Here is a 57,671-nt window from a genome sequence, read left to right on the forward strand (position 1 = left end):
CTACCCGGTTCGACAAGCTCGCGGTTCGTTACCAGGCCACGATCCATGTCGCGGTGATCAATCAATGGTTGCGGCAGTCGTGAGGGCGAGCCGCAGGCCCGCCCTCACGACTTCGAGACAGAACCTAGGTCGGCAGCGGGAAGTTCAGGTAGGACTTCGACGGTGTCGGACCGCGCTGACCCTGATATTTCGACCCGGTGCTTGCACTGCCATACGGGTTTTCGGCCGGGCTCGTCAGCCGGAGCAGGCACAGCTGACCGATCTTCATGCCGGGCCACAGCGTGATCGGCAGGTTCGCCACGTTGGACAGCTCGAGGGTGATGTGGCCGCTGAAACCCGGATCGATGAAGCCCGCCGTCGAATGCGTCAACAGGCCGAGCCTGCCGAGGCTCGACTTGCCTTCCAGTCGTCCGGCCAGGTCGTCGGGCAGCGTGCACACCTCGAGGGTGGAGCCGAGTACGAACTCACCCGGGTGCAGCACGAACGGCTCACCCTCGCCGGGCTCGACCAGGCTGGTCAGCTCGTCCTGACGCTGCGCCGGATCGATGTGGGTGTAGCGGGTGTTATCGAACACCCGGAACATTCGATCCAGTCGCACGTCGATACTCGACGGCTGGATCAAGGTTTCCAGGAGCGGCTCGACGCCGAGACGCCCAGCGGCGATCTCCGCACGGATGTCACGATCGGAAAGCAGCACGCGACGAGACTACTGCCTCCCTGATCTCCCCCTTCAGCCGCACACACCACCCACCGCAACCACAGAAACAGCACCCCCGAGCGCAGTCCACATGGCGCCCCACCAATCGAGCGCAGTCAGATGACGGCTCAAAACCACAGATCAACCACCATTTGACTACCCTCGATAACGGCAGTCGAACTACTGCGCCTGGAGAAAATTGCGCACAGCCGCTGCGAATCCGGCCGGATCGCCCTGGTGCGCGAAGTGGTCGGTATCGAGGGTAACCAGCGTTGTGTTCGCACCTTTGGTGACCATCGCCTGAGCGAGCGCAGGATCGACGCACGGCCGCTTGTTGCCGACGATGAGCAGGGCCGGGCACGTACTGCCGAGCCAGTCGGCCCAATAGTCCCCGGTGACAAGGTTTTCGGAGTCGACCATGTCCTGCGGGACGAACGGCAGCCGCCAGCTGCCGTCCGGATTCTCACGCAGCACCTCGGCGAACATCGGTGCCGCGAACCCGAGCGCATCGAGCAGTTCCTGCCTGGTCGGCGCCTGCTGCGGCCAGCCGAGTACGAAATCGAGCGCACCGGTGCTCACATGGACCGCACCGATCTCCTCGACGATCAACACGGAGACCAGATCCGGACGTTGGGCGGCCAGGCGCATGGCCGTGATCCCGCGGCCCGAGTGGCCGAGAATCGCGACGGGGCCGACTCCTAGGTGCTCGATCACCGCGACAGCGTCTGCCACATATCCCTCCAGCGAGTAGTCGGGCCCGCGATCGGAGTCGCCGTGCCCACGCTGATCAGGCGCGATGACCCGCCACTGCGGCGCGAGATCGGCGGCGAGCTGCGCCCAGGTCGCCGCCTCTTCGAGGTGGCCGTGCATGGCAAGCAGTGGCTTGCCGTCCCCGCCGGCATCGAGATAGGAGATCCGGCGGCCGTCGATGGTGAGTTCGTTTCTGTGCATGCACGAAACGCTACAGAGATTCAGACATTTGTGCAACACATATGTACAAGACAAACGTCTAACCTGTAGCCCGGCCGTCATCGCTCGACGCAAACGCGAATGCCCGACCCCGATGAGTGTTGTGCCACAAGGGATTTCGACAGGGGTTACGGATGATGCAGGGCGTCGATCGAGGTCTGTGTGTAAAGGAATGCGACGGAACCGTATTCGGCCTGCTCGTCGTTCGCCGGGCCGTGCTCGATACCGAAGCGCAAGCTGGATCGGTAGTCCACCGCTTCGGCGAGCATCAGGCGATAGGCGGTCACGCAATAGTCCCGGCATCGATCGTCGGTGGCGCGGACACTCGGCTGCCCGGTGAACGGCAGGCTGTAGCGGGTGCCGTGGTCGAAGAACCAGCCGCCCTCGTAGAAGTCCTCCGTGCCGGTGCCGTGGAGTTGCGGTACCGAGGAGTCGTCGACATAAACGCGCTCGTCGCCTTCCAGGAAATGTGGGCGCTGGTCGCCCGGAAACGGCTCGATCCGACGGCCGCTCATCGAATGTGCGACCCCGACGAACTTGCCGTGCCCCACCTCGTCCACGAACGACCAGTCGCGGCCGGGCGTGGTCGGTCCTGCGGAGGATCGCGTGGTGAAGTATCCGGCGTCGCCACTTTCCAGCGCAGGACCCCACTGCCGGTCCGGCGCGATGACCACTTCGGTGTCGACGCCGTGGATCGCCTCTTCGGTCGTGTTGACCAACGCCACCTCGACACTGCGGCCGAACGGCATCGGCCACCACGCCGAGAACCACCCGCCCGGCTCGGCGTCCGCCGCGAACATCAGCGATCGGACGGCCACCGCGGGTCCGAGCCCGACACCGAAGAACTCCGCGAGCGGCGCGTCGACCGACTCGCTTCCATCGAAAGCGATTCGGAGACGCAACGCGGCCGCCGATGCCGCAACCGGCAGCCGCAACCGCAGTGCCGTCACGCTGCCCGGCCCCGTCGCCGACGCGATCGGCACGTCCGCGTTCGCGGGCACATCGATGGCGCCGGTCTGCGCCCGAGCACCCGGCACGGCCGGTTTGGGATCCCGAGTACCTGCCGCCTGCAAAACCGCCAGGACGTCGTCCGCCCGATCGCCCGGATCGAAGGTCGCCACCACCTCTGCATCGGGGAAATGACGGTAAGTGACGTGGTAGTACTGCAAATCTGTCGCCACACTGATCTGCATCGACTCCCGATACGGCATCGGCACCTTGATGTACACCCCGCCGGGAGATTGCATGGCATTCGCCACCAGCGGAAACACGAATGGAGCGCCGAGTGCGCCGTCTACCACCGCCTGCAAGGGCGCATCCACAACAGTGCGGCCATCCAGCTCGATCCGAATGTTCCCGAGCGCCGTGACATCTCCCCCGTCCTTGGTGAACCAGATCGAATCGACCTCCCCGGGCCCACGATCCTCCGCCACCACACACCCGACCCCACCGTCACGCAGACAGCCACCATCACCATCGTCGTTGCCGCCGCTCCGATCGAAACTGGAGTACTGCGACGTCTGCACTCCGACACCCAGATACGGCAACTGATCCAGTCGCCGATAGGTCTCCCAACCAACCACAACGTCCGGGACGTCCAGGACCTCCCGCTCCGCCTGTACTACCCCAACACATACCGCGGCGGCGCCGAGCAGCATTGCACCCAACATCCGGACCAGCAGCCGCACCGGAAAGCCATTCGCCACGAAGGAGCCCCTACGGCTCGAACACGGAAGTGGTCATCCACCTATTCAATCCGGATCCTCAGCATGGTTCCCGCCGTACCGGCAGCACTGTGGATATCGGGCGTGTCGGCTCTTGCGTGCGGCAATGTCGACAGGGGGACCCCGCCCGGGGCCGTGACGTCGAAGTGAATCAGGGTTTCCAGCAGCGAGACAACCTTCGTCGTCGAGATTGTCACTGTGCGGCTGACAAGCCGCATCGAGCAGACGCTAGTCTCGTCGCGTGTTGGGCAATTCCGCCGCGTGGTCCCTACTGGACATCCCATGGCGAGTGCCCGCGCCACCGGTGCCCGCGTACGCCGCGAGCGTGAACATCGCGGCAAGTACGATCCACCGTGTCGCGACAACACCCGGTCCGGACAGCAGATAACCCGCGCCGAGGGCACCGATCGCAACCGCACCGTCGCAGAACAGGTCCATAGTCGCGCAGGCGCGACCGAGAATGTGCTCGGGTATCACGCCGACCCGGTAGATGGTCAACGCAACATTGCTCACGACACCGACCCCACCGACCCCACACCAGCACACGGCAAGCACAAAGGGGTTGGCGCTGAAGGTGATCGGCACCAGGAGCACGGTCCAGGCCCAGAGCGCCCGTCTATAGACGCGCTGGGCCGGAATGCGGGCGGTCAGCCACGACGCCAGCGCTGCACCGCTGATGCCGCCCACTCCCGCCATTCCGAGCACTGCGCCGACGGTCCACGCTGGGTGACCGCTGTCCTTCAGTTCCAGCAGGATCAGCAGCAGGACAGTCTGGATGACGATGTTGGACAAGCCGATCATCGTCGTCGACTTCCGCAGGAACGAATCGTTCCATACAACCCGCACACCGTCGGCGACACCGCGGCGGGGCGGGCGGCCGGCGGGTTCGGCGAGCGGTTGCGGCACAGTCGAATTCGATCGGATCAACAGCAGTGTGATCAGGCAGTACAGGTAGGACACCGCGTTGGCGACGAACGGCAGCCAACGGGCCACACCGTAGACGGCGGCACCGACCGACCGCCCGATCAGAATCGCGATGGGCTGCTCGGCCTCGAGAAATGAGAACGCCGCCGGTCGCTGCTCGACCGACACCACATCGCGGATCGCACCCAGCTCGCTGATGCTGACGAAAACGCTGACGGTGCCCTCGATGAACGCGGCGACCAGAAGTATCAGCCACAGATTCGGAAGTTCTGCCGCCACTGCCATCGCGACCAGGCAGGTAACGCTCAACCCGAGGGCCTGACACCGGATCAGAGTTGCGATCCGGTTCGAACTGTCGGCGAGCAGACCTGCGGGAAGCTGGAAAACCAGGCTCGGCAAGTGCAGCGCGAACCCGATCCACCCAGCAGCGGCGGGTGAGCCGGTCACCGCGAACACCAGCAGTGGATAGGCGATACGCACACCGTGGAAACCCACCAACGACGTCGCGTTTCCGGACCACAGCAAAAGGAAATTCCGATTGGTGTGGATTCCGGACTTACCCATAGACTGTGGGTTCGTGCGATAGCCAGTGGAGCAGTTGGACGAGTTCGGCCGCGTCGGTGTCCGACCCTATCTCTCCATAGAGGGTGGCCGCCACCTCGGCCCGGCTGTTCAGGATGCTGAAATCGTTGTCCGGGTACAGCTTCGGCAGCGCCAGCGCCAGCCCGGCCCACAGCTGCGGCCGCAACGGCTCGGACCGCAACTGCTTCGTGTACCGCGCGACCGCTTCGGCCAAGTCACCGGCCAGGTAGGCATGGTCGCCGTCCGGCTGCTGCGCCGTGGACACCGCCACGGCCGCGTCATAATCAGCCAGCTTCAGCTGCACCGCAAGGTGCAGACTCCGATCTTCGGCCGACACGCTCTGCTGCGAAATCAGGACCGCCGATGGCAGGACGTCGAGCCGCGCGGCTCGCGCAGCCCACCCTGCGGCTAGTTCGCCGATATTCTCGACGCGCAGATTTCGCACCTGCCAGAATGTCCGGTGTGCGAGCGACACTTCGGCTGCGGCGTGCGCTGCTGCGCCGGGCACGACTTCCTCGGACCACGCACGCATACCAGCCGCAAGGGTACGCAGGAACTCTTCACCCGAAGGGGTGAGCAACCCGGAACCCATAGCCTGCGCCATCGCCCCTTTCACCTGATTCCGCCACAACGCGAAATCGACGTGCGCTTCCAGGGATCGGTGACACTCGGCATTGCGGTGAATTCGCCAGAAGTCGGTGACACCGAAGAATGCGTAAATCCCATGCAGCAGGCCGAAAATCGGCCGAGGGTCGTCGCGCCACGGCGCGTAGTACCGGTAGGTCGGATCGGGTTCGAACATGATGACGTGGTCGGTCAGCAGGTTGAATTTGGTGTGCTGGATCTCGTGGATCAGCGTCAGCGCCAGTTGGCATGGATCAGCCGGGGCGGTCGTATAGACGCAACCAGGGGCTGCGGTGTGGCTGGTGCTCGCCGCCAGTGGGCCCACGTTCAGCGGTACCAGGGTCTGCAAACACCTGCGCATCGGTGCCAGGTACCGATCGAAATCACGGTGCAGCAGGTCCCAGGCTCCCGCGAAGTCCTGCTGCCACTGCTCGCTTTCGGAGGCCGTCAGCCTCGGTGGTGCGGGCTGTGTGTCGGAGAGACTACGAAAAGGATCCAGGTCGTCGAGGAACACCTCCTGTTCATCCCCGGCCCCACGCACCCGCCGCATCGGCAGCCATCCCGGGTGGGACTCGTCATCGAGAGACGCGACGACGACGGTGTCGGTTCCGTTGGTGAACCTCAATATGCCACTGCACCAGTATAATTCGCACTGACCACAGTCCTCGGTGGAACCGAGGCGAGCCAGGCCGATGCCCGGCAGCATCACCGCACCGTGACGGACGACGAGCGTCATCGACCCCTCGGGCAGGCAGGCGAGGGCACCGGCCGCGGCGAGCCAGCCGAGGTAGCCGCAGTCGGCCCACAGCGGGGTCGATGCGGCATCGGACTCGGCGTCGAGGCGCGGCAGGACATCCGCGAGCCATTGGCCGGTCAGCGGGTAGGACAGCAAGGCGACGACCTCGGCCGGATGCGTACCTTGCAAATCGGCAAGAGACCGATAGGCTGCGGAAAGTCCAGCGCGGTCCGCGATCTCGGGCCGACGCGCGGTGGTTTCGGCGATCAGGGTGCGCAGCAGGATCATCCGCGCCGTGATTGTGCCGTCCAAAAGCGTCGCGACGGAGCGCACCCCGCCGTGGCCGGAGCCCAGGTCGGCGATGGCATGGTCGACTCCGGATTGCGTTGTGGACATGATGATTTCCAGTCTCTAGCCGCGGGTAAGGTCGATGTCTGCCTGGACGCGGGACCCGATGTGGTTGATCAACTTCAACAAGTCGGCGCAGTACACCGACGGATTCCGAAAGCCGTTGTCCGCGCGATATCGGTGCGCATAGTGCCCGCCGCCGCATACTGTGCGCACCGGGCAGGCCAGGCACGTCTCGCTCAATGCCTCCAGCCCGATCTGGCGAGCCACCATCGAGGGTTCCCACATCGCCTCATCGAGCGGATTACCTTCGCCCCTGGTGTGCAACTTGGTCGCTCCCGCGAAGGTCGACTTCAGTTCGTCGACCTGCTCCAGGGTGCCGTCAGTCTCGATCACAGCCAGCCGAATAGGGGCCAGCCCAACGGATTCCAATGCGGACTGTCCACCGAGCAGAAGCTCGATAATGCCATCGAAGAGCCGCACCTGGGTTTCCAACATCGGTGCGTCATACCAACGATCGAATATTGCGATCAGCCAGTCTGCATACGGCGTGCCGGATGCGCCCATCGCCGGCGGCGGAGTAGTCCAATTACCATGCGGTAGCAGGAAATCGACGGCAGGCGGGTTGAACTGCACAAGCGCCTCGTAGGTCTCGAGTGGGTCGTTCGCGACATCGATCGTGCACAGCAGCCCGGAGAAGAGGTAGCGCCGATCGTCGGCAACCAGCTGAGCCAACCCCGCGGCGACCCGCGCGTAGCTGCCGACACCCCGCCGGTCGCGGCGATGCCGGTCGTTGCTTTCTTCACCACCGTCGATGCTCACCCCGATCCGGATATCCCATCGATCGCAGATCCGCAGAAACTCGTCGTCGAGCAGCACACCATTGGTCTGCATGCCCAGTCGCACCGCGGTGATCGGCTCCAGTAATTCTCTGGCCTGTTCGGCAAAGAACTCCAGGTCTCGATGTCCGACGAGAAGCGGTTCCCCGCCATGGAATACGAGGTCGACCTCGGGCAACGCGAAGGCGCGGGCATGCTCGCCGATCATCCGGCAGGCATCGACGAAAGCACTGCGGCCCATCGTCTTCGGCTGATCGCGCCAACCTTGGTCGGCCATCTCGTAGATGTAGCAGTAATCGCAGGCCAGATTGCACCGACTATGGATCTTGACCACGAATTGCACGAACGGCAGCGGCTGCCAACCGCCGCGAACCAACTCCGCGACATCCAACCCGGCAACGGGCCATCGGGCCTGCTCCCGAAAAGGTTCCAACGACAGCGACACCGGTTCCATCTCTTGCTCCCTCGCGCCCTGCGTTCGACCGCGGATAGGTCCGAAGACGGGTCCCTACCCGCGGTCGATGCTTGCTCTCTTGCGGCTTATCTACCCGGGTTGATGTACGAGTTGAACGGGTGGTTCCGCTCGGCACCGCTCTTGGTCAGCTGACGCTCGAGCGCGGCTCGCAGCGCCGGACTGGCATCAGCGGTCAACTGCTGCGGATCCAGGCCGGCGAGTTCGGCAAGATTTCCCATTGCGATATCTCCTAATCTTCTCACCCGAAAGGAAACGAGAATTCCTACAGCTAGAATCCCGAGGACAAAATCGAATCCGATGCAGGTAATGATTTCACCGGACGACGAATAGCCGCCCGGCCTGATTTCTATGGCGGCACAGTGAGATTGCCGTCGTAGAAATATTCACCGATGAGAATCTTCATCCGCGTTCGACAGCACAAAGTAGCAATAGGATCGCGAATAGTCCGACCACAATCGGCAAAAAAACTGTGCGCACCGCTTCGACCACGATGCATCTGTCGCAATTGATTCAGATGATGGGTCAGGCGGGACTCTCACGACGATTGACAGCGATGGCCCTGATGTCGAGCCACCGACAGCCGATGCCTACCTCTGGGGTTTACTCAACCGGGTTGATGAATGACTGGAAAGGATGACGCTCACAGCCACCCTTGACCCGATTGCGCTCGAGCGCAGCCCGTAACGCCGGACTGACGCCGGCTGCCAACTGGTGCGGATCCAGGTTCGCGAGCTCCACAAGACTTCCCACTGCAATACCTCTTCCTTCTAGATAGTCGCCGTCCGAACGGCAGGCGAATTCCATTGCAGTACGCCAGACTTTTCAACGCAGCCCACACACCCGAGGACTCCGGACTCGACATGTGCGTAAGGCCGAGGCTCATCCCTTTGCGAGTCGCTCGAATTCATCATTTACTCGCATGGTAGTGGCGGAGCGCCTTCACGCTGAAATAGATCGGGCCGACGAACTCCCCGATGGAGACGGTCGCTGTCATACCCCCGAGCGAACACCATCCAGTAAGGGGAGAGTCAAGGATCCGCATCACCGGACCGGATCGAGCATCCGCCGGCTACTGATACCGACTCACCAAAAACATCCCAGCCGTCGGCGATCCGACGGTATACACCGTCTCCTGCCGGTCGCCGAGAAAGGGCACCGACCCATCACTGCCTCCTACTGCAAATATTTACTGCGTTAAGAACTGTAAGCGGACCGTCTAATAAACACAAGACTTGACTGCATTAAGGTGGCGACATGGCTGAACAGGAAAAGGTCCGGCGCCCTGGTGGGCGCAGCGCCCGGGTTCGGTCCGATGTGCATCAGGCGGTCACCGACCTGGTGGCCGAGCGTGGGTACGGCACTTTCACCATCGGCGAAGTAGCCGCACGGGCGGGCGTCGCCGACACCACCATCTACCGCCGATGGGGCAGCCTCGAGGCCCTGACCACGGAAGTAACAATCGCTCGACTAACTGACAACTCGCCGATCCCCGACACCGGCAGCCTGAGAGAGGACCTGCGCGCCTACGCCGAAGGCGTCGCACGCGACGTCGGGGGACCAGACGGGCTGGCGGTCCTGCGCCTGGCCATTGCCCTATCCAACGCCGGGGAAATCGGCCGCGCCGCCCGCGATCAACTCGTTGCTGGACGTGGTTGCCAAATGCAAGGCATGATCGACCGCGCACGCGCCCGCGGCGAACGCTCGCCCGAACTCATCGACCTGATGGACCACGTACTGGCACCCATATACATCCGCACCCTGTTCGGCGCCGGCCCACTTGGCAACGACTACACCGATTCACTCGTCGACCGGCTCCTGAACCACCCACACTCAGGCGATACCGAGTAGATATGAACCCGTCGGCACGGTACGAGGCCGGACACGCCAGGACTTGCACGGCACAGTGACCGGTCTGATAGGCTCACGGACGCATCTCAACACATGCCGATGTAGTTCAATGGTAGAACTTCTGCTTCCCAAGCAGACAGCGCGGGTTCGATTCCCGTCATCGGCTCCACACGAAAAGACCCCACTACCAAGGCATTCCGATTTCAGGCCGATTGGCCTCGGTCTGCGGTACAGCCAAAAGTGCAGCCAATCCCTCCTTCCTCGATTCCGGCCACGGGATTCCAGTATCGGTGTTGTCCTGCGCTGGGGTGGGCATCGAAGGTAGTGGAATGGCGGTTGGTGACCACTGCCAGAGCAACCATTTCACTACGCTCGGCGGTCTCTCTCCTCGAGACCGGACCACTGAGCAGTAAGCAGCTCGCCGATGCCACCGCGGTTGGCTGGAGCGATCCGGCTGTTCGCAGATGTGTGCCGCGCGGTAGTACCGGAGAGTGAGGCGGGATCGCTCGCTGGAGTGATGTGGTCGGTCGAGGGTCGCGGCGACGATCATCCGTATGCACTTCCGTCGCAAGATACTCGGTGTGAGCTTGGCTTCCGCACTGATCGCGGTGGCATCGGCCGCCTGCACCTCCGCCGCGAGTCCAGCGCAAGCACTGCACTGGCAGCCTTGTCCCGAGAAGGTCGAATTCGACTGTGCGACAGTGACTGTGCCCATCGACTGGTCGGACCGAAACGGTTCGACAATCGACATTGCCGTGGTGCGGGATCGGGCCGACGATGCCGCAGGGAAGATCGGAACGCTGGTTTCACTACCCGGTGGGCCCGGCTCTTCGGGGGTGGACGAAATCCTGCGGGGCGGAAAGTTCTCGCCGCAGCTGCAGGCGCGGTTCGACATCGTCAGCATTGATCCGCGCGGGGTCAAGCGCAGCCATTCGGTGCAGTGCGATTCCGGACTCGCAGCGAGCCGCCCGAACATGGTGCCGGACACCGGCGGGCGGTTCGACGATATTCATTCGTACACACGAGATCTCGCGGAAAGCTGCCGCCAGTACACCGGGCCGCTGATCGATCATCTCGATGCGGCGAGCGTCGCACGGGATGTCGAGGCGCTGCGGTCGGCGCTCGGCGAGGATCAGCTCACGCTCTACAGCCGCTCCTACGGCACCATGCCGGCGCAGGCGTACGCGGAGCTGTTCCCGAAGCAGTTGCGTGCCTCGCTGATGGACAGCGTGGACGATCACAGCTTGGACGGTCGCGGGTTCCTGGCCAGCGAAGCACGTGCGGGCCAAGACACTTTCAATGAATTCGCATCCTGGTGTATGCGCGACGAGCAGTGCGTCCTGCACGGCGTCGACACCCACCGCGTCTATGGCAAGCTTTTCGCCAGCGCCGAGCGCGGCGAACTGCGAGATGCGGAAAAGCCCGACACCCCGCTGGGCCCACTCGAATTGAGCCGCAAGGTCACCCAGCGACTCTATGCGCCCGAATGGCCGCGACTGGCGACCGAACTTCGAACACTGACCGACCAACCGGCCGGCCTCCCGATGCCGATTGCCCCAATCGAGCGGTCCGGCAAGCCGACGACAATGCCGGAGATCATCCTGTGCTCCGACTGGCGCTTCGACATCACCGATCACAACGACTGGCTGAGCCTCTGGCGCGAACAGAATGCCAACACCCCCACCCTGCGCGCCCATTTCGCCTGGGCCGCAGGCACTCTCTGCTCCGGCTGGCCGACCCCACCGCAGAACCCACAACACCGCCCGCAGATCGAAGACGGCCCACCGATCCTGATCGTCAACTCCTTGCACGACCCCGCAACCCCCCACGAATGGGCAACCCAGGTAGCCGCCCGAACCCCACGCGCAACCCTCCTGACCTACACCGGCTGGGGCCACGGCGTCTACAACCGCACCCCCTGCACCACCACCGCGGCCGACCAATTCCTGACCACCCTGACATTGCCGAGTACACCTAGCTGCACGCCCGCCTGACCTGGTAGATACCGCGAACCTCGTCCAGTTCGGTTCGCAAACACGAATCGGAGACTCGAATCGGTTCGCGTTCGTCCTGGATGGCGGCCGAGCAGGAGATCGTGGTCATGGCGTTGGCTGCACTCAGCGAATTCGACCACGTTCCCCGCCCCGTCGTAGGGGCGGCGTTCACTTCTGGGGTCGGCAACAGCGGGCGGGCGCGGGTACCCGACCCAACGATCGATCGGCCAGTTGTCGGCGCCGCTCGCTACAGTCACGCGGTGGCGATAGCGCGGTACTCGTTCTCGGCGGAGGTCTGGGAACACAGTGGGCAGGGGTCGTGGCATTTCGTGAATCTGCCCGAGAGCATCGCCGATGAGATCGAGGAGAGGTACTCGTACCGGGCGGGTGGGTTCGGCGCGGTGAAGGTGGAGGTGACCATCGGCGGTAGCCGTTGGTCGACCTCGCTGTTCCCGGACAAGTCCCGGGCCACCTACGTGCTTCCGGTGAAGAAGCCGGTGCGGATCGCCGAGCAGCTCTCGGCCGGATCCGAGGCGCACATCGAGCTCGTCGTCATCCTCTGATCCGCGCACCGGCTCGACTCATGATCGGGTCAGTGCTGTGCGAGGCATTCGCTGACGATCTTGCCGGTGGCCTGGCGGGCCTTGTCGGCGTCTTCCTTGCTCATACCGAGGGTTGTCGGGTCGACAACCTTGGTGTCGTACTCGCTGCCTGTCATCTTGCGCAGGCCCTCCTGTGAAATACCCTGCTCCACATAGAGCTTTGCCGCGCATTCGGCAAGCTTCGGGTCCTGCAGGCCCTTGTCCTGCAGCGACTTCGAGAGATCTGCCTGGGTTATCGCGGTCGGCGCCGCGTCCGTGTCGTTACCGCACGCCGCCAGCATCGGCAGCGCGACAGCCGCCGCGGCGATCAGGAAAATCCGCACCTGACTCCTCTTCTCAGTAAGCTTGTGACATTAGGGCGGCCACTTGGTAGACGCCGCAACGATAATGCCGCACCGAGGCCCCGGTGGCCGCTCGAGCCGAAATTCCCGGCCCGGGGAAGCAGTCACAGATCCATGGCCGCCCGCAATGCGGTGTCCAGCCGTTCGAGCTCTTCGGTTTCCATTTCATCGACTCGCTCGGCGAGCCAGCCACGGTAGATGCGACCGATATTGCCCGCGTGCACCCACCCGTGCCGCGATACCGGCACCGCGAGGATGTCCTGCGGATCCTGATCGAGTATCTCGGCGGCGATCAGCCACTGCCTGGTCGACTCGTTGATGCCATCGCTACTGATGAGCACAACGGTGCGGCGCCGCGGCGGCGAACCATGGGGGTAGTAGGTCCACAGTTCACCCCTGCGCACGCATCGCCTCCTCGGCGGCGGCCAGCTCCGCCTCGTCCGCCGCAGCATCGGCCGTCACATCCAGCACCGGACCGACTCCCGTGCGAACGGCTTCGCGGCGCGCTGCCTTCGATATCCACGCCGAGGGCGACATACCGGCTCTGGCCGCGGCCTGTTCGGCGAATGACCAGGCGGCCTCGTCCAGCGAAAGGGTGACCTTACGCGTTGCCATACCTTTTATCGTACCGACCCGAGCCCGTTTCGGCTCGTCATCGACGAGTGCAGTTTGCGCTGCAACCGGGATCCTATGGCGACGCCGATACAAACTGATGGCCGGTGACTGCTGTTAGTGTGATCGCATTCGGCCGATCGCGAAGAACTGGGGATCACGAGGATGACGACGCTGAATCACCACCGGGTCGGCGCCGGGGAACCGCTGGTCCTCGTGCACGGGATCGGCAGCAGGTGGCAGGTGTGGGAACCGATCATCGACAACCTCGCCGAATCTTTCGAGGTCATCGCCGTCGACCTGCCCGGGTTCGCCGGTTCCGCGCCGCTGGCGCACACCACTGTCGACACACTCACCGATGCGCTGGCCGATTTCCTCAGCGCCCAAGGCATCCAACGGCCGCACCTCGCAGGCAACTCGATGGGCGGGCTCATCACGCTGAACCTCGGCGCCCGCGGGCTTGCTCGATCGGTGACCGCCTTCTCCCCGATCGGATTCTGGGAGACCGCGGGCCGTGTCTGGTGCCAGCAGGCACTCGGCAAGTCCAAAGCGCTGGCGGGCCCGCTCGGATCCGCATTGCCGACAATCCTCGGGACCGCCGCAGGCCGGACCGCCTTTCTCGGCCTCGTCTTCGGCAAGCCGTGGGCGGTGTCCGCTCAGATCGCCATCGACACCGCGGGCGGTGCGATCGACGCCCCCGCCTTCGACGACGCACTCGCCTCTTTCGCCGAGGCGCAACTGCACGAAATCGGCAGTCTCGCAGACATTCCCGTCACGATCGCATGGGGCAATCGCGACATCCTGCTGACCTACGCCACGCAGAGCCGCCGCGCCCGCGCGGCATTGCCGAACGCCGGGCACGTCACCCTGCACGGCAGCGGGCACATCCCGTTCTACGACGACCCGGCCGCCTGCGCGAAGGTGCTGCGGGACACGATCGCCGGTTGCCCGTAGCGCCCTATCGGTCCGACCGTGGTGCGGTGAGGGTGCTCGGCTCCGCCGTACCGAGCAGGATGCACACCGCATTTCGCCAGCGGTGCTGGATGATTCGGTTCCGATCGAGATCACCGGTCAGCAGCGCACGCAGCGCGAGCCCGGTCATGATCTCGATGGTGAATTCGGTGATCGTCGGCACCCGGGGATCGTCGGGGAACTCCGCGCGGAAGAGGTCGCGAATGCTGTTGTGCATCAGATCGAACAAGCGGTGCTCCAGCGGCAGGAAGGCCGCGAGCAGTTCCGGATCGGTGCGGGCGCCGACCCACATTTCCAGCGCGGCCAGGAAGGTCGGGCCGCTGAGCATCCGCATGGTCAGCTCGACTGCCGTCTCCAGCCGATCGGATTCGGCGGGTATCGCCTCGAATTCCCTTGTCAGCTGGAGGAATCGACGCTGAGCAACATGCTCGACAGCACCGGCGAGCAGATCCGCCCTGGTCGGAAAATAGTGCTGCAGCGTGCCGCGCGGGACACCGGCCCGCTTCTGCACTTCGAGTGTGGTCGTGCCCGCATAGCCGACCGCGACCAGGCTCTCCACCGCCGCGTCCAGGAGGCGGGTGCGCATGCGTGCCCTGCGCTGCGCCTGCGTCTCCCGGACGCGTTCGGTCATGGTGTCAGCGTCCCTGCCACTGCGGTTCACGCTTCTGCGCGAAGGCCAGTGCACCCTCGGCAGCATCCTTGGAAAACAGTGCGGGCAAAGCGATTTCGCCCTGCTTGGCGAAACCCTCCGCGAGGCTCCAGTCCGGCGACTCGTCGATGATCCGCTTGCTCGCGACGACCGAGAGCGGTGCGGCCGCAACAATTTCCGCCGCCAACGCCAACGCACCCGCCAACGCGCCACCGGGTTCGGTGACCCGGTTGACCAGCCCGAGCTGGTAGAGCCGCTCGGCGCCGATCCGGCCGCCGGTCAACGCGAGCTCGGCGGCCATCGGCCGCGGCAGGCGCTGGGTCAGGCGCAGCACACCGCCACCCGCGGCGACAAGACCGCGCTTCACCTCCGGAATGCCGAACTGCGCGTCGCTCGCCGCGACAATCAGATCACCGGCGAGCGCCAACTCGAAACCACCGGCGAGCGCGAACCCCTCGACCGCCGAAATCATCGGTTTGACAGGTGGTTTCGCGGCGATGCCGAGCGGACCACGGCGCTGTGTCATCGGCATCTCGCCCTTGGCGGCCGCAACGAGATCCATTCCGGCGCTGAATGTTGCGCCCGCACCGGTGAGCACGAGCACGCGGGCGGAATCGTCGGCCTCGAACTCGTCGACGGCGGCCTCGATGGCCTGTGCGGTGGCCAGGTTGATGGCGTTGCGGGCCTCGGGACGGTTGACGGTCAGCAGCGTGATGGCATCGCGCCGTTCGACAAGGATCAGGTCGGTCATCGGGCGGTCCTCTCGGTGAGCAGGGTGAGCTGGTGTGCGGCTGTGATGTCGACGGCGACGCCGAGCGGATCGCCGTCGGTGAACGCCGCGATGGTCTCGGCATCGGACACCCGCAACAGTATGCGTGCGCCCTCGGGGTTGAGCGCGCTGATCACCACGGCCTCCGGCTCGTCGGCACGGTCGGGCCCACTGCCCTTGCGATAGGCGACGGTGTAGGACTCGACGACGGCGGGCCCGGTGTAGCCGGGCGCTGTATCACGCCGTGCGACAGGCACTTCTGCCTCGACGGCCCGAAACAGTCGCGCGGGCGGGCGCGCCGAGTACACGCCGACACCGTGTTTGGTGATGTACCAACCCAGAGCGGTCGCCAGACCGTAGGACCCGGAGTCCGCGCGCAGCAGGCCGACCAGTGTCACGAGGGCATGGGTGGTGTAGTTGTTGCCCGGCCCGCCGCCGAAGGTGAGTCCGCCGGTGACCGAGAGCGGCCGGGCGGGATCGTCGATCGGCAGACCGAGCGCCTCGGCCGCGACCTGCACCGCAACCGGGAAGCAGGAGTACAGGTCGAGGTGCGCCACCTCGTCGATGGCGATGCCTGCGGCTGCTAATGCGGCCTGCCCGGCAGCGGCGATGGCCGGCGAGGCGGCCAGATCCGCCCGCTCCGAGACGAACCATTCATCGGTGGCCGTCGCGCCACCGTGCGGGAAGACCCAGCGGTCGTGCGGGACGCCCGCCGCGTCGGCAGCGGCGGCGCTGCACACGATCAGACCGGCGCCTTGATCCACGGACAGATTCGCGACGAGCAGCTTCGGATACGGGGTCGACACCAGCCGGTTGGCCGGGCTCGGCGTCACCAACTCCGCGATCGAATGCTCGGTGGGCTGCCAGGCATACGGGTTTCGCGCCGCCACCCCGGACAGCCGCGACCACAGCCCGCCGATCCGCTCCCGATGCTCCTGTTCGCTCAGGCCGAGCCGTCCGCGCAGGGCAGTTTCCATCAGTGCATAGAAATAGACCGGGCCCCACAGTCCGGCCGCGGTCTCCATTTCGGTGTTGGGTCCGCGCTCGGAGCCGATGACGTCCGTCGGTCGCGCACCTTCGGGCTGCTCGGGCCAGTCGAGCGTGCCGCCGCCGCGGGTCGCGACGTTCCAGGAGGCGACCGCCTCTGCTCCGGTGAGCAGCGCGACGTCGGAGTTCCCGTCGGCGATCGCCTGCGCGACGGCGTTGAGCAGCCGTAGCGGCGCGTCGCCACCGAACCGTGCGGATTGCACCGTCCGCTTCGGGGCAGCGCCGAGTTCCGCGGCGACGAGTGCGCCGAGGTCCGGGTAGGGACGACTGACCGGTGCCGCCGTGGCGATCAGGTCGGCCGCTCGGAGCAGTCGGTCGCCCGTGCCGCTGTCGGATCCCGCTCGACGCAGGGATTCGGCGGCGAGTTCGACAGGTCCGGGCAGTCCCGGTTCACCCGGCCGGTGCACGACCTGCCCGGCGCCGACGAGCACCGGCGTTCGGGGGTCCATTCCCGCTGGCAGCATGTGTTCCTCCGCATCACGCTCCAGTTACCGTCAACATTGACGGTAACTACAGTTTCGATTAGAGCAGGTGGCACCCTGGGCAGGCAATGGCCGACGACGCGAACTGACCCGCGGGTAAGATTCGAGAATGGGCACTGACATCGCACTGCGGTTCGACGGCGATCGCGCCTACGTCACGCTGGACCGACCCGACAAGCACAACGGCCTCACCATCGAGATGCTGCGCGGGCTGGCCGATGCCGCACACACCATCGCCGACCGCAAAGACCTCCGGGCGGTCATCCTGTCCGGCAACGGCCCGAGCTTCAGCAGCGGCCTCGATGTCGCCCAGGCCACCAACGACCCACTGGCCGTCGCACGCAGCTTCGTCCCGCTACCCTGGCGCGGCACCAACACCTTCCAGGAAGCCTGCTGGGCATGGCGTCGACTCCAGGTCCCGGTGATCGCAGCGGTGCACGGGCGCTGCTACGGCGGCGGCCTGCAGCTCGCATTGGCCGCGGACGTCCGATTCGCTACGCCGGACGCGGAATTCTCGGTGATGGAAGCCAAGCACGGCCTGGTGCCGGATATGACCGGCGCCGCGACGCTGTCGCGCCTGATCGGCATCGACAAGGCGCTGCTGCTGACCATGACCGCCGACCTCGTCGACGCCGCCTACGCCGAGCGCATCGGCCTGATCACCGAGGTCACTGTGGACCCGGTTGCGACCGCGGAAGAACTCGCCGACCGCATCGCGACCCGCTCCCCGCACGCCGTCGCAGGAGCCAAGCGGCTGTTCGATCGGTCCTGGCAGGCTTCCGCACGCCGCACCTTCGCGATCGAGCGGGCCATTCAGCTGCCGCTGATCGTGCGGAAGGCGACCTCCCAGGCCGACAAACCACCGAAGTAGTCGTCAGCTTTCACCAATCAATGGCACAACCCCACCAATTCCTCTGGATTGGCTGTTAGCATTTTCCAACGATTTGCCAGCCAGTCGAAATGTGCCTCGAAACACACGACGGGGGTCGATGCATCGAGCACGCTTCGGCGAGAAACCGGAGGGCTCAAAGACTTTGACCAAAACCGGATCCATCCTGCTGTCCGCGCTGGCGGGTGCCACGGCCTTGCTCCTCACAGCGACTACCCCAGCCTCGGCAAACCCAAACGCAATCAACCCGTTTCCCGTGCTCAACGGCTCAAATGGGCTACCCAACCTGACTGGACGGACTCAGGCCGTTTTCCAGGTGACCGGCATGGCCAGCCCGAACAACACCCAGAGCTACAACGTGCTCGGCACCGATCTCGGCATCATGTGGGACAACGGAAGCGGCGAAATGCTGACCGCGTTCGGCGACACTGCCGGACTCGGTTTCCCCAATTTGCTCGCCGGTAGCGTGTGGGCATGGCGCAGCAATATTCTCGTGCGCAGCCATACTCAGGACCCGGCCAACGGCATATTCTTCGACAGTGTCGTGCGGGATGTATTCGGGCAGGCGCGCGACCTTATCCCCAGCCCCAAGATTCCTTTCATCGAGATAAGCCGCATCCCCACCGCGGGCATCGCGGTCAACGACGTCCAGTACATGAGCCTCATGTCGGTGCACAGCTGGGATGACGTCGGGCAGTGGACCACGAACTACTCCGGCCTCGCCGCCTCCGGCGACAATGGCGAGACGTGGGCCGAGCTGCCGGAGACCCGCAGGCCCAATGAAGGGGCCAACGCCAACTTCCAGATGAACGCCTTCATGAAAGACGGCGGGTATGTCTACGAATACGGCACCCGCTCCGGGCGCAACCGTGCGGCGTTCGTCGCCCGCGTGCGGGCCAACGACATCGCCAACCTCGCCGAATACGAGTACTGGGATGGCGAGCGCTGGAAGAAGGACGACGTCAACGCGGCCGCGCCGATCATGTTCGGCGTCGGCGAGCTGTCGGTCATGTACAACCAGTACCTCGGCCAGTACCTCGCGCTGACGACAGATCCGTTCAATTCGGTGGTGATGCGCCGCGCACCATCACCGTCGGGTCCGTGGAGTGATCCCGAGGTGTTGATCGACACCAGGGAACTGCCTTCCGCGTACGCGCCGTCGATCTTCCCGTACCAGACCGGTCGTGACCTGTACTTCCTCACGACGGTCCACAGCCAGTACAACGTGATCCTGATGCGCACCACGTTGTGACCACGGCCCGCGCGTCGGCGCGGGTAGTCCGATGGCTCCGCGTCTGGATCGGACGCAACGCTCGACATAAGCCGGGGTCCAGCAATGGATCCCGGCTTCGCTGTCACACAGCCCTCAGTGCGCGCCTTGACCTCGAGTGGAATTAAGGTATGAGGCTTGCGGCATGACGACTACCGCTCCCGCATCCGATGCCAGCGCATCCGCCGAGACTTCCGCAGTGCGTGACTGGTTGCGCGCCAATGCCCATCCGGTGACCGGTACCGACGCCGACTACCGTGGCACCGACCTCGAACCATTGACCGACCGGCTCGCTGCCGCGACAGTGGTCGGGCTCGGCGAATCGATGCGTTCGACGTGCTGATCCACATTCGGGAAACCACGCCGCTGCGCTGGCTGCCGGAGTTCGCACCGTCGAAATGACCCGGCCCGCGTGCACAACGCTGCGAGCCGGCCGCAGCCGGTCCATAGACTGACGGGTATGGAGGCGGCCGATTGGGACGCGCGGTATGCGCAAGGTGAATTGGTCTGGGGCGCACCGCCGAACAGCACGGTGGTCGAGCACGTCTATGGGCTGGAGCGACGCACCCCGCTGCAGCCCGACACCCCGGACGGCGATGCACCGATGCTGCCGCGCGCCCTCGACCTCGCCTGCGGCGAGGGTCGAAACGCATTGTGGCTGGCCACGCACGGCTGGCAGGTGCACGCGGTCGACTACTCGCAGGTGGGGGTCGACAAAGGCCGCACCGTCGCGACCCGCTTGTCGCGCTCCGTGCGCAGCCGCATCACCTGGCAGTGCGCCGACGTCACCGACCTCGACGCGGCGGGTATCACCGGCCCGTACGAGCTGGTCCTGCTGGTCTTCCTGCACCTGCCCGCCGAGCAGCGCCGCACCCTGCTCCGTCGCTGTGCCGACCTGCTCGCCCCCGAGGGCACCCTGCTGATCCTCGGGCACGACACCACCAATCTCACCGACGGTTACGGCGGTCCTCAGGACCTGTCCATCCTCTTCACTCCCGAAGACATCGTCGCCGACCTCGGCCCGAAATCCGAACACCTCCAGGTCCGCATCGCCGACCGCGTCCTGCGCCCCACTGAAGAACGCGATGCCATCGATGCACTGGTCGTCGCGACCAGATCGGCAGCAATACCCGACCAGCCAGCACTGGAATCCCCGACCGTCGAGTGACCGACGATCCACCTGCGCCGCGCTCAGCAGGCGCGGTTGCGCTCTGCTCGGCTCACCGGTCCGCGAGCAGAATTGCCAGTAGCCCGTCCGGTGCGTCACGCATGATGTTGTGCTTGCTGTCCAGCGCGTGGGTCTGCCACCGCGCGTCTGCACGCAATCGCTCGTAGAAGCCGGTGAACGGTGACTGGCCGTCCCAGCTCGCCGCGTACACATAGTCCCGGCGGCGTGCGGCGATGTTGCCGGTCAACCGAATTGATTGCAGCAGCGAGGCGAGCGGATGCCCCGTCGCGCGGGGATCGAAGAATGGCAGTGGCCGCACCGCATAGCCGGTCTCCGCGACATCCAGGTACCACTGCCGTTCTCGGTCGGAGACCAGACTCCACATGGAATCGCCTGCCGACGGCACGACGGCGTCCAGATAGACCAGCGAGTCCACCCGCTCCGGCACGCGGTCGGCGGCGCCGGTGATCACCATCCCGCCGTAGCTGTGGCCGACCAATACCGCGTCTTCGATTTCCTCGGCTTCCAGCAGGCCAACCACGTCCTGGATGTGAGTTTCGAGGTTCACCGCGGTGTTCAGCAGATGACTGCGCTCGGCGAGCCCGGTCAGGGTCAGCGGATAGGCCCGATGACCTTGCTGTCGCAGCTGCGCGGTGATCGGCTCGTAGGTCCAGCCACCGTGGCACATGCCGGGAATGAGAACGTAGGTCGCCAAAGTCGTGCTCCCTGGATCGCGTGTCGAGTGTCGCCGCGTCGATCGGCAGGCAAGCGCACTACCGACATCGACCCGAGCGCTTTTCAGCGTCACCGAGCCAAAATCAGAAGTCCAACAGATAGTTCTGCTCAGAACCAGAAGCAGTGGTTATCAGACTGCGCGTCCGGCCCATCGCCGCAGCGGCGGCGTCACGATGTCGGCGATCTCGGCGAAGCCGCTGCGGAACGAATGCGGTTGTCCAGCAATGGTTTCCACCAGCGTCGCGTCGGCGGCATCGGGCACGCCGAACGGGTCGCGCGCACCGTTGATCACCACTACCTCGATGTCGCCGGTCGACCGCAGCTCCTCGACGCGGGTGTTCTCCGGCTTTCCTGGGGGATGCAGCGGAAAGGACAGTGCGATCACCCCGCTTGCCCCTGCGGCGGTCGCGGTGCGGCAGGCCACCCGGGCGCCATTGCTGCGACCACCCTGGATCAGCGGGACCTTCGCGACCCGCTTACGCAGGTCCGCGACGATCTCGAGCCAGGCTTCGTCCTGCTTCACCGCCGAGCCCGGCGCACGTCGTCCCGCGACCCGATAGGGCTGCACGACCCTGGCCACCGCGCCGCCGAGCTCGAGCGCACGATCGCGCACCGTGAGCAGGTCTTTCGCGTCGACGCCACCTCCAGAGCCGTGCGTGAGCAGCAGCAGGAAGGCAGGGGTGCGCGGCTTGTCGAGCTCGATCTCGGCAGGCCCTGCGCTCGTCTCGATTCGCACACCCAACGGTAGCGCTCCAGCAATCAGGAAACATCGAGCGCAACAGGGCTTTCGTTCGGCAGTCGAGCCAGGTCGGCAACCCGCCTCTTACTCGAGCCGCGGTGGCGCGGCAACGCCTTCCGGTGTTTACCGCGTCACATTGCCCGCTCGAGCCTTTGCCTCCCCATTACCGGCCGGTAATATGTTTCATAAGTTACCCGCGAGTAGCATGCGGAAACCCGGATGGCTACCCGGTGGCGACAACGGGCGGGAACGGCAAGCAACCGACCGCACCAACTCAACGGAGAGTGAGTAGACAGACATGGGCCACTACAAGAGCAACGTCCGCGACCTGGAGTTCAACCTCTTCGAGGTACTCGGCCTCGGTGCGCTCCTCGACGGCGAAGCATACGGCGATCTCGACTCCGAGACCGTCAAGGAGATGCTCAACGAGGTGCGTCGCCTGGCCGAGGGTCCGCTGGCCGACTCGTTCGTCGACGGTGACCGCAACCCGCCGACCTTCGACCCCGCGACCCACACCGTCACTCTCCCCGAGTCCTTCAAGAAGTCCTACCGCGCGCTCGAAGACGCGGGCTGGGCCAAGGTCGGCGTCCGTGAGGAGCTGGGCGGCCTCGGCGCGCCGAGCGCCGTCACCTGGGCGCTGGGCGAAATGATCCTCGGCGCCAACCCGCCTGCCCAGATGTACGCAGCGGGCGCGGGCTTCGCGCAGGTCTTCTACAACAACGGCACCGATGAGCAGAAGAAGTGGGCTCAGATCATCGCCGACCGCAACTGGGGCGCCACCATGGTGCTGACCGAGCCGGATGCCGGCTCCGACGTCGGCGCGGGCCGCACCAAGGCGATCGAGCAGGAAGACGGCACCTGGCACATCGAGGGCGTCAAGCGCTTCATCACCTCGGGTGACTCCGACGACCTGTTCGAGAACATCATGCACCTGGTGCTGGCCCGCCCCGAGGGCGCAGGGCCGGGCACCAAGGGTCTTTCGCTGTTCTACGTGCCGAAGTTCCACTTCGACTTCGAGACCGAGACCATCGGCGACCGCAACGGTGCCTTCGTCACCAATGTCGAGCACAAGATGGGCATCAAGGTTTCGGCCACCTGTGAGGTCACCTTCGGCGGCCACGGCATCCCCGCCAAGGGCTGGCTGGTCGGCGAGGTGCACAACGGCATCGCGCAGATGTTCGACGTCATCGAGAACGCGCGCATGATGGTGGGCACCAAGGCCATCGCGACCCTCTCGACCGGTTACCTCAACGCGCTCGACTACGCCAAGCAGCGCGTTCAGGGTGCGGACCTGACCCAGATGACCGACAAGGCCGCTCCCCGCGTCACCATTACCCACCACCCGGACGTGCGTCGTTCGCTGGCCATGCAGAAGGCATACGCCGAGGGCCTGCGCGCCATCTACCTCTACACCGCCGCACACCAGGATGCCGATATCGCGCAGCTGGTTTCCGGCGCCGACGAGGACGTGGCCTTCCGCGTCAACGATCTGCTGCTGCCGATCGTCAAGGGTGTCGGCTCCGAGCGGGCCTACCAGTACCTGACCGAATCGCTGCAGACCTTCGGTGGCTCCGGCTTCCTGCAGGACTACCCGATCGAGCAGTACATCCGCGACGCGAAGATCGACTCGCTGTACGAGGGCACCACCGCCATCCAGGCGCAGGACTTCTTCTTCCGCAAGATCGCCCGTGACCGCGGCGTCGCGCTGGCCCACGTGGCCGGCCAGGTGCAGAAGTTCATCGAGTCGGAAGCAGGCAACGGTCGCCTGAAGGCCGAGCGCAAGCTGCTCGCCACCGCGCTGGAGGACGTGCAGGCCATGGCGGCCACGCTCACCGGCCACCTGATGGGCGCGCAGGCCGACCAGACGGAGCTCTACAAGGTCGGTCTCGGCTCGGTGCGCTTCCTGCTCGCCGTCGGTGACCTGCTCATCGGCTGGCAGCTGCTGCGTCACGCCGAGGTTGCCATCAAGGCCCTCGACAATGGCGCCACCGGTGCCGACGAGGCGTTCTACACCGGCAAGGTCGGTGTCGCGCAGTTCTTCGCCCGCAACGTGCTGCCGGAGCTGACCGCCACCCGCGCCATCCTGTCGAACCTGGACAACGACATCATGGAGCTCGACGAAGCGGCGTTCTAATGCGGTAGCTGACTGCCATCACACACCGAACACAACACAGCGGCCCGGATTCTCCGGGCCGCTGTGCTTTTCGCTGTGTGCGCTAGCCGATCCGGTCTGCATGCTCTCGTGGTTATCGCGTGACCATTCGACCAGCCCGAAGATCGGGAGGGATAGGCTCTGGCCGCGCTCGGTCAGCGCGTATTCGACCTGTGGCGGATAGGTCGGCAGCCGGCACAACACCGGCCGCCGGATATCCGACGCGACAGCGGGCACAATGATCGGGCAAGCCGCGCGTGTGCCGACGAAGGGACCGTTTGGATGAACCGCTCGCTGCCCGCTCTTGCCAGAATCGGCGTACTCGCCGTCGCATTCGCTGTCGGGTTCGCGGGTCCGGCCTGCGCCGATCCGAACAATGTCAATCCGATTCCGGGGCTCAACGGCCAGCCGCGCGGACTACCGCGGCTGCCGGGTCCGGCCCAGGCGATCTTCCAGGTGACCGGAATCGATAGCCCCAATCACACCCAGAACGTCAACGTGCTCGGGACCGATCTCGGCATCATGTGGGACGACGGCGGCGGCCGGATGATCACCGCCTTCGGTGACAGCGCCGGGCTCGGCGTGCCCAACCTGCTCGCGGGCAGCATCTGGGCTTGGAACAGCAACGTCCTGTTCCGCAGCACCACCAAGGACCCGGCCAACGGCATCATCTTCGACAGCGTGGTGCCCAACCCGCTGCCGAGCCCGAAGATTCCGGGCATCGAGATCAGCTTCATTCCGACCGCGGGCATCTCGGTGGGCGGCGTGCAGTTCATGAGCATGATGTCGGTGCGCGAATGGGGCGACCACGGCAAGTGGGCCACCAACTTCTCCACCCTCGCTGCCTCCGGCGACGGCGGCCAGACCTGGGCCCAGCTGACCAACACCCGGCGCGCGAATGTGGACGGCCACGAAAAGTTTCAGCAAAACGCCTTCTTGAAGGACGCGGGATATATCTACCGCTACGGCACGCCCGGTGGCCGCAACAACCCCGGATTCGTCTCCAGGGCAAAGGAAGCCGATATCGCGAATATCGACGGCTATGAATACTGGGACGGCGGCGCATGGCAGCCCGGTGACGCGAAGACCGCGGCGCCGATCGTCGGGGATGTCGCCGAGCTGTCGGTGATGTGGAACGATTATCTCGGCAAGTTCGTCATGCTCACCACCGACCCGGCCAATTCCGTTGTCATGCGCACCGCGTCGGCTCCACAGGGCCCATGGGGCGATCCGCAGGTGCTCGTGAGCGGGCCATCATTACCGACTGCCTACGCGCCCATGATCTTTCCGTACCAGACCGGGCGGGACCTCTACTTCATGCTGACCGTGCACACCCAATACAACGTGATCCTGCTGCGAACTCCATTGTGACGGATGGCGATACCACACAAGCGGCCCGGATTTCTCCGGGCCGCTTGTGGATCGACGCGCAATCGAGCGCTTATCAGCCTGCCGTAGCGGCGGTCGGCAGCGGCTTGACGCCACCCGAACCGGTCGCCAGCAGCTTCGCAAGACCGGCGGCGAGGTTGCCCGAGCCGGTGGGAGCCGGGACGGGGGCGGGGGTCTCGGCGGCGGCGATACCCGAACCAGCGAGGACGATACCGGCAGCGGCAACGGCGGCACCGAACAGACGAATCTTGCGCATGAAAACTCTTCTTCCTTATTCCTCATCCGACCGCGTTTGCGATCGTCTGCGCATTTCTATCACGGTAGATTTTCGATCAGGGTCGTGACTATGAACATCATGCAAACGGATAGTTACCAGTTCTGCACACGACCTGGTGGTTCGCTGCGAGGAGACGCAGCTCGCCGTCGGAACAAATAATCAGCGGCGGAAGAATACTGGTCACCGCCTCGTGGCTCGTGATATTGCGAACCGGCCCCGCGCCGATTAAGTCATCGGCCGCTCGGGAACCCGTGCGCAGCAGCAGGTTTCGAACGCAAGAAACAAGAATTGCCCCACCTCATGCGAGGTGGGGCAATTTCGGTATCGCGAATTACGGGGTCGTGGGAGTGGTGCCCGCCGAGCCGGACGCCAGCGCCTTGAGAAGTGCCGGAAGCAGCGCTGCCGAGCCGGTGCCGCCCGGGCTCGGCTCACCAGGGGCGACGGTGCCGATTTCCTGCAGGACGATGCCCTGGTCGACGGTGGCGGACGCCAGGCCCGAGCCCGCGCCGATCACAGCAGCAGCAGCAGCGATAAAGACGACACCGAACACGCGAAGCTTGCTCATTGAATATCTACCCCTAGAAATGTCTGTCGCCGATAACACGTTTGTTATCGACGAAAGATGTTCTATCACAACGCTTCAACTGCCAGCGAGCAGCTACGCGACCCTTCCGCCCGGCAAGAAGTTGCCACACCGTTGCGAGTCATTCGAAATGAAATCCACGGGAATCGGACTCGAGCCGAGCTACCGGGCGGTCCGCCCCGCACCCGCCCTCACAAACTTCACCGCCGACAAGTCATCCGGCGGGGCTGTAGCTGGCACGATGGCCGCACAGCATCGAGCACACGCCGAGATCGCACCAATGACCTTGCACAATGGGTCCATTGGGCGAATCTCGAGAAAACCGAGAAGCAAGCCCATAGAACTGTGGTGTACCCAGCTACCCACAAGTTATGTTGAGAAGTATTTCACAGGAATTATCTGTAACATTTCCGGACTCGCGGAGATGGTGAGGTGACTCGCCTTTATCCGCTCGAGCCGAACAGCCAACGCTCACTTGGTGATCGGCAGGCCATTCCCGTACAGCCCCGCCTCCGGAACTGTACGGGTAGCGCCGCCGCCCGCAACCTCAGGTCTCGTCCGGGCGGGAAGGCAGGCTCGAGGCGGCCTCCGCAGGTTCCTCGGCAACTCCCCCGGTGCCGACGCGCGAAGCCCGACCTACTCGCATTTGACGACAGGGATCGGGTCGTACTTCACGGTCCGAGTCGCACGTGAGACTTCCCGGCCGGTTTTGTGATCGGTGATGACGCGGGTATCGGACACGGTGAACCCGGGAGCGCCCTCGGAGGCGATGCAGTCCTTGCCCTTCGGGAGGGTGACCGTCTTGGGTTCGGTCGGCTTGTCTCGTTCGCCGGTGATGGACTCGACATCGACGGTCTTGGTGCCCCAGAGCCGGACCGTGACGTCGGAGTCGGTGGTGAGAGTCTCGATGTACACGCCGTTGGTGGTGCTGTTGCGGAAGCGCAGGTCGATGGCGCCGTCGAAGACGGTGGCCTCGCGAGCGGCGGGGTAGCGCGAGATGTAGTAGCTGTGCTCGGTGTGGCCCGCGTCCTCGAGGCCCGCGAAGTAGGAGGCGTTGTAGAGGGTGGTGGCGAATTGGCTGATCCCGCCGCCGACGGCGGTGCTCGGTCGACCGTGATCGATGATGCCGGATTCGACGTAGCCTTCGGCCGTGCCGCGCGGGCCGGTGAAGTCGTTGAGCGAGAACGTATCTCCAGGTTTGACGATGGCGCCGTTCACCTTCCGCGCGACCACCCGGATATTCACCCCGGAGGGGCCGCTGAAGCCGTTGGTCGTGAATTGGCCCATGACGTCGGTGACGCCGAGGCCCTGTGCGGCCTCGGTGGTGAGCTTGGGGTCGACCTTCTCGTAGACGGCGTGAGCGGTGCGTTCCTGTGGCATGACAACGAGATTCGGCAGCTGCTCGAGCGTCTTCGGCCAGTTGATCTTGTCGCCGACAATCGCCGGAACGACCTTCGCCGCGCCACCGGCCATACTGAATGTCGCGTCCTTCGCCTCCACTTCGGAGGCGGCGAGCTGGGGCGCCAGCAAACCGGTCGCGAGCTCTTGGTTGAAGGTCGCAGCGAGTCCGCCATTCCCATCGGGCGCGAAAGACAAGATGGTCGCGATCTGCTCCGGCTCCAGCTTGGCCGCTGCACCGTTGCCCGCAAAGGTGATCGGTGCGCGCACTGCGGGCTCCGCGACCTCGTGCAATACCCGATCGACCGCTTCCGGACGGACGGTCATGGGCGCGGCCGTTTCCGGCAGATCGATCAGCGTGCCGTAGATCCAGTTGTCGATCAGCGCTGCGCGCGCCGCGGGCTCGTCGAGCACCCGCCCCGGCACCGGCGGCACAGCTACCGGTCTGCCACCCTCGAATCTGATGGTGCCTTCGACCGTCGGCCGGTCATGCACCCGCAACGCGGTGAGCTGACGATCCAGCGCCGAGTTGTCGACCACACTGGCGATCGGCACCGCGCGGGTGGTGAACAGTGATGTCAGCCTGGTGACCGGATTCAGCGGCTGCGAGCCGATGCGTTCCCAGGTGCTCGCCCAGTCCACTTCCAACCCCGCGGTGCTCGGCAGCAGCTTGGTCTGCATATCGGCGATCTGCACGGGCAGTTCGTGCCCGGAACGCGGGCCGAGCACTGCACGCAGCCTGGTGTCCGCGGTGGCGGTGTCGAGGCCGCCCACGCTGACGCCGGCGACCTCGACACCGCGCGGCACTTCCCCAGCGGACAACAGCAGGTCAGCCACATAGACAGATCCGGCCACCGCGATGAAGGCGCCGATCCCGATGCCGATCTTCTTGACGAGGGGCGCCTTCGGTGACCCGCTCACCTCGGGTTGCGACTGCGGCTGCGGTTCCTGGCGCCGAGACCAGCGCTCGGTAGCGGCTTCGCTGACCGGCGGGCGACGGGGTGGCTGCACCCTGGCGGTCGTCCGCAGGGGTTGGGTGGGCGTCGAGTCGTCAGCCCAGCCGGTGGACGCGTCCGGTAACGGAGAACGGGTCGATTCGAGGAGCTGACGCAGTCCGACTTCGCCGCTTTCGTGTCTGCCGTGACCGTCACGCCCGGCGCTCGATTCGCTCGTCACGAACCGTCCTCCCCGCTCGAGATGAAAAGGGACCTCGCACGGTTGCGAGTCTCCGCCAACCATAGTGGCCGCTACCGGCATGGTCCGCAGAGCACAGATCTGCAGCAAACCTTGCGCAAAGGGCCCACGGTAGAACATGGAAGGGCCCCGCGGAGTTGCCGGGTCGGGGGTCTGGCAACTACGCGGAGCCGATTGGAATATCGCCACCCCGAACCAGAGCGTTACACCCGCTGAACGCGACCGTGGCCGACCGGCGCGGGACAATCGACCAGGACAGGACTCTCGCTATCAGGGCTCGAATACACGAGGGAGATGGATGGGTATGCAGCTGGGAATGATCGGTCTAGGCCGGATGGGCGGCAATATCGTGCGCCGCATCGTCAAGGACGGGCACACCGCCGTCGGCTACGAACGCAAACCCGAGCGCATCGACGAACTGACTGCCGAGCTGGGCACTGCGAAATTCCAGGGCGCCACCGAACTGGCAGACTTCGTCGGCAAGCTGGAGACACCGCGCGTGGTCTGGGTGATGATCCCCGCAGGCGCCACCGGTGCGGTCATCGATCAACTGGCCGAGGTGCTCGAGCCGGGCGACATCATCATCGACGGCGGCAACAGCCGCTACCACGAGGACCTCGTACGCGCCGAGCAGTTGCGGCCCAAGGGAATTCACTACGTGGACATCGGCACCTCGGGGGGCGTCTTCGGCCTAGAGCGCGGCTTCTGCCTGATGATCGGCGGCGAGGCCGAACAGGTGAAGTACCTCGATCCACTCCTGAAATCCATCGCTCCCGGTGTCGAGGCCGCCGAGCGGACACCGGGCCGCACCGGCGAACCGTCCGCGGCCGAGCAGGGCTACCTGCACTGCGGCCCGGCCGGTGCGGGCCACTTCGTGAAGATGGTGCACAACGGCATCGAGTACGGCGCCATGCAGGCCTATACCGAGGGGCTGAACATCCTGCACAAAGCGAATATCGGCGCGAACCACGACGCTCGGTTCTCCGCCGAGGAGACGCCGCTCGAGCATCCCGAGTACTACCGGTACGCGATCGACATCCCCGAGGTCACCGAGGTGTGGCGGCGCGGCTCGGTAGTCGCCTCATGGTTGCTGGACCTGACCGCGGGCGCCCTTTACGCCGATCCGAACCTCGATTCGTTCGACGGCCGGGTCTCGGATTCGGGCGAGGGTCGGTGGACCCTCGACGCCGCGATCGACACCGGAGTCCCCGCGCCCGTCCTCGCGGCGTCGCTGTTCGCGCGATTCTCCTCGCGCGGCGAATCGCTGTACGCGGACAAGATGCTTTCGGCTATGCGTCAGGCCTTCGGCGGGCACAACGAGCTGCCGGAGCAGTAGCCGGTCGACGTCGCTGTCGAGCCGGTCGATGGTCTGCATACCGAAGAGGTCTAGCCCGGCCGGTGATCGGCACGTCCTGGCGTGGGTACGAAACAGACCGGCGATCGCAAGCCCGGCCGATTCGACCCGGAGTCCAGCGCCGTCTCCGCTACCACGGCCCCGGGGCAGGCAGACATTGCCGCCGGACACGGAGGGGCTATCCGAAACGTGCCGTCTCAGACACAATGAACCCGAGGGCGACATCCGCTACCGCGGTCCGGAAGGTGGGTTGACTTCATGGTCGAGAAACATGTGGTGCGCAACGGCGAGGTGGACATTGCCGTCTTCGAGCAGGGCAATCCGGCAGGCCCGACGGTCTTGCTGCTGCACGGCTGGCCCGATAGCCACCATCTGTGGAACAACGTCGTACCGGAACTCACCGAGCGATTCCGGGTGCTGAGCGTGGACAACCGCGGGCACGGCGAGTCGTCCAACCCACCCGGCACCAAGGCCATTTCGGTGGCGAATTTCGCGGCGGACTACGTCGCGGTGATCGAGGCGCTCGGCAATGGCGAGCCCGTCCACGTGCTCGCGCACGACTGGGGCAGCATCGCGATGTGGGAGGTGATCGCGCGGCCCGACGCCCAGCGACTTGTCGCGTCGTTCACTTCGGTCTCCGGTCCCAGCCTCGCGCACACCGCGAGTTGGGCACGCAGCAGGCTGGCCCGGCCGACACCGCGCAATATCGCGCTGCCGCTGGCACAACTGGGCTCGTTCGCCTATTCGGGCGTCTTCTCGCTGCCGGTGCTTCCGAAGGCGGTGATCGCGACAGGGATGAGCGAAGAGCGTTGGCGGACCTGGCTTTCCCGCACAGAGGGAGCCGCCCCCGACCAGATCCAGCTGGCCCCCACTTTCAAGCAGGACATGGCGAGTGGCCTGCGCATCTACCGATCGACCTGGGCCACCAATCCGCTGCGCAGCCGCGCGCAGCACACCTCGGTTCCGGTGCAGATCATTATCGGCACCCGCGATCCCGCGGTGCGGCAGTCGAGTTACTCCGATGAGGACCACTGGGTCGACGCGGTGTGGTTGCGCGTGGTGCAGGGCGGGCATTGGCTGCCGTTCTCCCATCCGCGACTACTCGCCTCGGCGGCCGTCGAATTGATCGACGCGATGGCAGGCGCGCCACAGTCGCGCGCCCTGCGGCGCGCGCGAATGGGTGTGCTGCGCAAGCCGTTCGAGGACCAACTGGTGGTGATCACCGGTGGCGGCAGCGGGATCGGGCGGGAAACCGCACTCGCCTTCGCCGAGGAAGGCGCGGAGATCGTGGTGTCGGATATCGACATCACCGCCGCCGAGGCGACCGTCGCGCTGATTTCCCGGTCGGACGGCCGCGCCCACGCCTATGAACTGGATGTCTCCGACGAAGCGGCAGTGCGCAAGCACGCCGACCGCGTGATCGCCGAGCACGGCGTGCCCGACGTGCTGATCAACAATGCGGGCATCGGCCAGGCCGGACGCTTCCTCGACACCTCCACCGAAGATTTCCAGCGCGTGCTGAATGTGAACCTCAACGGAGTCGTCAACGGCTGTCGCGCCTTCGCCGGTCACATGATCGAGCGCGGACTCGGCGGACACATCGTGAACCTCTCCAGCATGGCCGGTTATATGCCACAGCAGGGATTCACCGCCTACTCCACAAGCAAGGCAGCCGTTTTCATGTTCTCCGACTGCCTACGCGCCGAACTGGCAAAGCACAGCATCGGCGTCAGCACCATCTGCCCCGGCATCGTGCACACCAATATCGTGCGCAACACCAGGATGTCGGGCGTCTCGCCCGAAGAAGAGGCACGCAGGCAGCAACGGTACGACCGCCTCTACCAACGGCGCGGCTACGGACCGGAGAAAGTGGCCCGGCAGATCGTGCGAGCGGTGCAGAAGGACCGGCAAGTCGTTCCGGTGACGCCGGAAGCACGGGTGCAGTACATCGTCGGACGACTCGCCCCCGGCCTGGTCCGCTTCGCCGCCGCCCGCATCAGGCTGGTGCGCTGACACCACGGGGTTCGAATAACACCGACGGACCAACGCCACCATCGCGGCGCCCAAGTACGGCAGGCAGGCGCGGAGAGGCGCCAGGGCGCCGACTGAACCGGCATGATTTTGCCGATTCCGCTAACTCATCACACCAGATCGCCGGTTCGGCATTCCAACCGGCGAGATTCTGCCGAATTCTTTCGACCTCCGGTAGCGTCGGCCGCATCACTACAGATTCGGCAGAATCCTGCCGCCATCGGAGGCTGAATGGCAGCGATCATCAGCATCGGGCGGGCGATCCGAACAGCAAGACGCCGGCACCGATTGACTCAGGAGCAACTCGCGGAACTCGCAGGCACGTCGACTCGGACAGTTCGCGGGATCGAGCACGGGAGCGGATCGACAAGCATCGCAACCGTTGTCGCAGTGGCGGACGCCGTGGGTCTCACACTGGGGGTCATCAGTTGACCAGCTTCGAAGACCGAATCGCCCCGGGTCTGGTTCGGTTCGCCGCCGCGCACGGCAGTCTGGTGCCCTGACGCCAGCGGCGCGGCACACGGGTCCGGTCACCCTGGGACCGCGAGGACGCACTGCTTGCGATTCGCGCGCTACGCCGAATCGACTGAGCGGATCATGATGGGGCGGGTGCTATGTCATGATGCAAGGTCTGCGACAACAACCGAAGGAGACGATCGTGAGATTCGTGCGTGTCCTCGTTTTGCCCGCTGCGACGTTGCTGGCCGGTTCGGGGTTGATGCTTGCCGCAGCATCTCCGGCTCTGGGCGAAAGGTATGCAGACAGCGTTGCCGATTACACCTGCCCCAAGCCGGACGGGTACTTCGAGTATCCGAACGATCGAAGCAAATACATAGAGTGCAGAGGCAATACCGCGACCATTCAGTCATGTCCTTCGGGCCTGATCTGGAATCGCACTGGCGAGTACTGCGACTGGCCTGCCAGCGCGGGTGCGGCGGCTCGCCGAGAATGAGCGTCGCCGTATCCATGGAGAGACCAACGGAGCGCCAGAGAAAGCGCCAAACACGATGGACCCCAGTTGGTTTGGATATGACCGCACGCTCGAGTGACGTCGCGGCCGGGCGGTCCGGCATGGATACGACAAAAGGGGTATCCGATCGGGAAACCGACCGAATACCCCTCTCGTCGTGTACTCACTTTCAGCCGTCTCTACAGGACAACTGATTTCGTCAGCACATGGGTAACTCACCGGGTACCGGCGAACTCACCCATCACCTCTCCGCCGGCCGCCGACGCCACCCTCGCGGCACCCGAGTCCGGCCTGAAGACGCGGAGAGGCGGGTTAGCGCTCCAGGATGGCGACAACACCCTGGCCGCCCGCAGCACAGATGGAGATCAGCGCGCGGCCGGATCCCTTCTCCGCCAGCATCTTCGCGGTGGAGGCGACGATGCGGCCGCCGGTGGCGGCGAACGGGTGGCCCGCGGCGAGCGAGGAGCCGTTGACATTGAGCTTGCTGCGGTCGATCGAGCCGAGCGCGCCGTCGAGGCCGAGGCGCTCCTTGCAGTAGGCGTCGGACTCCCAGGCCTGCAGGGTCGCGAGCACCACGGAGGCGAAGGCCTCGTGGATTTCGTAGTAGTCGAAGTCCTGCAGAGTCAGGCCGTTGCGGGCCAGCATGCGGGGCACCGCGTAGGTCGGGGCCATCAGCAGGCCGTCGGGGCCGTGGATGTAATCGACGGCGGCGACCTCGCTGTCCACCAGGTGCGCGAGCACCGGCAGGTTGCGCTCGGCGGCCCATTCATCGCTGGACAGCAGCACCGCGGAGGCGCCGTCGGTCAGCGGGGTGGAGTTGCCCGCGGTCATAGTGGCCTCGCCCGCCTTCACACCGAAGACCGGCTTCAGGGTGGCCAGCTTCTCGACGGTCGAGCCGGGGCGCAGGTTGTCGTCGCGGGTCAGGCCGAGGAACGGGGTGATCAGGTCGTCGAAGAAGCCACGGTCGTAGGCGGCCGCCATGTTTTTGTGCGACAGGTAGGCCAGCTCGTCCTGCGCCTCGCGGGCGACGCCGAACTCCTTGGCGGTGATGGCGGCGTGCTCACCCATCGACAGCCCGGTGCGCGGCTCGGCGTTGCGCGGGATCTCGATGCCGAGCATGCCGGGACGCAGCTGGCCGACCAGCTTGAGCCGGTCCTTGTTGCTCTTGGCGCGGTTGGCGTCGAGCATCCACTCGCGCATGCCTTCGCTGACGCCGATCGGAGCGTCGGAGGTGGTGTCGGTGCCACCGCCGACACCCGCGTCGATGCGACCGGCCGCAATCGCATCACCGACGGTGACGATCGCCTGCAGACCGGTGCCGCAGGCGAGCTGCAGGTCGTGGGCCGGGGTGTAGGGGCTGAGCTTGCTGCCGAGCACGCTCTCGCGGATCATGCCGTGCTCGCCGACACGCTTGAGCACCGCGCCGCCGACGACCATGCCGAGGCGCTCGCCCTGCAGGTTGAACCGGCTGACAAGGCCGTCGAGCGCGGCAGTGAACATGTCCTGGTTGGAGGCGTGGGCATAGGCCTTGTCGGAGCGGGCGAACGGAATCCGGTTGCCGCCCACGATCGCAACCGGGCGTGGCGCCTTCTTGGCCGTGCTCTTCGCCGAACGGGCTTTGGTTGTCACTCGAGTCTCCAGGTCTCGTCGGGGTTGGCCGGCGCCCCGGTGCTCGCACGGAAATTTCCGCGCGGATCGGCGCACCGTCGCGTTGGTTTACTTTAAACTTACTCTGGAGTAAGTTTGTTGTCGACACCGTACCCCGCGCAAGTGCGTAATTTCGCCTGGGGACGTGCAGTGAACGAGCAGCACCGGTCGGCCGGCAGCCACCGGCGAGTCGAGCACACACACGACACAGAAAAGGGAGAAACAGTGGCAGCGAACAAGAGCAAGGGTGCTCCCAACCTCTACGGATCGTTCGTACACTCTGCCCCCGGACAGTTCCTGGCGAGCAAGCTGGGCCTGCCGCAGCCGCAGAGCCTGCGCCGCTACACCAAGGGCGAGCCGCCGCTGCCCGGCCCGGTGCTGCTCGGCGGCAAGGGCCGCGTCGCAGAGCCGGTGCGCACCCTGCTGTCGGACTACACCTTCGCCGACGCACCGAGCCAGGGCGCGAAGTACGGCGCGCTGGTCTTCGACGCCACCGGCATCGGCTCGATCGAGGACCTTTCGCAGCTCTACGAGTTCTTCCAGCCCGCCATGCGCAGTGTTGCCGCGTCGGGCCGCATCGTGGTGATCGGCACCACCCCCGAGCTCACTGCGAGCGTGGACGAGCAGATCGCCCAGCGCGCGCTGGAGGGCTTCACCCGCAGCATCGCCAAGGAACTGCTGCGCGGCGCCACTGCCCAGCTGGTGTACCTGCACCCGGAGGCGGCCCCGACCGCGACCGGCCTGGAATCCACCCTGCGCTTTCTGCTTTCGGCCAAGTCGGCGTTCGTCGACGGCCAGGTCATTCGGGTCGGCAAGGACGACGCGGCAGCGCCCGCCAGCTGGGATCGCCCGCTCGAGGGCAAGGTCGCCGTGGTCACCGGGGCGGCCCGCGGCATCGGCGCGACCATCGCCGAGGTGTTCGCCCGTGACGGCGCCACCGTGATCGTCGCCGACATCCCGGCCGCGGGCGAGGCGCTCTCGGCCACTGCCAACAAGGTCGGCGGCACCGCGCTCGCACTGGACGTCACCGCGCCCGACGCCGCGGAAAAGCTGGCCGAATTCGCCACCGAACGTTTCGGCGGCATCGACATCCTCGTGCACAACGCGGGCATCACCCGTGACAAGCTGCTCGCCAATATGGACGAGGGCCGCTGGAAATCGGTCATCAACGTGAACCTCGCTGCGCCGCACCGCATTACCGAGGGCCTGGTCGCCCGTGGCGCGCTCAAGGAAGGTGGCCGCGTGATCGACGTGTCCTCCATCGCGGGCATCGCGGGCAACCGCGGTCAGACCAACTACGGCGCCTCCAAGGCCGGTGTCATCGGCATGGTCAACGCCGAGGCGCCGAAGCTGGCCGAGAAGGGCATCACCATCAATGCGGTCGCGCCCGGCTTCATCGAGACCGCGATGACCGCCGCCATCCCGCTTGCGACCCGTGAGGCGGGCCGCCTGATGAGCTCGCTGCTGCAGGGCGGCGAGACCGTCGACGTGGCCGAGACCATCGCCTACTTTGCGAGCCCGGCGTCGAACGCGGTGAGCGGCAACGTGGTTCGGGTCTGCGGGCAGAGCCTGATCGGAGCATGATGGCACGGGCGCGAACAGGGCGGGAGAAGACGCAGTTGATCACACTTACCGAACCTCCGAAGAACAGCAGCCTGTTCGTCAAGGCCGCGCTCGGCGCGGTCCCGGTGCCGCTGGTCTCGGCACGCAAGTCCACCCTGCCGGATCGGACCGTCCGGCTCGAGGGTTTCAAGGTGGACCCGGACCACCTTGCCGCGTACTGCCGGGCGACCGGACTGCGGTTCAACGACTCGCTGCCGCTGACCTACCCATTCATCCTGAGCTTCCCGCTTGCCATGCGACTGGTGGTGGCGCGCGACTTTCCGTTCGTCGCGGTGGGTGCGGTGCACGCACAGAACCTGATCGAGCGCACCCGCGAGATCTCGGTGAGCGAGCCGCTGGACTTCACGACACACATCGAGAACCTGCGCGAGCACCCGAAGGGTCTGCTCGTCGATGCGGTGACCGAGGTCAACGTCGGCAGGGAGCTGGTGTGGCGTCAGGTCACCACCTTCCTGCACCAGCAGCGCACCTCATTGTCGGGTGGACCGAAGCCGGAGCCGAAGCCGGACGAGGTTCCGCCGCCGCCGCTGCGCACGATGCGGGTGGATCAGAAGACGATCACCCGGTACGCGTCCGCGTCCGGTGATCACAATCCGATCCACACTTCCGCGTTGGGCGCCAAGGCTTTCGGCTTCCCGAAGGCGATCGCGCACGGCATGTGGTCGGCGGCGAACATCCTCGGCAATATCGAGGGCCGCATCCCGGAGCAGACGACCTACGCGGTCAAGTTCGGCAAGCCGATTCTGCTGCCGTCCACGGTGAACGTGTACGCGGATCAGGTCGACGGCGGCTGGGATCTGGCGTTGCGCAACCCGAAGAAGGGTTACCCGCACCTGACTGCCACGCTGCGCTGAACAAAGTTGGAGCCGGAGCCGCACCTCGAATGCAGGTGCGGCTCCGGCTTTTCCGGCACGCTGTCGACGACAATGTCTCAGCAGTCGCAGCCGCAGTCACAGCAATTACCGCAGTCACAGCAATTGCCACAGCAATCACCACAATCGCAGCAGTTACCGCAGTCGCAATTCTTGATCCAGGCGTCTTTGCGCTGGCCGGAGCACGGGCTGGTGTGGTCGGCGCAGCAGGCGTAGCCGGTGCAGTAGACACCTAGGACCAAGGCGAGAGCTTCGCCTAGGCCGGGGCGGCGCGTCGGCGGGCGGTGCCCGGTGTTGGGCGGACCGGGGTACTGCAAGGTCACCTTGTCGCGGGATGCGTTGCAGGCGTTAGCAGTTGCGCCGACGCCGCGGCCCACCTTGCGCACCAGGGCGTGCAGCGGGTCCAGCAGCATCCAGCGGACGGTTGGCACCTGATCCAGCCCGGCCGCGGAGACGGCCGCGCGGACCTGCGAGTCCGATTGCCGCAGTAGGTCATAAGCCTCCGGCATGGTCGTTCCGGTGGCCGCGAGCGGGTTGAAGCGACCGCGCGTGCTGTCCGCATCGAAATCCTCGACAGCGTCGGCGAGATGCGCGATACGGCCGAAATGTCTACCTGCCTCGCGCAATGCGGCGATGTTCTCTGGACGGTCGGCAAGCACCGCGGTGTGCCCGAACAATTCCGAGGCACAGATCTGGGTCGGTGCGGTCAGCTGATCCAGGGTCGGCCGTGCGCGCATCGACTGTGCATCGCCCGCGCGACGTTCGAGTTCGACCTGCGAATCTATCGCGGCGACAAGAGGTTCCACGTTCAGCCCGATCAGGCTCGCCTGCGATCGTGCCCGCTCGGCCCACCGGCCGGAAACCTTGGTCATCGGCCGTCTGGTCAGCGCCGAACTGTCACCGTCCTGGACATGATCGCGAATCTTGGCCGCGCCCAACAACAGTGATGCCGTCGATGCCAGCAGCACCCCCGGCGAGTCGGCAGCGGCAACCGTGGCCCGCTGCATGCCGCGCAACGCACACGGCCCCGCGGCGGTCCGCGCCATCGGCCCGGAGAGCTGAGCCTCGGTCAGCACGCTCAGCACGATCGCATCGGTATTGGTCGCCGTCCGCGCCAACTGCCCGTGCCCGTCGCGCAATCCCAGACACAGCCCACACATATGGGTGCGCCACTCTGTCGCGTCGATGCCGTATTTCTCCGCGCCATGCGAACATGGCCGCAACATCCCGAACAATTCCGCCCCGTCCCTCCCCGGCTGCCACCGAATCAGCCGGTCCTTACTCGATGAACTCCCGCACTCTGTCAGCCCGTCGACGACGTGGCAAGCCGAGCGACAAACATCTCGCCAGAGGCGAGCTACTCGGCTTTCTTGCGACCCGCGAGGCCGCGCCAGGCGAGGTCGTCGAGGAGGTCGACGGCTTCGCCGACTTCGATCCCTCCGGCGGCCACCCGGTCGGCGATCGCTTCGCCCGCGCCGATGACCGCTACGGCCACCACGTCGAAGTTGGTGCCAGGCTCGGCATGCTTGGCGCTGGACTCGAGCAGTTTGGCGGTGAGCTCGATGACGCGCTCGCGGGCGTTCTCGATCTCCGAGGCGAAGGCTTGCTGCCCGATGGCCTGGCGGTAGAGGACCTGCCAGGAGCGACGGTTGCTGTCGACGAAACCGAGGAAACCCTCCAGCGCCGTACGGACCTGCTCGTGCGGGGACAACTGCGGGTTGCCTGCCGGTGCCACCGACTCGATGAATCGCAGCCCCTCGCGCTGGATGCAGGCGCGGAACAACTCGTCCTTGGAGCCGTAGTAGAGATACAGCATCGGCTTGGAGATCTTGGCCTCGGCGGCGATCGCATCCATCGAGGTGTCGTGGAAGCCTTTGCGCGAGAACACCTCGACCGCGGCGTCGAGCATCTGCTGCTCACGAACCGCCCGAGGAAGTCGCTTCGTCCCGCCAGCCATCCACTCTCCTACCGCATGGTGAAGTTCCTATATTACTCCAAGGTAAGTTCCGTGGGTTGGATTTGCTCACCAGTCGCCCGATATCGCGGTGATGAGATGTCACAACGCCAGGGACGATCCGCCGACCCGGAGTTGATCGGCCCGGTGATCATGCCGGACTCGACGCGTCCCGTCACCTGACTCTGTACATCTCTGGGAACGCCGGGCGATCACGGATCGAGCCCGCGCTCCGCACACACGACAACCGCCGTCCCCGATCGCTGCGGGACGGCGGCCTCGGACAACACGGCTCGAGCGTCAGCTCAGCAGGTCAGCGCGCCCTTGTAGCGCGCGATACGCAGCACAGAGGCATCGACGCGGGCGGCAGGCAGGCGACCGCTCGACACCGCCTCCTCGAGACGATCGAGCACCTGCGGTACCGCGTCGGTGGTTATCCACAGGGCGTTGTCGGCGCCCGCGACCAGCGCCGCCTCGACCGCCTCCTCGATACTCATCCGGCTGGTGATCGCGGCCATGCCGCCGAGATCGTCGGTGAAGATGACGCCACGGAAAGGCGCGGCGCCGTATCCGGTGCCGTCCCGCAGCAGCGACATGGCCTCGGGACTGATACTGGCGGGGATGCCGGGGGTGGTGAGGCCGGGCACGTCGAGATGACCGACCATGACCGCAGCGCCGGAGTTGATCAGGGTGCGGAACGGAGCGAGGTCGACGGTCTGCAGTTGGTCCAGCGGCGGGGTGCGAACCGCGCCCGTGTGGGAGTCACCGGAGCCGGAGCCGTGGCCCGGGAAGTGCTTCATCACCGTGCCGACGCCGACCTCACGCATGGCGCGGATGTAGGCGTCCGCGTAGCGGGTCACCACGGCCGGATCATCGGAGAACGAACGGTCACCGATGACGGAATCGTCGGGCTGGCTGCTCACGTCCACGTCGGGCGCGAAATCCACCGTCACGCCGAGGTCCTTCAGCGCCTTGCCCCTGGTCAGCGTGGCGTCGTAGAACTGGTCGGGCGTCATGGTCTGCGCAGTCACCCGTGCCGAGGGCGCAACGCCGATCAAGTCCTTGACTCGAGAGACGCGGCCGCCCTCCTCATCGATGGTCACCATCAGCGGGACCTTGGCCGCGGCCGTAACCTGGCCGATCTGACCGTCGGCCAGCAGCGCCTGCTCCGTCCAACCGCCGACGAAGATACCGCCCACCTGTTCGGTGCGTACCACATTCGTGGCATCGGCGGCGCCGGTGACCCCGACGGTCAACAGCTGTGCCAGCTTCTGACGTGGCGTGAATCGCGCGAGATAGTCGGCCGCGCAATCCGGTTTTGCCGATGCAGTGCCGGGTACCCCCGACGCGGATCCCGGCAGCGCGTCGGTCGGCTGCGCCCGCGAGGTTGTCGCGGCGGTAGTGGTGTCACCGCTCGAGCACGAGGTCGCGACGGCGGCGAGGATAGCGAGCAGAACGAGAGGCGTCTTCCGCATGAGTGTCAACGGTAATCGCAGACCCCGACGCGTCGGGGTGCGACCCGCCGCAGCGGACGAGCGCCCTACCCTGCCCAGTTGGGTTTACGGTGACCAGCTGCGGTGTTGGGCGACCGATCGCGCGGCTGGCCGGTCCGGTGCGGGGATTCGCTTGGCCCCGAACAGTATTCCGGCAATCGGGGCGCCGGCCGCCTGCCTACATCGACCATTCACCCATTTCGTGCGGCCGATTGCCCGCGCGCGGCGCGGCCGCCACAGTGACCTCCCGGAGTAGCCTGATTGCGTAGCCATGTGACTCCGACCAGGAGGTCATCGTGCCCTGCGATCTGATGCTCATTGCTTACGACGGCTCCGAGAATGCCAAGCGGGCCATCGAATACGCCGGGCGGTTCCTTTCCGCGAACCGAGCCGTGGTGCTGACCGCGTGGGAACCGATGGTGCGCCAAGCCGCGCGCCTGTCCGGCCTGTCCGGAGTGATGCAGCCGGAATGGGTGCCCGACGAAGAGGTCGAGGACATCGCCTACGTCGACGCCCGCAACGTGAACACCGAGGGCGTCCGGCTGGCCAAGCTCGCCGGCCTGAATGCCGAGGCGCGCACCACCGAATGCACCACGACGATCTGGAACGCCATTGTCGAATGCGCCGACGACCTCGACGTCGACATCATCGTCGCAGGCACTCGTGGCGCCACCGGCATCCGCGCCCTGCTGCACAGCAGCGTCGCCGACGCCGTCCTCAAGCACTGCCACCGGCCCGTCCTGATGGTGCCGCCGGGCAAGGAGCCCCGCCGCTAGCCCGACGAGTGGCAGCTCGTGGAGAGACTCCGCGGCATGTCGCAGCGGCCATGCGCCACCGACTCGGCGGCGCGACCGCAGCGGTGAGATATGGGTCGCTGAGGTGGTGCGTGCGGGGTGGCGGTGTTAGGCGGCTGCCTCGCCTTCGCTCGGCCCGGCGCAATAGCGGCTGCCTCGCCTTCGCTCAGCCCGGCGCAATAGCGGCTGCCTCGCCTTCGCTCGGCCCGGCGCAATAGCGGCTGCTTCGCCTTCGCTCGGCCCGGCGCAATAGCGGCTGCCTCGCCTTCGCTCAGCCCGGCGCGACTGGCGACGGACTCCGTCCGGCAGTGCGATTAGGGTCGAGGGATCATGGACGGTTTTCTGCTCGCTCAGCCAGGTGGTGTTGTTCGCGCATCCGGTAGGCGGATCGCGTTCGACGAACCCACGCGAGCGGTGGCGGCACTGCGCGACGGCACCGCCAAGCTGGTGGTCGGTGCGCTGCCGTTCGATCCGCGGCGGCCTGCCGCGCTGAGCGTCCCGGAACGGGCACAGCACACTGCGGGACCATGGCGGCCCGCCGCCTTGCCCGAGCTACCCGCGGTGGCTGTGGTCACCGAGATACCCAGTCCGGCAGAGCATGTCGCGCGGGTGACGAAGCTGGTCGAGCAGTTGCAGGATCCGGGGCAGCGACTGCGCAAGGTCGTTGCCGCCAGATCGGTACTGGCGCAGGCACAGGATGTACTCGATCCGGAGTTGGTGGCCGGACATCTGCTCACCAGGCATCCGCACGCCAATGTGTTCGCGGTCGACCTGACACCCGCGGGACGAGCAGATGTCACGCTGGTCGGCGCTACGCCGGAAGTTCTGGTCGCGCGCCATGGCACCACTGTCACGCTGCGGCCGCTCGCAGGCACGCTGCCACGGCTCGCCGATCCCGAGGCGGATGCGGCGCAGGCACGCGAATTGTTGGCCAGCAACAAGAATCGTGACGAGCATGCCTTCGTCGTCGACTGGATCCGGGAGAAACTCACCCCGGTGTGCGCGCAGCTGAGCATCCCCGACGGTCCGGAGCTGATCAACACCCATGAGGTCTGGCACCTCGCCACGCCGATCACCGGCCGACTGCGCGACCCCGCGACCACCGCCCTGGATCTGGCGCTGCTGCTGCATCCCACACCGGCGGTCTGCGGGACGCCGACCGACTTGGCGCTCGACACGATCACTCACATGGAAGAGGACCGCGGCTTCTACGGCGGCGCGGTGGGCTGGTGCGACGAGTACGGCGATGGCGAGTGGGTTGTCGCCATCCGCTGTGCGGAACTCTCGGCCGACGGCCGCTCGGTGCGCGCCTTCGCGGGCGGCGGCATCGTCGCCGCCTCCGATCCACACGCCGAACTCGACGAGACCACCGCCAAACTCCGCACCCTGCTCGGCAGCCTGCACTGCGCGATCCCGGAAGGCTGATCCGGTTCCAACAAGCGGGCCGCCGACGGCGGCCCGAGAACGTGCCCATTCGACCCGCAGTCACAGCCACCACGGCGACATCCATGACGGAATACAGCGCCGTGCAGATCGACAAGCTTGTCCGTCGGCTCCGGGCCATAACCGCGCCGGATGGATCGTTTGTCGAGCGGTCGCAATCGCTGGATGTCAGCGGCTGTGCCCGTTGATGTCGGTTATCGACGGGCTGAACGCACGCGAAGCGCCGTGTTACTGCTAGGTTGACCCGGAATGTGCCTGCATCGATGTATTGGAGTGCCGCGATGAAGTTTGCTGTCCCTGGTGTTGCGAGTGCGGTCGCCGGCGCCGTGCTGGGCGCGATCGCGGTGTTGATCATCACCGTGGCTGTGCAGCAGAACACGCGTCCGGACATCGACCACACCGGTGATTCCGACTCCTCGCTGCTCAACAGCGTCGAGTACGGCAGCCGCTGACCTCCGCTTCATCCGCCGACTCGCTCGGCTCCTCCGCAGCGGCGCCCAGCCGAGACGGCGGGCCGCACGGCTCGGGTCGCGAGATCGGCGCCGCCCCGCTCGGTAGACGGTGGTTCGTCGGGACCGTGGTCGCGGCGTTCCTGCTGACGTTTCTGCAGGCGCCCGGCCGCACGGTCGCCGACACCAAGTACGACCTGGCGCAGAATCCGCTGGGTTTCCTCGAACGCGCCGCGCACCTGTGGAGCAGTCAGGCCCCGATGGGCCAGGTGCAGAACCAGGCGTACGGGTACTTCTTTCCGCACGGCGCGTTTTTCTCCGCAGGGCATGTACTCGGTCTGCCCGCCTGGGTGACACAACGGATCTGGTGGGCACTGCTGCTGCTCGCCGGGTTCTGGGGCATCATCCGGCTCTGCGAGACACTCGGCATCGGCAGCCGCGGGTCCCGCATTATCGCGGCTGTCGCCTTCGCGCTGTCGCCGCGCGTACTGACCACCCTCGGCTCGATCTCCTCGGAGACGCTGCCGATGATGCTCGCACCGTGGGTCCTGCTCGGTCCCGCCGCGCTGGGCACCGCATACCGCCGCCGCGGCGCGACCTCCCCTGCAGGCAGCGCGCTCGCGCTGGCGCTGATGGGTTCGGTCAACGCGGTGGCGACCGTCGCCGCCTTCCTGCCCGCACTGTTGTGGTGGGCGGCTGCCTCGCCACTGTTCAACCCGGCACGCACCGCTCGGCGGAGTACGCCGGGCAGCGCATCAGCAGCGGCTACCTCAGCTCCGGCGCAAGGCTCGGACCGAACCCGGCCCGGCAGCGCATCAGCGGCGAGCGGCTCACCGCTACCCAGGCAAGCGCAACACCCGGGCGGAACTGGCATCGAGCGTGCTCGTTCGGCGTCCCATCAGGCGAATCGAGACTGGTGGCGGTTCACCCGGGCGTGGATTCCACTGCTCATGCTCGCCACGTTCTGGTGGGCGGTGCCACTGCTGCTGCTCGGCAAGGTGAGCCCGCCATTTTTGGATTACATCGAATCCTCGGGGGTGACCACGCAGTGGGCGTCGCTCGGTGAGGTGCTGCGCGGCACCGACAGCTGGACGCCGTTCGTGTCGCCGGAACGCATCGCGGGCGCGGTGCTGGTCACCCAGCCCGCGGCCGTACTCGCGACCGGGCTGCTCGCGGCGGCGGGGATGGCAGGGCTTGCCATGCGATCGATGCCGTATCGGGGCCGGCTCGCACTCATTCTGATCGTCGGCCTTGTCGGGATTTGCGCCGGTTACGCGGGCGAGTTGAGCGGACCGTTCGCGGAGTCGGTGCGGACCTTCCTGGATTCCGGCGGTGCACCACTGCGCAATGTGCACAAGCTGGAGCCGTTGATCCGGCTTCCGCTCGTGCTCGGCCTCGCGCATCTGCTTGCCAGGGTGCCGCTGCCCGCTGCGGTGCCGATGCCGGTATGGCGCAGTGCGTTCGCGCATCCGGAGCGGGATCGGTCGGTGGCGGTGGCCGCGCTGATTCTCACTGCGCTGGTGCTGTCCACCTCGCTGGCGTGGACAGTGAAGTTGGCGCCACGTGGTTCCTACGAGCACGTCCCCGAGTATTGGCAGCACACCGCGGACTGGCTGGCACACAACGCCTCCGATACCCGCGCGCTGATCGTGCCCGGCGCACCGTTCGGCAGTCAGGTATGGGGACTGACCCGCGACGAACCGCTGCAGGCGCTCGCGAGCACGCCGTGGGCGGTACGGGACGCCGTGCCGCTGAACCCGCCCGGCACCATCCGCGCGATGGATTCGGTACAGCGGCTGATCGCCGACGGCAGGCCATCGACCGGACTCGCCGCGACACTCGCCGATCAGGGCATCGGAATCCTGGTGCTGCGCAACGATCTCGACCCGGAAACCTCCCGCTCGACCCGGCCGATGCTGGCGCACCAGGCGCTCGACGGCTCGCCGGGGCTGACGAAGGTGGCCGAATTCGGCGCTCCCATCGAGACGGCCGTCATCGCCGAGGACCTGGTCGCGGATGGCGACCTGCGCCCCGTGTACCCGGCCATCGAGATCTACCGGGTCGACGTGCCGCCGCCGGGAACTCCCGCCGACGTCCGCAGCGGGCCGGGTGCCCCGAAATCTTTTCCCGGCGCCTACACGGTGCCGCTGGCGACGGTGCCGGTGATCCAAGGCGGGCCCGAAGTGCTGGAACGGCTGCGGCGCGACCGCGGAAAGGCCGATACACCGGTACTTCTCGCGTCCGACGCGAGCAAAGCCGGGCTGCCGATCGGTCCGTTGACCGTGACGGATACCCCGATGGACCGGGAAGCCGATTTCGGCAGGGTCGACAACCATAATTCCGCGCTGCGCGCCGCCGAGGACGCCCGCCGCACCCACAATCTGGTGCCGGACTACCCGGTGCCCGGTGCCGAGTTGGTGCGCGGGGAATGGTCGGGCGCGACGATCACCGCGTCCAGCTCGGCGGGCGATGCCACTCAGCTCGGCGGCGCGGCGCCGGGCAGCTCCACCGCGGCGGTGGTCGACGACGACCCGTCGACCGCGTGGATCAGCAACGGCATCGAACGCGCACTCGGACAATGGCTTCGACTCGACCTCGACCAGCCGATCAGCTCCGGACTGCTGCACCTGTCCACCAGTGCCGCCGCGATCGGGGACCCCGTGAAATGGGTGGAGGTGCGCACTGCGAACGGCAGCGTCTCGGCCCGGATATCCGAACCCGGTGCGCCGGTGTCCATCTCGCTGCCCGCCGGACGGACGAACTGGCTGTCCATCACCGCCATCCGAACCGAAACCGGCACGCGGGGTGGACAGTTCGGCATCAGTGAAATCACGCTGGAGGACTACACCGTCCGTGACAAACCGGTGCGCGTCGGCATCCGGCATCGGACCGTGCTGCCACCGCCGCCGTCCGGCGCCCAGGTGCAGGCATGGGATCTCGGGCAGGAATTCCCGGGCCGCAGTGCCTGTTTCGACGCGCCGGACCGAGTGCGGTGCAGCAAGGGGCTCGCCCTCGCCCCGGAGGAACCCGGGACTTTCGAACGCACGATCTCGGTTCCCGCACCCGTGACGGTCACCCCGCAGCTGACCGTCCGCACCAGGCAGGGTCCCGCTTTGGCGGCACTGCTCACCGACCACACCCGACCGGTGGCCCGCGGCCGAGCCGATGTCGGTGATCTGCGCGGCTCCGCGTTCGCGGCCACCGACGGCGATCCGCGCACCAGCTGGACCGCACCGGAGGGCTCGGTCCGCAACCTCACCGGCGGCAAGCCGACACTGACGATCGAGCTGCCGGAGCCTGCCCTCGTGACCGGGCTGGAACTGACCTCCTCCGCGGGCGGACTGCCCGCCGCACCCACCGCGGTGGTGGTCAATCTGGGTGACGGGCCGCAGGTGCGTGAAATCGAGCCGCGAGAGCCGGGCGCACCCGTACGAATCTCGCTGCACCCCAGCGTCACCGACCGCATCGAACTCAGTGTGCAGACGTGGCAAGACGTGCTCGACCGCACCGCGCTCGGCTTCGTCGTCACCCAGCCGCCCGGGCTCGCAGAGGTCACGGTGCTGGGGCCGGACTACCCCGCACCGGCCGCGCTCGATCGGCAGATCACCATTGCGTGCACGGACGGACCCACGATCGCCCTCGGCGGACGCTTCGTCCACACCACTCTCACCGCGACCGTCGACGAGCTTCGCTCCGGCGCACCGATCGCCGCCCGGGTCTGCCCGAATTCCGAACTACCCCAGCCTGATTCCGAGAGTTCTGACATCGCCGTCGCACCCGGCCGAGCGGACGTCACCGTCGCACCCACCGATCTCTTCTTCGTCGACCGACTCCGCCTGGACCGGACCGACCTCACCACCGAGGCGACGGCCGACGCCGAAAACCCCGCGCAGACCGGCTCGAATGCCCCGCCCGAGCCGGCCTTCCAGCAGTTACCCGAGTCCGAGGCCGACACGCAGCGTCGAGAAGATTCGACGCCCGGCACCCGACTGCTGGTGCTGCCGCTCAGCAACAACGTCGGCTGGCGGGCGCAGACAGCGGACGGCCGCATCCTCGACCCTGTCATCGTCGACGGCTGGCAGCAGGCCTGGCTTGTTCCCGCAGCTGCCAAGGGCCCGTTCACCATCGAGTTCCCCGCAGATCGCTGGTACCGCCTCGGCATCTTCGGTGGGCTGCTGCTCCTGATCCCCCTTGTCGCACTCGCGATCCCGCTTCGACCACGCAAGCATCGGAAGCCGATCGGCATTGGGACATCACCTGACACGGCCGTCCCCACGGACTCGGACGTGGCACGCAACTGCTCGGATATCGACCGCACGGACTCGCGTGCCGACCACGCCGCCTCGGACGTCGATCCCACCGGCTCGAGCGACAACCACACCACAGGGGACGTCAACCTCACCGACTTGCGCGACAACCACACCGGCGAAAACGTCGACCCCACCGACTCCAGCGACAACCACACCGCTTCGGACGCCGCACACTCCAGCTTCGCCACCGGCCAGACCCCCGGCACCGAAGATCGATCCCCTCCTGTCAACCGGAGCAATCGCCTGCTCGGGGAGATCGGGCTGAGCGCCGCCATCACCGTGATCGCAGGACCGGTCGGAACCGTTTTGACGATCGCGGGTATCGCAGGGGCCAGATTCGCCCCCCGTGTGGTGTCGAAAAGCCTTGCGGCCGTGGCTGGTCTGGGGACCGCTGTCGCCGCAGCGGCGCTGTCCACCGGACCGTGGCGTGCCCCCGGCGGATACATGGGCGGCTCGCTGTGGGTGCAGGTGCCCGCGCTGATCGCCGTGATCGCGGTGGGAGTCGCCGCGCTCGCACCGCGTAAGACCGACTGACACACGGACAGACCAATAGCAGGGAGACTTCCCGGCCGCTGCCGCGCCGCGCATGCACGAACGAATCCGACGCTGTGGCTGATTCGACGTGCGCTACCTCGATCTGTCGAGCGCCGTTGGCAGGGCCATGAGTTCGCTGCGCCCGGCTGCTGCCGAGCGGAATCGAGGGACCACCACTGGCTACCCCAACGTTCCGGTTTGCCTGCCGACTATTCCGGCGTCGTTGTGCGTTTCGAGTGGTCCGGCGACGCAGTTGCTAGGTTCGAGGGCGTGACCGACTGTGCGGAATGCGGCTTCGTGTACGACCTCGCCATGGCCCGCGCGGTACCGGAATTGGCTCGCGGCCATGCCGCGGAGTACGCGACCCTGCTGCGCGGCGACCCCGAGGAACTGCGACGACGATCGCGGCCGGAGGTGTGGTCACCGATGGAATACGCCTGCCACATGCGGGATGTCCTGCTCGCACAACGTGAGCGGGTGCTGCTCACCCGCCGAGAGGACACGCCGACGGCACAGAACATGGGCCGAGACGAGCGCGTCGAACACGAGGGGTACGCCGAACAGCAACCAGCGGACGTGGCCCGTCAGCTCGGCGACGCGGCCCTGCTGTTCGCCAACGTGCTCGACCGGTTGGCGCCCGTGGACTGGGATCGCACGATCATCTACCTCTTCCCAGAACCGCAGGAACGTTCGGTGCGCTGGGTCGCCGTGCACACACTGCACGAACTACGCCACCACCTGCTCGACATGCGCCGTCAACTCGAGGACTGACCGGCCGATCGAGCGCGAGCGCGGCGGCGAGCGAAACGGCGGGCCGGTTCCTCGACGAGGGCGTAGCCGGCCGCGGCGACAGGCAGGGTGAGGGCGATGGTGAGGGCAAGGACGTAGGCGAAATTGCCCTGGAACGGGAGGATTCCGAAGACCGGGAAGACGACCGACAGCACGACGAGATGCCAGAGGAAAATGCCGTAGGACCAGCGGCCGATAGTCGCGGCGACGGAAGATTCCAGCCACCGGTGTGGGCGTGCGGTCGGCGGTCGCAGCACCAAGGGCGCGAGCAGGGCGAAACCGATGATGGTGCCGAGGCCCATTTTCGCCGCGTACTGCCAGGGTTCGGCGCGGGTCAGGCCGGCGGGGCCGCCGAGATCGGTGGCGGAGAACAGGAAAGCGGCGAGCGCGACGGTCCACATCAGTGGTTTGTTGCCCGCGATCCGACGCCAACGCGATAGCGAATCCGCATTATCGACGAGCTCGGCGAGCAGCATGCCTGCCGCGAACCATGGCAGATAACCGGGCAGCCAGTTGTCGGAGTGAATCGCGTCGGGAGTCGGCACTGGAATGAAGTTCCAGCTGAGCGTCACCACCGCCAAGGTGAGGATCGCGGGGATGCGCCAGCGGGCGGCGCCGCCGCGCAACCGGACAAACGCGAACGCCAGCAGCGGCAATACAAGATAGAAGGCCACCTCGACCGACAGGCTCCACATCTGTGTGAGCCCGTCGGTGAGCGTCAATGGCACGAACACCTGCAACAAACCGAGGTTCGCCACCCACACCCGCAGGCCTGCGGTGCTTGCCGCACTGGGCAGCAGCACCAATGCCACGCACACCACCACCCAGTACGCGGGCAGAATGCGCGCCGCGCGATGCCGCAGGTAGTGGCCGACAGTGGGCGCGTCGCCGCGGCCGCGCGCCGCCGCGGCATGCGGACGCCAGAGCAGAAAACCGGAGAGCGCGAAGAAAATCGCGACGGCCATATCGAAGCGTTCCCAGATCCGGCCGAGCACCGGCGTTCCCGCGGCACCGGTCTGGAAGGCGACGTGGGTGACGACGACGCCGAGCGCCGCCATGCCGCGCATGCCTTCCAACGCGGGCAGGAAGCCGCGGGGTCGGGTGGGGACGGCCGTCGCAGTGGCCGCGGCGGTCGGCGCGGGCATGGTTGCGGTCATCGAGCTCCAGTCTGCCTTGTGCATTCGCCCAGGTGAGAACCCCCCGTTTCACACTTCACGCTAAACTCGGGCGATTTCCGGGTCGATTCCGGCCTCGACACCGCATGGTACGACACCGGACTGTTAGTGTCGGGGCTCACGAGTGCCGTGGCGTGCCCGCAGTACTCGCCGGAATGACCGGTGTTCTACGACGAGGAGAGTTTGCATGGCACTGAGTGCCGGAACCAGAAGGACGGTGGCCTGCCTGCTCGTGGGTCTCGGCGCGTTGCTGATTGTCGCAGCGGTGATGATCCCGACCTACACCGTCAGCAAACTGGCGAAGACTCCGCTCGACCTCGAGATCACGACCGTCGCCACCAGCCAGCCCGGCTCGGAAAGCCTTGTGCTCGACTCCAAGTCGCTCACGGCACCCGAAGGCTCGGCCAAGGTCGACACCAATGTGCCGCTGGTTTCGCAGCGGTTCCTCACGGTCGAAGATCCCTCCGATGCCAGCGAGATGACCATCCAGGCCGGTCAGACGCTGCGCCGCATCGATAAGCAGGCCGACACCGGGCTGCTCACCGCGACCGTCGACCGGGTCACCATCGACCGCAAGAACGGCATGCCGGTCGACAAGGAGCCCAATGGTTCCATCGCGGTCTCGGTGAACAAGGAGGGCCAGAGCATCGCGGACCCGGTTCAGCACACCGGTCTGCAGTACCGATTCCCCATCGGCACCGAGAAGAAGACCTACCCCTACTTCGACATCAACGCGCGCAAGACCTACGACGCCAACTTCGTCGAAGAGACCGAGATCAACAGCATGAAGGTCTACCACTTCCAGCAGCACGTCCCGGTGACGAACCTGTGGGACGTGGTGCAGGCGCCGACCAACAGGCTGAGCCTGCCCGCCGCCAAGTGGGGCGTCGAAGGTGATGAAACCCCGGTCACCATGATCCGGTGGTACACCAACACCCGCGACCTGTGGGTCGAGCCCGACACCGGCACCGTGATCAAGGGTGGCGAGCAGCTGCACCTGTTCTACGCGCGCAGCGGCGACAAGCCCGAGGTCACCGCGCTGAAGTCGAACATCATCTTCGACGAGAACACTGTCGAGTCGCAGATCTCGGTGGCCAAGGAGAACATCGACAAGCTGTCGCTGTTCGGCCGCATCATGCCGATCATCCTCGGTGTTCTCGGTGCGATCGCCCTGATCGCCGGTATCGTCCTCGGCATCCGTGGCGGCGCGAGCCCCGCCACCGCTCCGCGCGGCGGCACTCCGGCTCCGCGCGGTAGCACTCCGGCCCAGCCTGACGGCGGTGCCGCGGCGACCGCTGTGCACCCGCATCGCGGCGCGGACGACGCACCCACCGAGCAGATCAATATCAATAAGCGCCCCTGACAGCGAGAATCGCTGACGACAAGCACTGTCGAACTCGGCCCCCGGCTTCCCGCCGGGGGCCGAGTTCGTTTCCGTTCAGGGCAGCGGCGCACCCAAGGGATAGGCGACCGGGTGCCGAGGTTGATAGAGCAGCATCGTTCCGGCGCCTGGAATGCGCATGTCGATGCAGCGGCCGAAGGCCCGCTGCGCGATATCGCCCTCGAATTGCGCTCCGCGCTCCGCCAATTCGGCAATGGTGTGGTCCAGGTCGTCGCACATGAGCGAAATCTCGTGCGTGGGTGGGCCATCGGCCGGATGCACCCCCAGCTCACTCGGCCCGGTTCCGAAGATGAGCCAGCCAGCGTTGGCATCGACATTCGGCCAGCGCAGCACATCGCGGAAGAACGCGCGTGCCGCGTCGGGATCTTCCGCGTAGACCAGGGTGTGCACAGCGGTGATCATGGGGCTGATCGTAGGTGAGCGCGGCCGGTGTCGGTGGCTCAACCAGCGAGGTGCTGCGGCTCGGCCTGCCCCGGCTGATCCGCGGTGCGCAAGACGACCAGAGCGACAATGAGTGTCGTTGCGACCGCGATGCACACGGCGATGGTGATCAGCGACGGCACCGAGCGCGCCAGCGACAGCATGAGCGTCACCTCGACCGCGAGACCGACCCAGGTCACCGCGGCAAGCGAGGTGCGGTCCACCGCGATCGCCGACAACAGCGCTCCTTGCAGCACCGCGAGGATGGCGCCTTGCAGTGCGAAAACCCACAGCAGGCCCTCGATCGGCGCATAGTCTCGCCCCGCGAACAACGGTGCCAGCGGTGCCGCGACGGCCGCGCCGAGCACCGCGACCACCCCGATGCCGGACAGCACCGCGAGCGCATCCCGGATCGCACGCGCCGAATGCGTCGGCTGCGCCATCCGCGGGTACAGCACCACACCGACCGCCTGCGGCAACCAGAAGGCGATCTTCGCGGCGATGGCGCCCAGGGCGTACCGGCTGGCGTCCTCCTCGCCCAAGACGATCCGCGCAACGATCAGATCGGCCGACGACAGCGCCATCAATGCCGCCTGCGCCTGCGCGGCCCGCAGCACCGGGAGTACGCCGACGAAGCTCGGACCGCGGTCGACAGCGTCGAGTGCCTCGCGGTCGGTGCCCGACAGCGCGGGCGGTGATCCGACTACACACCGCGCGAAAACCGCCGCCGTGGCGATCCCGAGCGCCGCCGCGCACAAGGCAGCAGCCGCACCGCCACCCAGCCCGAGCACCGCAAGCGCGGGCGCGACCCGTGCCACGCCTGCCGTGCCGAGGACGACAGCCAATGCCCGAAACCGCCTGCCGCCCTGCAGCATGCCTTGCTCACCGGACAGCACCACCAACGCGGGCGCCGCACCGAGCGCGGCGGCCGACGCCGCGACTCCGACACTCAGTGCCGCCGTCACCAACGGCACCAGCACCGCAGCGACGACCGCAACGATCACCGCGCAGCGCCACTGCAATCCGCGCAGCGCCGCGACACTCGCGCCCCGCACCAACTCTCGTGCCACCACATTCTGCAAAGCCAGCGCAGGCACCGCACACAACAACTGCACCGCGAGCAGACTCGCGAACTCGCTGTAGCCGGTAACCCCCAGCCACCGCCCGGCCAGCAGCTGCAGCAGATACCCCGCCACATTGGCGGTCATCGCTCCCGCTGTCACCAACGTCAGATCCGCCACAACGGGTAGGCGACGGACATCAGGCACGCAGCAATCGTCCCACCTCACCGGCCATCACGCCCGCCCCGCCCCGGTCGTCGACACCCGCACCCACCCCGGCGGTGGCGAAGTATCGCCCACAACCCACACCCACCCCCGCGGTCGCGAAGTATCGCCCACAACCCACACCCACCCCCGCGGTCGCGAAGTATCGCCCACAACCCACAGCCCACGCCCCATCTGCCCCGGGCCTCGCACCCGGCACCGGCACCGGCAACCAGTAGTGGGCAATGCACCACAGTCCGCCCACAACGCTCGCCGCACCTGGACTTGCCCCGGCGACTCCGGAGGTCGCGACCGGGACGTAGGGTCGACAACCGTGAGCGACGGGCAGGCTCGGCACGACCGGTGGGCGAGGTTGGTCCCTGCCGGCTACAGCGCGATATTGGCGCTGCTCATCACCGGTCCGCTGCTCGGCTCCGGCTATCTGCTGCTGCGCGATGCGGTGAGCACGCCGCGTTCCTATCCGACGGACTCCGCTCTCGGTCTCGGCGACGCCGCTCCGCGGGCCGTCCCGCAGGACGCGCTGATCGCGGTGCTGTCACCGATCGTCGACGGCGGCCTGATCGTCAAGGCGATACTGCTCGTCGCGCTGTGGGCCGCCGGATACGGCGCTGCGATCCTGGCCCGCGAGCTGCTGCGGGTGACCACGGGCCCGCAACTGGTGGCGACCACCGTCGCGCTGTGGAACCCCTACGTAGCCGAACGCCTGCTGCAAGGTCATTGGAGTCTCCTGGCCGGATACGCTGTACTCCCTTGGACAGCGTTGGCCGCCTACCGGATTCGGTCATCCACGCATCTCCGCCGAGCGCGCGGCACCCGCCGACCCGACGATGCACCCCACTCGACCGATGCGCTCGGCCGTACCTTCCAGGTAAAGGGCGGAGGGCGAACGGCGTTCGGGCACTGGGGGGCGTTGGCCGCGTGCCTCGCCGCTGCTGGACTCACGCCGACGGGCGCGTTGCTGGCCGGGTTCATGGCATTTGTGCTGGTCGGACGCCGAAACATAATGCGAACGGTGGTGCTGCTGCTGGCCGCGTCCGCGCCGTGGTTGACGGCGACAGCGCTGTCCGCGGCCGGTTCCGAACCCTCCGACCCGGCAGGCATTGCCGCCTTCGCCGCCCGCGCCGAACCAGGCCTCGGCACACTCGGCAGCTTGGCCGGGCTCGGCGGCATCTGGAATTCGGATGCCGTTCCGAACTCCCGCACCACACTGCTCGCCCTCGTCGGCACCTTTTTCCTGCTCGCAGTTGTCGCGACGGGCATCCGCGCCGTTGTCGCTGGAAATACCTCTGCGGGAATCTATTTCATCGCCCACAGCCAACGCGCAGGCGTACAGACGCGGCGGCGACTGCTGGTCCTGGCCGCCGTCGCCATCGCGCTGCCCGCATTGGGCGCGACAGTGTGGGGCCGGGATGTGCTGGAGTGGCTCGTCACCTCGGTCCCCGGCGCGGGTCTGCTTCGCGACACCCAGAAATACGTAGCGCTCGCGATGCCCGCATATGCGCTGTGCGCGGCGGCTGGATGCAATGCCGTCGCCCAGTTGTTCGCATCGAAGGACCGCGCAGCGGCGAATCCCACACTGGCACAGCCGCATTGCCTGTCCACAGATGAGATGCCAAGGGCCGCATTCCCGCTGCGCTCCTCAGCTACAGCCGCAGTGGTATCTCGGACGGAACCAGCATCGGAACCAGCATCGGAACCAGCATCGGAACCAGCATCGGAACCAGCATCGGAACCAGCATCGACGAGCACGGTGACGAGGTCGTCGGAAGGGCGCAAGACTGCGGCCGTAATATCGCTGACCGCAACGATATTCATCGCGCTGCTGACCCTGCCGCTGTTCGACCTCGGATGGGGCGTGAGTGGCGCGATCCGGCCCGTGCACTATCCGATCGGGTGGCAGCGGGTCGCGGAGCGGATCGTTGGGCCCGGCGATGTCGCGGTGCTGCCCGGCGGCATGTTCCGCCGGTTTCCGTATAGCGGTCGCGCACCGGTTTTGGATCCGGCGCCACGGATGCTGCCCCACGATGTCCTGCAAACTGGCGAGCTTCCGGTGCACGGCCGCACCGTCGCGGGCGAAGGGGCACGCGCGCGGGAGGTGGAAAGTCTGCTGCTGCACGGCGGGACGGCAACAGACCTGGCAAAACTGGGCGTCGGCTGGGTCCTGCTGGAGCGCACCACCCCCGGCCCGCTCGGCGAGTCGAAAAATTCTCTCGCCCAGCTCGATCCGGTCTACAGCGACACCCATCTCGCGCTGTACCGAGTGCCCGAAGCCGCCGACCGGGACACCGAATCCCACTCCACACGCCGCACCATCTCTGCGGCCGCTCACCTCTTGTGGATCGCCCTACTCATCGGCGGCCTGCTCCTCGCATCCTGGTCACCTCGAACACCACAGCACCAGTAGCCGACCCGGCATCACCCGCGTCATCAGACGAGATGCACCTCGAGAGGCCATGCCTTCGAGTCACATCGAACTACCCGGCGAGACTTGATGAGTGGCACACCTCGGAGGCGCTTCTCAGCGCATCGCCACCACCCTTGTGCCGCACACCGATGGGCGTCGCCCGAGAATGGGACGAGCCAGAACACCGGCCGGGTGGGGAAGTCGGGTTTGGAGCGGATCCATCACGCCGAAGACCTGACGTCAGGGCCGAGCGTTCAGGCCGAGGCGCGTCCAGGCCGAGCGGGACAGTCACGGCCCGAGCTGGACAGTCACGGTCCGCAAGACTGTCGGCGACCAGCTGGACGGTTAGGGACCAGGTGGGAAGAGGCCGGAGGTGTGTTGACCTCTCGCGGCCGCGGCGAGGACTTGGTAGACGCCGTTTCCTGTTTGTTCCCAGGAGAATTCGTTGGCGCGGGCGCGGGCTTTTTCGCCCATGACGGTGCGGGCTTCGGTGTCGTCGATGAGGTCACCGACCGAGTCGGCGAGTTGGGCGACGTCGTCGACGAGCAGACCCGTCACGCCGTCGACGATGGAGTCGGTGAGGCCGCGGGAGCTGCGGTAGCCGATGGTGGGGACGCCGTGTTGGGCGGCTTCGATGACGGCCAGGCCCCAACCTTCTTTGCGGGAGGGCAGGACATGCACCCAGGCGTGGGCGAGCAACTCGTGCTTGCGGCGTTCGTCTACGTGGCCGTGGAAGGTGACCGCGTCGGCGATGCCGAGGTCAGCGGCGTTGGTCTTCAGGTTGTCGGCCCACCAGCCGTCGCCGATCACGTCCAGGTGCAGGCCGGGAATGCGGGTGCGCAGCCGGGCGACGACGGCCAACGCGTCTTCGATCTGTTTGTGCGGCACCAGGCGGGAGAGCACCACGATGCGGGGGTTCGGGGTGCGTGTCGCCGCGGCACCGGTCGGTGCGTCCGCGGGGACGGGCTCGGCGCCGTTGCGGACCACTGCGATACGGGACCGGTCGACCCCGAGCGTGGCGAGTTCCTCGGCCGAAGGCAGCGAGACGGTCAGGTATTGGTTGCGACGATGCGCCCGCGGGGACAGCCGCGACTCGATGAACCAACCGATCCGGCCGACAAGGCGACCGGCAACCGGCCATTGCTCGCGGTGCCCGTGATGGACGAGCACAACCGACGGCGCGTTGGTCGCGGCGGCCGCGAAGAACGGAATTCCGTTCTGGGTGTCGATCACCGCGTCGGGTCGCAGCCCGCGCAGCGACCCGACACCGAGCCTGCCGAGCGCGATGGCGGCCAGGGCCCACGGATACACGGAGTAGCGCCCGCCGGCCCGACTGATGTCGATGCCGTCGATGCGTTCCCGCTTCGGCGCTCCGGGATAACGGGCGGTTCGCAAGGTGACCTTGACTCCGCGGGCGGCCAGCTGGGCGCCGACCTGCTCCAGATACCGTTCGCTGCCGCCGCCCTGCGGGTGCCCGGTGTCACGCCAGCACAGCAGGAGGACTTCGCGCACAGTAGAGCTTCTCTCGGTCGGCAGGTCCCGATCGGGGACGTCGGATATCGCCCAACACCCTAACCTGTGCATGCGTCCACATCCTGCCCACCAGCCCTGGTATCGCGTATTGCCTCCTCCGGTGGCAGTGGTTGGAGCGAATTGCGGCGTTATGCGAGACTCACCGCCGTGCCGAGAGCTG

50 protein-coding genes, 1 tRNA gene and 1 pseudogene are annotated in these 57,671 nt (G+C 66.4%); 24 read left to right on the forward strand and 28 right to left on the reverse strand.

The annotated features are described in order from the left end of the window. Positions 1-124 precede the first annotated feature (124 nt). The 8 genes and pseudogenes from dcd to ACLMAL_RS25520 all read right to left on the reverse strand — a co-directional run bounded on the left by dcd (position 125) and on the right by ACLMAL_RS25520 (position 8,136). The gene (gene dcd / locus ACLMAL_RS25485) at positions 125-697 is read right to left on the reverse strand and encodes a dCTP deaminase (RefSeq protein WP_328407146.1); all 573 of its coding nucleotides are present in this window, start codon (positions 695-697) and stop codon (positions 125-127) included. 180 nt (positions 698-877) lie between these two features. Next, positions 878-1,648 (reverse strand): alpha/beta fold hydrolase, encoded by a 771-nt coding sequence (locus tag ACLMAL_RS25490; RefSeq protein WP_412001387.1) that lies wholly within the window; start codon positions 1,646-1,648, stop codon positions 878-880. A 176-nt stretch (positions 1,649-1,824) separates the two neighbouring features. Continuing rightward, positions 1,825-3,321: pseudogene (locus ACLMAL_RS25495) on the reverse strand (glycoside hydrolase family 172 protein); the annotation flags it as partial. Between the two features lie 92 nt (positions 3,322-3,413). Further along, complete coding sequence (locus ACLMAL_RS25500) at positions 3,414-3,608, reverse strand: hypothetical protein (protein WP_412001388.1); 195 nt, start codon at positions 3,606-3,608, stop codon at positions 3,414-3,416. Between the two features lie 10 nt (positions 3,609-3,618). After that, a complete protein-coding gene (locus ACLMAL_RS25505) occupies positions 3,619-4,878 on the reverse strand; it encodes an MFS transporter (protein ID WP_412001389.1) in 1,260 nt (419 codons plus the stop codon). Beyond that, positions 4,871-6,652: an HEXXH motif domain-containing protein gene (locus ACLMAL_RS25510; protein WP_412001390.1), complete on the reverse strand. Its 1,782-nt coding sequence runs from the start codon at positions 6,650-6,652 to the stop codon at positions 4,871-4,873. Before ACLMAL_RS25510 ends, ACLMAL_RS25505 begins: the two co-directional genes overlap by 8 nt. A gap of 15 nt (positions 6,653-6,667) precedes the next feature. After that, positions 6,668-7,897, reverse strand: coding sequence for an FxsB family cyclophane-forming radical SAM/SPASM peptide maturase (locus ACLMAL_RS25515; protein ID WP_412001391.1), 1,230 nt, complete (start codon positions 7,895-7,897; stop codon positions 6,668-6,670). 86 nt (positions 7,898-7,983) lie between these two features. Next, positions 7,984-8,136 (reverse strand): hypothetical protein, encoded by a 153-nt coding sequence (locus ACLMAL_RS25520; RefSeq protein ID WP_412001392.1) that lies wholly within the window; start codon positions 8,134-8,136, stop codon positions 7,984-7,986. Positions 8,137-9,172: 1,036 nt separating this feature from the next. Between ACLMAL_RS25520 and ACLMAL_RS25525 the strand changes: the two genes are divergently transcribed. The 4 genes from ACLMAL_RS25525 (at position 9,173) to ACLMAL_RS25540 (ending at position 12,323) form a co-directional block, all read left to right on the forward strand. Further along, a complete protein-coding gene (locus ACLMAL_RS25525) occupies positions 9,173-9,766 on the forward strand; it encodes a TetR/AcrR family transcriptional regulator (protein ID WP_412001393.1) in 594 nt (197 codons plus the stop codon). 95 nt (positions 9,767-9,861) lie between these two features. Further along, positions 9,862-9,935: transfer RNA gene (locus ACLMAL_RS25530), tRNA-Gly, on the forward strand. A 412-nt stretch (positions 9,936-10,347) separates the two neighbouring features. Continuing rightward, the gene (locus tag ACLMAL_RS25535; RefSeq protein WP_412001394.1) at positions 10,348-11,760 is read left to right on the forward strand and encodes an alpha/beta hydrolase; all 1,413 of its coding nucleotides are present in this window, start codon (positions 10,348-10,350) and stop codon (positions 11,758-11,760) included. 107 nt (positions 11,761-11,867) lie between these two features. Further along, positions 11,868-12,323, forward strand: a complete 456-nt coding sequence (locus tag ACLMAL_RS25540; RefSeq protein WP_412001395.1) for a DUF1905 domain-containing protein — start codon at positions 11,868-11,870, stop codon at positions 12,321-12,323. A 29-nt stretch (positions 12,324-12,352) separates the two neighbouring features. On the opposite strand, the gene ACLMAL_RS25545 is transcribed toward ACLMAL_RS25540, so the two are convergent. The 3 genes from ACLMAL_RS25545 to ACLMAL_RS25555 all read right to left on the reverse strand — a co-directional run bounded on the left by ACLMAL_RS25545 (position 12,353) and on the right by ACLMAL_RS25555 (position 13,318). After that, positions 12,353-12,685 (reverse strand): hypothetical protein, encoded by a 333-nt coding sequence (locus ACLMAL_RS25545; protein ID WP_328407180.1) that lies wholly within the window; start codon positions 12,683-12,685, stop codon positions 12,353-12,355. Between the two features lie 122 nt (positions 12,686-12,807). Continuing rightward, positions 12,808-13,107 carry a hypothetical protein gene (locus tag ACLMAL_RS25550; RefSeq protein WP_379059607.1) on the reverse strand — a complete coding sequence of 100 codons (300 nt, stop codon included), beginning with the start codon at positions 13,105-13,107 and terminating at the stop codon, positions 12,808-12,810. Further along, positions 13,094-13,318 (reverse strand): hypothetical protein, encoded by a 225-nt coding sequence (locus ACLMAL_RS25555; RefSeq protein ID WP_328407184.1) that lies wholly within the window; start codon positions 13,316-13,318, stop codon positions 13,094-13,096. The genes ACLMAL_RS25550 and ACLMAL_RS25555 overlap by 14 nt, the downstream gene beginning before the upstream one ends. Before the next feature lie 162 nt (positions 13,319-13,480). Between ACLMAL_RS25555 and ACLMAL_RS25560 the strand changes: the two genes are divergently transcribed. Then, positions 13,481-14,269, forward strand: a complete 789-nt coding sequence (locus tag ACLMAL_RS25560; RefSeq protein ID WP_412001396.1) for an alpha/beta fold hydrolase — start codon at positions 13,481-13,483, stop codon at positions 14,267-14,269. Positions 14,270-14,273: 4 nt separating this feature from the next. On the opposite strand, the gene ACLMAL_RS25565 is transcribed toward ACLMAL_RS25560, so the two are convergent. The 3 genes from ACLMAL_RS25565 to ACLMAL_RS25575 are packed head-to-tail and all read right to left on the reverse strand — an operon-like array spanning position 14,274 to position 17,216. Further along, positions 14,274-14,918, reverse strand: coding sequence for a TetR/AcrR family transcriptional regulator (locus tag ACLMAL_RS25565; RefSeq protein ID WP_412001397.1), 645 nt, complete (start codon positions 14,916-14,918; stop codon positions 14,274-14,276). 4 nt (positions 14,919-14,922) lie between these two features. After that, on the reverse strand, positions 14,923-15,687 hold the full coding sequence (locus tag ACLMAL_RS25570) for a crotonase/enoyl-CoA hydratase family protein (RefSeq protein ID WP_412001398.1): 765 nt from the start codon (positions 15,685-15,687) through the stop codon (positions 14,923-14,925). Next, positions 15,684-17,216: a thiolase C-terminal domain-containing protein gene (locus ACLMAL_RS25575; RefSeq protein ID WP_412001399.1), complete on the reverse strand. Its 1,533-nt coding sequence runs from the start codon at positions 17,214-17,216 to the stop codon at positions 15,684-15,686. The genes ACLMAL_RS25570 and ACLMAL_RS25575 overlap by 4 nt, the downstream gene beginning before the upstream one ends. Before the next feature lie 127 nt (positions 17,217-17,343). Between ACLMAL_RS25575 and ACLMAL_RS25580 the strand changes: the two genes are divergently transcribed. The 4 genes from ACLMAL_RS25580 to ACLMAL_RS25595 all read left to right on the forward strand — a co-directional run bounded on the left by ACLMAL_RS25580 (position 17,344) and on the right by ACLMAL_RS25595 (position 20,561). Next, positions 17,344-18,105, forward strand: a complete 762-nt coding sequence (locus ACLMAL_RS25580) for a crotonase/enoyl-CoA hydratase family protein (protein WP_412001400.1) — start codon at positions 17,344-17,346, stop codon at positions 18,103-18,105. A 163-nt stretch (positions 18,106-18,268) separates the two neighbouring features. Continuing rightward, entirely contained in the window at positions 18,269-19,375 is a 1,107-nt protein-coding gene (locus ACLMAL_RS25585) for a DUF4185 domain-containing protein (RefSeq protein WP_412001401.1), read from the forward strand. Between the two features lie 163 nt (positions 19,376-19,538). Further along, positions 19,539-19,736, forward strand: a complete 198-nt coding sequence (locus ACLMAL_RS25590; RefSeq protein ID WP_412001402.1) for a hypothetical protein — start codon at positions 19,539-19,541, stop codon at positions 19,734-19,736. Positions 19,737-19,853: 117 nt separating this feature from the next. After that, positions 19,854-20,561 carry a class I SAM-dependent methyltransferase gene (locus ACLMAL_RS25595; RefSeq protein WP_412001403.1) on the forward strand — a complete coding sequence of 236 codons (708 nt, stop codon included), beginning with the start codon at positions 19,854-19,856 and terminating at the stop codon, positions 20,559-20,561. A 52-nt stretch (positions 20,562-20,613) separates the two neighbouring features. Here the strand turns inward: ACLMAL_RS25595 and ACLMAL_RS25600 are convergent, their stop codons facing one another. Continuing rightward, on the reverse strand, positions 20,614-21,276 hold the full coding sequence (locus ACLMAL_RS25600; RefSeq protein WP_412001404.1) for an alpha/beta fold hydrolase: 663 nt from the start codon (positions 21,274-21,276) through the stop codon (positions 20,614-20,616). Between the two features lie 150 nt (positions 21,277-21,426). Beyond that, positions 21,427-22,032 (reverse strand): alpha/beta family hydrolase, encoded by a 606-nt coding sequence (locus tag ACLMAL_RS25605; RefSeq protein ID WP_328407202.1) that lies wholly within the window; start codon positions 22,030-22,032, stop codon positions 21,427-21,429. A 301-nt stretch (positions 22,033-22,333) separates the two neighbouring features. Between ACLMAL_RS25605 and ACLMAL_RS25610 the strand changes: the two genes are divergently transcribed. Then, a complete protein-coding gene (locus ACLMAL_RS25610) occupies positions 22,334-24,169 on the forward strand; it encodes an acyl-CoA dehydrogenase (protein WP_412001405.1) in 1,836 nt (611 codons plus the stop codon). A gap of 18 nt (positions 24,170-24,187) precedes the next feature. Here the strand turns inward: ACLMAL_RS25610 and ACLMAL_RS25615 are convergent, their stop codons facing one another. Then, on the reverse strand, positions 24,188-24,424 hold the full coding sequence (locus ACLMAL_RS25615; protein ID WP_412001406.1) for a winged helix-turn-helix transcriptional regulator: 237 nt from the start codon (positions 24,422-24,424) through the stop codon (positions 24,188-24,190). 45 nt (positions 24,425-24,469) lie between these two features. On the opposite strand from ACLMAL_RS25615, the gene ACLMAL_RS25620 reads away from it, so the two are divergent. Continuing rightward, positions 24,470-25,558, forward strand: a complete 1,089-nt coding sequence (locus tag ACLMAL_RS25620) for a DUF4185 domain-containing protein (protein ID WP_412001407.1) — start codon at positions 24,470-24,472, stop codon at positions 25,556-25,558. Between the two features lie 73 nt (positions 25,559-25,631). Here the strand turns inward: ACLMAL_RS25620 and ACLMAL_RS25625 are convergent, their stop codons facing one another. From ACLMAL_RS25625 to ACLMAL_RS25635, 3 genes are all read right to left on the reverse strand, one after another. Then, positions 25,632-25,832 carry a hypothetical protein gene (locus ACLMAL_RS25625; RefSeq protein ID WP_406234426.1) on the reverse strand — a complete coding sequence of 67 codons (201 nt, stop codon included), beginning with the start codon at positions 25,830-25,832 and terminating at the stop codon, positions 25,632-25,634. A 352-nt stretch (positions 25,833-26,184) separates the two neighbouring features. Beyond that, positions 26,185-26,418, reverse strand: a complete 234-nt coding sequence (locus ACLMAL_RS25630; RefSeq protein ID WP_412001408.1) for a hypothetical protein — start codon at positions 26,416-26,418, stop codon at positions 26,185-26,187. Positions 26,419-27,072: 654 nt separating this feature from the next. After that, positions 27,073-29,010: a VanW family protein gene (locus tag ACLMAL_RS25635; protein WP_412001409.1), complete on the reverse strand. Its 1,938-nt coding sequence runs from the start codon at positions 29,008-29,010 to the stop codon at positions 27,073-27,075. Between the two features lie 322 nt (positions 29,011-29,332). Here ACLMAL_RS25635 and gnd point away from each other — a divergent pair, with 322 nt between their 5' ends. The 4 genes from gnd to ACLMAL_RS25655 all read left to right on the forward strand — a co-directional run bounded on the left by gnd (position 29,333) and on the right by ACLMAL_RS25655 (position 33,365). Continuing rightward, positions 29,333-30,364, forward strand: a complete 1,032-nt coding sequence (gene gnd, locus ACLMAL_RS25640) for a phosphogluconate dehydrogenase (NAD(+)-dependent, decarboxylating) (RefSeq protein WP_412001495.1) — start codon at positions 29,333-29,335, stop codon at positions 30,362-30,364. 276 nt (positions 30,365-30,640) lie between these two features. Then, positions 30,641-32,395, forward strand: a complete 1,755-nt coding sequence (locus ACLMAL_RS25645) for an SDR family oxidoreductase (RefSeq protein ID WP_412001410.1) — start codon at positions 30,641-30,643, stop codon at positions 32,393-32,395. A gap of 249 nt (positions 32,396-32,644) precedes the next feature. Continuing rightward, complete coding sequence (locus ACLMAL_RS25650; protein ID WP_412001411.1) at positions 32,645-32,845, forward strand: helix-turn-helix transcriptional regulator; 201 nt, start codon at positions 32,645-32,647, stop codon at positions 32,843-32,845. Between the two features lie 286 nt (positions 32,846-33,131). Next, positions 33,132-33,365 (forward strand): carbohydrate-binding module family 14 protein, encoded by a 234-nt coding sequence (locus ACLMAL_RS25655; RefSeq protein ID WP_412001496.1) that lies wholly within the window; start codon positions 33,132-33,134, stop codon positions 33,363-33,365. Between the two features lie 330 nt (positions 33,366-33,695). On the opposite strand, the gene ACLMAL_RS25660 is transcribed toward ACLMAL_RS25655, so the two are convergent. Continuing rightward, positions 33,696-35,012 carry an acetyl-CoA C-acetyltransferase gene (locus tag ACLMAL_RS25660; protein WP_412001412.1) on the reverse strand — a complete coding sequence of 439 codons (1,317 nt, stop codon included), beginning with the start codon at positions 35,010-35,012 and terminating at the stop codon, positions 33,696-33,698. Between the two features lie 243 nt (positions 35,013-35,255). Between ACLMAL_RS25660 and ACLMAL_RS25665 the strand changes: the two genes are divergently transcribed. Beyond that, positions 35,256-36,614: a 3-oxoacyl-ACP reductase gene (locus tag ACLMAL_RS25665; RefSeq protein WP_412001413.1), complete on the forward strand. Its 1,359-nt coding sequence runs from the start codon at positions 35,256-35,258 to the stop codon at positions 36,612-36,614. Then, the gene (locus ACLMAL_RS25670; protein ID WP_412001414.1) at positions 36,614-37,507 is read left to right on the forward strand and encodes a MaoC/PaaZ C-terminal domain-containing protein; all 894 of its coding nucleotides are present in this window, start codon (positions 36,614-36,616) and stop codon (positions 37,505-37,507) included. The genes ACLMAL_RS25665 and ACLMAL_RS25670 overlap by 1 nt, the downstream gene beginning before the upstream one ends. A 77-nt stretch (positions 37,508-37,584) precedes the next feature. Here ACLMAL_RS25670 and ACLMAL_RS25675 read toward each other — a convergent pair whose 3' ends face one another. The 3 genes from ACLMAL_RS25675 to ACLMAL_RS25685 all read right to left on the reverse strand — a co-directional run bounded on the left by ACLMAL_RS25675 (position 37,585) and on the right by ACLMAL_RS25685 (position 40,954). Then, on the reverse strand, positions 37,585-38,751 hold the full coding sequence (locus ACLMAL_RS25675) for a DUF5685 family protein (RefSeq protein WP_412001415.1): 1,167 nt from the start codon (positions 38,749-38,751) through the stop codon (positions 37,585-37,587). A 131-nt stretch (positions 38,752-38,882) separates the two neighbouring features. Further along, on the reverse strand, positions 38,883-39,482 hold the full coding sequence (locus ACLMAL_RS25680) for a TetR/AcrR family transcriptional regulator (RefSeq protein WP_328407226.1): 600 nt from the start codon (positions 39,480-39,482) through the stop codon (positions 38,883-38,885). Positions 39,483-39,784: 302 nt separating this feature from the next. Then, a complete protein-coding gene (locus ACLMAL_RS25685; RefSeq protein ID WP_412001416.1) occupies positions 39,785-40,954 on the reverse strand; it encodes a glycoside hydrolase family 3 N-terminal domain-containing protein in 1,170 nt (389 codons plus the stop codon). Positions 40,955-41,268: 314 nt separating this feature from the next. Between ACLMAL_RS25685 and ACLMAL_RS25690 the strand changes: the two genes are divergently transcribed. The 5 genes from ACLMAL_RS25690 to ACLMAL_RS25710 all read left to right on the forward strand — a co-directional run bounded on the left by ACLMAL_RS25690 (position 41,269) and on the right by ACLMAL_RS25710 (position 49,273). Continuing rightward, entirely contained in the window at positions 41,269-41,748 is a 480-nt protein-coding gene (locus ACLMAL_RS25690; RefSeq protein ID WP_412001417.1) for a universal stress protein, read from the forward strand. Positions 41,749-42,096: 348 nt separating this feature from the next. Further along, positions 42,097-43,191, forward strand: a complete 1,095-nt coding sequence (locus tag ACLMAL_RS25695) for an isochorismate synthase MenF (protein ID WP_412001418.1) — start codon at positions 42,097-42,099, stop codon at positions 43,189-43,191. Positions 43,192-43,490: 299 nt separating this feature from the next. Then, a complete protein-coding gene (locus ACLMAL_RS25700) occupies positions 43,491-43,661 on the forward strand; it encodes a DUF2613 domain-containing protein (RefSeq protein WP_328407234.1) in 171 nt (56 codons plus the stop codon). Positions 43,662-43,744: 83 nt separating this feature from the next. Beyond that, positions 43,745-48,502 carry an alpha-(1->3)-arabinofuranosyltransferase family protein gene (locus tag ACLMAL_RS25705; RefSeq protein ID WP_412001497.1) on the forward strand — a complete coding sequence of 1,586 codons (4,758 nt, stop codon included), beginning with the start codon at positions 43,745-43,747 and terminating at the stop codon, positions 48,500-48,502. 312 nt (positions 48,503-48,814) lie between these two features. After that, the gene (locus ACLMAL_RS25710) at positions 48,815-49,273 is read left to right on the forward strand and encodes a DinB family protein (protein ID WP_412001498.1); all 459 of its coding nucleotides are present in this window, start codon (positions 48,815-48,817) and stop codon (positions 49,271-49,273) included. Here ACLMAL_RS25710 and ACLMAL_RS25715 read toward each other — a convergent pair. Beyond that, positions 49,258-50,448, reverse strand: a complete 1,191-nt coding sequence (locus tag ACLMAL_RS25715) for an acyltransferase family protein (protein ID WP_412001419.1) — start codon at positions 50,446-50,448, stop codon at positions 49,258-49,260. The two genes, ACLMAL_RS25710 and ACLMAL_RS25715, sit on opposite strands and share 16 nt — an antisense overlap. 205 nt (positions 50,449-50,653) lie before the next feature. Between ACLMAL_RS25715 and ACLMAL_RS25720 the strand changes: the two genes are divergently transcribed. Then, positions 50,654-51,829 (forward strand): DUF3068 domain-containing protein, encoded by a 1,176-nt coding sequence (locus ACLMAL_RS25720; RefSeq protein WP_412001420.1) that lies wholly within the window; start codon positions 50,654-50,656, stop codon positions 51,827-51,829. Between the two features lie 75 nt (positions 51,830-51,904). Here ACLMAL_RS25720 and ACLMAL_RS25725 read toward each other — a convergent pair whose 3' ends face one another. Together ACLMAL_RS25725 and ACLMAL_RS25730 are read right to left on the reverse strand one after the other, a co-directional pair. Then, positions 51,905-52,270 (reverse strand): VOC family protein, encoded by a 366-nt coding sequence (locus tag ACLMAL_RS25725; protein ID WP_412001421.1) that lies wholly within the window; start codon positions 52,268-52,270, stop codon positions 51,905-51,907. A 38-nt stretch (positions 52,271-52,308) separates the two neighbouring features. Beyond that, a complete protein-coding gene (locus ACLMAL_RS25730; protein ID WP_412001499.1) occupies positions 52,309-53,496 on the reverse strand; it encodes a polysaccharide biosynthesis protein in 1,188 nt (395 codons plus the stop codon). 391 nt (positions 53,497-53,887) lie between these two features. On the opposite strand from ACLMAL_RS25730, the gene ACLMAL_RS25735 reads away from it, so the two are divergent. Continuing rightward, entirely contained in the window at positions 53,888-55,978 is a 2,091-nt protein-coding gene (locus tag ACLMAL_RS25735) for a hypothetical protein (protein ID WP_412001422.1), read from the forward strand. Positions 55,979-56,323: 345 nt separating this feature from the next. On the opposite strand, the gene ACLMAL_RS25740 is transcribed toward ACLMAL_RS25735, so the two are convergent. After that, positions 56,324-57,490 carry a glycosyltransferase family 4 protein gene (locus tag ACLMAL_RS25740; RefSeq protein ID WP_412001423.1) on the reverse strand — a complete coding sequence of 389 codons (1,167 nt, stop codon included), beginning with the start codon at positions 57,488-57,490 and terminating at the stop codon, positions 56,324-56,326. Positions 57,491-57,671: the final 181 nt, after the last annotated feature.

The organism is Nocardia sp. CWNU-33 (assembly GCF_046764895.1).
Lineage (GTDB): Bacteria > Actinomycetota > Actinomycetes > Mycobacteriales > Mycobacteriaceae > Nocardia.

Excerpts from the sequence above, each read along its gene's own strand:
- ACLMAL_RS25710 (WP_412001498.1), top strand. The coding sequence starts at position 48,815 with ATGGCCCGCGCGGTACCGGAATTGGCTCGCGGCCATGCCGCGGAGTAC.
- ACLMAL_RS25500 (WP_412001388.1), bottom strand. The coding sequence starts at position 3,608 with ATGCGGCTTGTCAGCCGCACAGTGACAATCTCGACGACGAAGGTTGTC.
- ACLMAL_RS25490 (WP_412001387.1), bottom strand. The coding sequence starts at position 1,648 with ATGCACAGAAACGAACTCACCATCGACGGCCGCCGGATCTCCTATCTC.
- ACLMAL_RS25650 (WP_412001411.1), top strand. The coding sequence starts at position 32,645 with ATGGCAGCGATCATCAGCATCGGGCGGGCGATCCGAACAGCAAGACGC.
- ACLMAL_RS25625 (WP_406234426.1), bottom strand. The coding sequence starts at position 25,832 with ATGCGCAAGATTCGTCTGTTCGGTGCCGCCGTTGCCGCTGCCGGTATC.
- ACLMAL_RS25720 (WP_412001420.1), top strand. The coding sequence starts at position 50,654 with ATGGCACTGAGTGCCGGAACCAGAAGGACGGTGGCCTGCCTGCTCGTG.
- ACLMAL_RS25505 (WP_412001389.1), bottom strand. The coding sequence starts at position 4,878 with ATGGGTAAGTCCGGAATCCACACCAATCGGAATTTCCTTTTGCTGTGG.
- ACLMAL_RS25510 (WP_412001390.1), bottom strand. The coding sequence starts at position 6,652 with ATGTCCACAACGCAATCCGGAGTCGACCATGCCATCGCCGACCTGGGC.
- ACLMAL_RS25570 (WP_412001398.1), bottom strand. The coding sequence starts at position 15,687 with ATGACCGACCTGATCCTTGTCGAACGGCGCGATGCCATCACGCTGCTG.
- ACLMAL_RS25580 (WP_412001400.1), top strand. The coding sequence starts at position 17,344 with ATGGGCACTGACATCGCACTGCGGTTCGACGGCGATCGCGCCTACGTC.
- gnd (WP_412001495.1), top strand. The coding sequence starts at position 29,333 with ATGCAGCTGGGAATGATCGGTCTAGGCCGGATGGGCGGCAATATCGTG.
- ACLMAL_RS25655 (WP_412001496.1), top strand. The coding sequence starts at position 33,132 with ATGCTTGCCGCAGCATCTCCGGCTCTGGGCGAAAGGTATGCAGACAGC.
- ACLMAL_RS25620 (WP_412001407.1), top strand. The coding sequence starts at position 24,470 with ATGAACCGCTCGCTGCCCGCTCTTGCCAGAATCGGCGTACTCGCCGTC.
- ACLMAL_RS25685 (WP_412001416.1), bottom strand. The coding sequence starts at position 40,954 with ATGCGGAAGACGCCTCTCGTTCTGCTCGCTATCCTCGCCGCCGTCGCG.
- ACLMAL_RS25595 (WP_412001403.1), top strand. The coding sequence starts at position 19,854 with ATGGAGGCGGCCGATTGGGACGCGCGGTATGCGCAAGGTGAATTGGTC.
- ACLMAL_RS25695 (WP_412001418.1), top strand. The coding sequence starts at position 42,097 with ATGGACGGTTTTCTGCTCGCTCAGCCAGGTGGTGTTGTTCGCGCATCC.
- ACLMAL_RS25680 (WP_328407226.1), bottom strand. The coding sequence starts at position 39,482 with ATGGCTGGCGGGACGAAGCGACTTCCTCGGGCGGTTCGTGAGCAGCAG.
- ACLMAL_RS25560 (WP_412001396.1), top strand. The coding sequence starts at position 13,481 with ATGACGACGCTGAATCACCACCGGGTCGGCGCCGGGGAACCGCTGGTC.
- ACLMAL_RS25575 (WP_412001399.1), bottom strand. The coding sequence starts at position 17,216 with ATGCTGCCAGCGGGAATGGACCCCCGAACGCCGGTGCTCGTCGGCGCC.
- ACLMAL_RS25700 (WP_328407234.1), top strand. The coding sequence starts at position 43,491 with ATGAAGTTTGCTGTCCCTGGTGTTGCGAGTGCGGTCGCCGGCGCCGTG.
- ACLMAL_RS25630 (WP_412001408.1), bottom strand. The coding sequence starts at position 26,418 with ATGAGCAAGCTTCGCGTGTTCGGTGTCGTCTTTATCGCTGCTGCTGCT.
- ACLMAL_RS25520 (WP_412001392.1), bottom strand. The coding sequence starts at position 8,136 with ATGGGAAATCTTGCCGAACTCGCCGGCCTGGATCCGCAGCAGTTGACC.
- ACLMAL_RS25610 (WP_412001405.1), top strand. The coding sequence starts at position 22,334 with ATGGGCCACTACAAGAGCAACGTCCGCGACCTGGAGTTCAACCTCTTC.
- ACLMAL_RS25675 (WP_412001415.1), bottom strand. The coding sequence starts at position 38,751 with ATGTTGCGGCCATGTTCGCATGGCGCGGAGAAATACGGCATCGACGCG.
- ACLMAL_RS25555 (WP_328407184.1), bottom strand. The coding sequence starts at position 13,318 with ATGGCAACGCGTAAGGTCACCCTTTCGCTGGACGAGGCCGCCTGGTCA.
- ACLMAL_RS25565 (WP_412001397.1), bottom strand. The coding sequence starts at position 14,918 with ATGACCGAACGCGTCCGGGAGACGCAGGCGCAGCGCAGGGCACGCATG.
- ACLMAL_RS25730 (WP_412001499.1), bottom strand. The coding sequence starts at position 53,496 with ATGACCGCCAATGTGGCGGGGTATCTGCTGCAGCTGCTGGCCGGGCGG.
- ACLMAL_RS25525 (WP_412001393.1), top strand. The coding sequence starts at position 9,173 with ATGGCTGAACAGGAAAAGGTCCGGCGCCCTGGTGGGCGCAGCGCCCGG.
- ACLMAL_RS25670 (WP_412001414.1), top strand. The coding sequence starts at position 36,614 with ATGGCACGGGCGCGAACAGGGCGGGAGAAGACGCAGTTGATCACACTT.
- ACLMAL_RS25645 (WP_412001410.1), top strand. The coding sequence starts at position 30,641 with ATGGTCGAGAAACATGTGGTGCGCAACGGCGAGGTGGACATTGCCGTC.
- ACLMAL_RS25715 (WP_412001419.1), bottom strand. The coding sequence starts at position 50,448 with ATGACCGCAACCATGCCCGCGCCGACCGCCGCGGCCACTGCGACGGCC.
- ACLMAL_RS25590 (WP_412001402.1), top strand. The coding sequence starts at position 19,539 with ATGACGACTACCGCTCCCGCATCCGATGCCAGCGCATCCGCCGAGACT.
- ACLMAL_RS25515 (WP_412001391.1), bottom strand. The coding sequence starts at position 7,897 with ATGGAACCGGTGTCGCTGTCGTTGGAACCTTTTCGGGAGCAGGCCCGA.
- ACLMAL_RS25540 (WP_412001395.1), top strand. The coding sequence starts at position 11,868 with ATGGCGTTGGCTGCACTCAGCGAATTCGACCACGTTCCCCGCCCCGTC.
- ACLMAL_RS25725 (WP_412001421.1), bottom strand. The coding sequence starts at position 52,270 with ATGATCACCGCTGTGCACACCCTGGTCTACGCGGAAGATCCCGACGCG.